This is a genomic window from Mesorhizobium sp. M8A.F.Ca.ET.208.01.1.1, assembly GCF_004791315.1.
In the GTDB taxonomy this organism is placed as follows: domain Bacteria; phylum Pseudomonadota; class Alphaproteobacteria; order Rhizobiales; family Rhizobiaceae; genus Mesorhizobium.
In genome coordinates this window covers 1-51,745 of the sequence record NZ_SRUT01000016.1, presented here as the reverse complement: position 1 = coordinate 51,745, position 51,745 = coordinate 1, and the positions used below count along the sequence as shown (strand labels likewise).

General features: G+C 64.3%; 50 protein-coding genes and 2 pseudogenes. 23 read left to right on the top strand and 29 right to left on the bottom strand.

What is annotated here, in order from left to right:
• Together EN851_RS37950 and holA are read left to right on the top strand one after the other, a co-directional pair.
• Positions 1–104: pseudogene (locus tag EN851_RS37950) on the top strand (IS110 family transposase); the annotation flags it as partial.
• A 130-nt stretch (positions 105–234) separates the two neighbouring features.
• A complete protein-coding gene (gene holA, locus EN851_RS33435) occupies positions 235–1,278 on the top strand; it encodes a DNA polymerase III subunit delta (protein ID WP_135930986.1) in 1,044 nt (347 codons plus the stop codon).
• 35 nt (positions 1,279–1,313) lie between these two features.
• On the opposite strand, the gene EN851_RS33430 is transcribed toward holA, so the two are convergent.
• The 7 genes from EN851_RS33430 to mnmE all read right to left on the bottom strand — a co-directional run bounded on the left by EN851_RS33430 (position 1,314) and on the right by mnmE (position 9,230).
• On the bottom strand, positions 1,314–2,102 hold the full coding sequence (locus tag EN851_RS33430; protein ID WP_135930985.1) for a DUF2182 domain-containing protein: 789 nt from the start codon (positions 2,100–2,102) through the stop codon (positions 1,314–1,316).
• A gap of 33 nt (positions 2,103–2,135) precedes the next feature.
• Positions 2,136–2,762, bottom strand: a complete 627-nt coding sequence (locus EN851_RS33425) for a DUF1326 domain-containing protein (protein WP_127873596.1) — start codon at positions 2,760–2,762, stop codon at positions 2,136–2,138.
• Between the two features lie 616 nt (positions 2,763–3,378).
• A complete protein-coding gene (locus EN851_RS33415; protein WP_135930983.1) occupies positions 3,379–4,263 on the bottom strand; it encodes a ParB/RepB/Spo0J family partition protein in 885 nt (294 codons plus the stop codon).
• Positions 4,264–4,330: 67 nt separating this feature from the next.
• A complete protein-coding gene (locus EN851_RS33410; protein ID WP_031251964.1) occupies positions 4,331–5,131 on the bottom strand; it encodes a ParA family protein in 801 nt (266 codons plus the stop codon).
• A gap of 55 nt (positions 5,132–5,186) precedes the next feature.
• Positions 5,187–5,819 carry a 16S rRNA (guanine(527)-N(7))-methyltransferase RsmG gene (gene rsmG, locus EN851_RS33405; protein ID WP_135867805.1) on the bottom strand — a complete coding sequence of 211 codons (633 nt, stop codon included), beginning with the start codon at positions 5,817–5,819 and terminating at the stop codon, positions 5,187–5,189.
• Positions 5,816–7,699 carry a tRNA uridine-5-carboxymethylaminomethyl(34) synthesis enzyme MnmG gene (gene mnmG / locus EN851_RS33400; RefSeq protein WP_135930982.1) on the bottom strand — a complete coding sequence of 628 codons (1,884 nt, stop codon included), beginning with the start codon at positions 7,697–7,699 and terminating at the stop codon, positions 5,816–5,818. Before mnmG ends, rsmG begins: the two co-directional genes overlap by 4 nt.
• 202 nt (positions 7,700–7,901) lie before the next feature.
• Positions 7,902–9,230 carry a tRNA uridine-5-carboxymethylaminomethyl(34) synthesis GTPase MnmE gene (mnmE, locus tag EN851_RS33395; RefSeq protein WP_127276233.1) on the bottom strand — a complete coding sequence of 443 codons (1,329 nt, stop codon included), beginning with the start codon at positions 9,228–9,230 and terminating at the stop codon, positions 7,902–7,904.
• Between the two features lie 73 nt (positions 9,231–9,303).
• Between mnmE and EN851_RS33390 the strand changes: the two genes are divergently transcribed.
• Positions 9,304–11,322, top strand: a complete 2,019-nt coding sequence (locus EN851_RS33390; protein ID WP_135930989.1) for a thioredoxin domain-containing protein — start codon at positions 9,304–9,306, stop codon at positions 11,320–11,322.
• A gap of 79 nt (positions 11,323–11,401) precedes the next feature.
• Here the strand turns inward: EN851_RS33390 and rho are convergent, their stop codons facing one another.
• From rho to hemE, 3 genes are all read right to left on the bottom strand, one after another.
• Entirely contained in the window at positions 11,402–12,667 is a 1,266-nt protein-coding gene (gene rho / locus EN851_RS33385; protein ID WP_027145740.1) for a transcription termination factor Rho, read from the bottom strand.
• A gap of 166 nt (positions 12,668–12,833) precedes the next feature.
• The gene (gene hemJ, locus EN851_RS33380; protein WP_135930981.1) at positions 12,834–13,370 is read right to left on the bottom strand and encodes a protoporphyrinogen oxidase HemJ; all 537 of its coding nucleotides are present in this window, start codon (positions 13,368–13,370) and stop codon (positions 12,834–12,836) included.
• Positions 13,370–14,401, bottom strand: a complete 1,032-nt coding sequence (gene hemE, locus EN851_RS33375) for a uroporphyrinogen decarboxylase (RefSeq protein WP_127276239.1) — start codon at positions 14,399–14,401, stop codon at positions 13,370–13,372. Before hemE ends, hemJ begins: the two co-directional genes overlap by 1 nt.
• Before the next feature lie 404 nt (positions 14,402–14,805).
• Here hemE and EN851_RS33370 point away from each other — a divergent pair, with 404 nt between their 5' ends.
• The 5 genes from EN851_RS33370 to dnaQ all read left to right on the top strand — a co-directional run bounded on the left by EN851_RS33370 (position 14,806) and on the right by dnaQ (position 18,743).
• The gene (locus EN851_RS33370; RefSeq protein WP_127276242.1) at positions 14,806–15,627 is read left to right on the top strand and encodes a pyruvate, water dikinase regulatory protein; all 822 of its coding nucleotides are present in this window, start codon (positions 14,806–14,808) and stop codon (positions 15,625–15,627) included.
• 289 nt (positions 15,628–15,916) lie between these two features.
• Complete coding sequence (locus EN851_RS33360) at positions 15,917–16,516, top strand: Maf-like protein (protein ID WP_135930980.1); 600 nt, start codon at positions 15,917–15,919, stop codon at positions 16,514–16,516.
• On the top strand, positions 16,509–17,351 hold the full coding sequence (locus tag EN851_RS33355) for a shikimate dehydrogenase (protein ID WP_135930979.1): 843 nt from the start codon (positions 16,509–16,511) through the stop codon (positions 17,349–17,351). Before EN851_RS33360 ends, EN851_RS33355 begins: the two co-directional genes overlap by 8 nt.
• Positions 17,348–17,929 (top strand): dephospho-CoA kinase, encoded by a 582-nt coding sequence (gene coaE, locus EN851_RS33350; RefSeq protein WP_135930978.1) that lies wholly within the window; start codon positions 17,348–17,350, stop codon positions 17,927–17,929. Before EN851_RS33355 ends, coaE begins: the two co-directional genes overlap by 4 nt.
• A gap of 88 nt (positions 17,930–18,017) precedes the next feature.
• Entirely contained in the window at positions 18,018–18,743 is a 726-nt protein-coding gene (gene dnaQ / locus EN851_RS33345; protein ID WP_135930977.1) for a DNA polymerase III subunit epsilon, read from the top strand.
• A gap of 9 nt (positions 18,744–18,752) precedes the next feature.
• On the opposite strand, the gene EN851_RS33340 is transcribed toward dnaQ, so the two are convergent.
• The 10 genes from EN851_RS33340 to EN851_RS33275 form a co-directional block, all read right to left on the bottom strand.
• A complete protein-coding gene (locus tag EN851_RS33340) occupies positions 18,753–19,703 on the bottom strand; it encodes an alpha/beta hydrolase (RefSeq protein WP_135930976.1) in 951 nt (316 codons plus the stop codon).
• A gap of 18 nt (positions 19,704–19,721) precedes the next feature.
• A complete protein-coding gene (locus EN851_RS33335) occupies positions 19,722–20,402 on the bottom strand; it encodes an isochorismatase family protein (RefSeq protein WP_135930975.1) in 681 nt (226 codons plus the stop codon).
• 451 nt (positions 20,403–20,853) lie between these two features.
• Positions 20,854–22,158: a Xaa-Pro peptidase family protein gene (locus tag EN851_RS33325; RefSeq protein ID WP_135930974.1), complete on the bottom strand. Its 1,305-nt coding sequence runs from the start codon at positions 22,156–22,158 to the stop codon at positions 20,854–20,856.
• A 319-nt stretch (positions 22,159–22,477) separates the two neighbouring features.
• Entirely contained in the window at positions 22,478–23,446 is a 969-nt protein-coding gene (locus EN851_RS33320) for a GlxA family transcriptional regulator (protein ID WP_135930973.1), read from the bottom strand.
• Positions 23,447–23,726: 280 nt separating this feature from the next.
• Positions 23,727–24,896, bottom strand: a complete 1,170-nt coding sequence (locus EN851_RS33315) for a PLP-dependent aspartate aminotransferase family protein (RefSeq protein WP_135930972.1) — start codon at positions 24,894–24,896, stop codon at positions 23,727–23,729.
• Positions 24,893–26,332 carry a pyridoxal-phosphate dependent enzyme gene (locus EN851_RS33310; RefSeq protein ID WP_135930971.1) on the bottom strand — a complete coding sequence of 480 codons (1,440 nt, stop codon included), beginning with the start codon at positions 26,330–26,332 and terminating at the stop codon, positions 24,893–24,895. The genes EN851_RS33315 and EN851_RS33310 overlap by 4 nt, the downstream gene beginning before the upstream one ends.
• A 1,232-nt stretch (positions 26,333–27,564) precedes the next feature.
• Positions 27,565–28,908 (bottom strand): FAD/NAD(P)-binding protein, encoded by a 1,344-nt coding sequence (locus EN851_RS33295; protein WP_135930970.1) that lies wholly within the window; start codon positions 28,906–28,908, stop codon positions 27,565–27,567.
• A gap of 31 nt (positions 28,909–28,939) precedes the next feature.
• Positions 28,940–29,401, bottom strand: coding sequence for an Rrf2 family transcriptional regulator (locus EN851_RS33290; RefSeq protein ID WP_135930969.1), 462 nt, complete (start codon positions 29,399–29,401; stop codon positions 28,940–28,942).
• Positions 29,402–30,065: 664 nt separating this feature from the next.
• Positions 30,066–30,470, bottom strand: a complete 405-nt coding sequence (locus tag EN851_RS33285; protein ID WP_135930968.1) for an SRPBCC domain-containing protein — start codon at positions 30,468–30,470, stop codon at positions 30,066–30,068.
• 132 nt (positions 30,471–30,602) lie between these two features.
• Complete coding sequence (locus EN851_RS33275) at positions 30,603–31,001, bottom strand: hypothetical protein (protein ID WP_189521996.1); 399 nt, start codon at positions 30,999–31,001, stop codon at positions 30,603–30,605.
• A 484-nt stretch (positions 31,002–31,485) separates the two neighbouring features.
• On the opposite strand from EN851_RS33275, the gene EN851_RS33270 reads away from it, so the two are divergent.
• A complete protein-coding gene (locus EN851_RS33270) occupies positions 31,486–32,130 on the top strand; it encodes a LysE family transporter (RefSeq protein WP_167531557.1) in 645 nt (214 codons plus the stop codon).
• A 72-nt stretch (positions 32,131–32,202) separates the two neighbouring features.
• On the opposite strand, the gene EN851_RS33265 is transcribed toward EN851_RS33270, so the two are convergent.
• Positions 32,203–32,832, bottom strand: coding sequence for a hypothetical protein (locus EN851_RS33265; protein ID WP_135930966.1), 630 nt, complete (start codon positions 32,830–32,832; stop codon positions 32,203–32,205).
• A 94-nt stretch (positions 32,833–32,926) separates the two neighbouring features.
• The gene (locus EN851_RS33260) at positions 32,927–34,114 is read right to left on the bottom strand and encodes a YadA-like family protein (RefSeq protein WP_245520869.1); all 1,188 of its coding nucleotides are present in this window, start codon (positions 34,112–34,114) and stop codon (positions 32,927–32,929) included.
• Positions 34,115–34,734: 620 nt separating this feature from the next.
• On the opposite strand from EN851_RS33260, the gene EN851_RS33255 reads away from it, so the two are divergent.
• Positions 34,735–35,856: a helix-turn-helix transcriptional regulator gene (locus EN851_RS33255; RefSeq protein WP_189587328.1), complete on the top strand. Its 1,122-nt coding sequence runs from the start codon at positions 34,735–34,737 to the stop codon at positions 35,854–35,856.
• Positions 35,857–35,950: 94 nt separating this feature from the next.
• On the opposite strand, the gene EN851_RS33250 is transcribed toward EN851_RS33255, so the two are convergent.
• Positions 35,951–36,289 (bottom strand): hypothetical protein, encoded by a 339-nt coding sequence (locus EN851_RS33250; RefSeq protein WP_127280499.1) that lies wholly within the window; start codon positions 36,287–36,289, stop codon positions 35,951–35,953.
• A gap of 320 nt (positions 36,290–36,609) precedes the next feature.
• Between EN851_RS33250 and tauA the strand changes: the two are divergent.
• The 4 genes and pseudogenes from tauA to EN851_RS33230 all read left to right on the top strand — a co-directional run bounded on the left by tauA (position 36,610) and on the right by EN851_RS33230 (position 39,631).
• Positions 36,610–37,622 (top strand): annotated as a pseudogene (tauA, locus tag EN851_RS33245) (taurine ABC transporter substrate-binding protein).
• Between the two features lie 170 nt (positions 37,623–37,792).
• Complete coding sequence (locus tag EN851_RS33240; RefSeq protein WP_135930965.1) at positions 37,793–38,566, top strand: taurine ABC transporter ATP-binding protein; 774 nt, start codon at positions 37,793–37,795, stop codon at positions 38,564–38,566.
• Complete coding sequence (locus tag EN851_RS33235) at positions 38,563–39,423, top strand: ABC transporter permease subunit (RefSeq protein ID WP_135930964.1); 861 nt, start codon at positions 38,563–38,565, stop codon at positions 39,421–39,423. The genes EN851_RS33240 and EN851_RS33235 overlap by 4 nt, the downstream gene beginning before the upstream one ends.
• Before the next feature lie 19 nt (positions 39,424–39,442).
• Positions 39,443–39,631 (top strand): hypothetical protein, encoded by a 189-nt coding sequence (locus tag EN851_RS33230; protein WP_127873551.1) that lies wholly within the window; start codon positions 39,443–39,445, stop codon positions 39,629–39,631.
• A 158-nt stretch (positions 39,632–39,789) separates the two neighbouring features.
• On the opposite strand, the gene EN851_RS33225 is transcribed toward EN851_RS33230, so the two are convergent.
• Positions 39,790–40,077 carry a GIY-YIG nuclease family protein gene (locus tag EN851_RS33225; protein WP_135930963.1) on the bottom strand — a complete coding sequence of 96 codons (288 nt, stop codon included), beginning with the start codon at positions 40,075–40,077 and terminating at the stop codon, positions 39,790–39,792.
• Positions 40,078–40,353: 276 nt separating this feature from the next.
• On the opposite strand from EN851_RS33225, the gene EN851_RS33220 reads away from it, so the two are divergent.
• The 4 genes from EN851_RS33220 (at position 40,354) to EN851_RS33205 (ending at position 44,119) form a co-directional block, all read left to right on the top strand.
• Complete coding sequence (locus EN851_RS33220; RefSeq protein WP_135930962.1) at positions 40,354–41,307, top strand: sulfonate ABC transporter substrate-binding protein; 954 nt, start codon at positions 40,354–40,356, stop codon at positions 41,305–41,307.
• Between the two features lie 76 nt (positions 41,308–41,383).
• A complete protein-coding gene (gene ssuD / locus EN851_RS33215) occupies positions 41,384–42,541 on the top strand; it encodes an FMNH2-dependent alkanesulfonate monooxygenase (protein WP_189521994.1) in 1,158 nt (385 codons plus the stop codon).
• Positions 42,538–43,314 carry an ABC transporter permease subunit gene (locus tag EN851_RS33210; RefSeq protein ID WP_127873554.1) on the top strand — a complete coding sequence of 259 codons (777 nt, stop codon included), beginning with the start codon at positions 42,538–42,540 and terminating at the stop codon, positions 43,312–43,314. Before ssuD ends, EN851_RS33210 begins: the two co-directional genes overlap by 4 nt.
• 7 nt (positions 43,315–43,321) lie before the next feature.
• Entirely contained in the window at positions 43,322–44,119 is a 798-nt protein-coding gene (locus EN851_RS33205) for an ATP-binding cassette domain-containing protein (protein WP_135930960.1), read from the top strand.
• Positions 44,120–44,213: 94 nt separating this feature from the next.
• Here the strand turns inward: EN851_RS33205 and EN851_RS36575 are convergent, their stop codons facing one another.
• Positions 44,214–44,399 carry a hypothetical protein gene (locus EN851_RS36575; protein WP_172737369.1) on the bottom strand — a complete coding sequence of 62 codons (186 nt, stop codon included), beginning with the start codon at positions 44,397–44,399 and terminating at the stop codon, positions 44,214–44,216.
• A gap of 309 nt (positions 44,400–44,708) precedes the next feature.
• On the opposite strand from EN851_RS36575, the gene EN851_RS33195 reads away from it, so the two are divergent.
• The 4 genes from EN851_RS33195 (at position 44,709) to EN851_RS33180 (ending at position 48,053) form a co-directional block, all read left to right on the top strand.
• Positions 44,709–45,077 carry a septal ring lytic transglycosylase RlpA family protein gene (locus EN851_RS33195; RefSeq protein WP_127277697.1) on the top strand — a complete coding sequence of 123 codons (369 nt, stop codon included), beginning with the start codon at positions 44,709–44,711 and terminating at the stop codon, positions 45,075–45,077.
• A 304-nt stretch (positions 45,078–45,381) separates the two neighbouring features.
• Positions 45,382–46,659 carry a polyhydroxyalkanoate depolymerase gene (locus EN851_RS33190; protein ID WP_127277696.1) on the top strand — a complete coding sequence of 426 codons (1,278 nt, stop codon included), beginning with the start codon at positions 45,382–45,384 and terminating at the stop codon, positions 46,657–46,659.
• Between the two features lie 159 nt (positions 46,660–46,818).
• A complete protein-coding gene (locus tag EN851_RS33185; RefSeq protein WP_127277695.1) occupies positions 46,819–47,433 on the top strand; it encodes a transglutaminase-like cysteine peptidase in 615 nt (204 codons plus the stop codon).
• 365 nt (positions 47,434–47,798) lie between these two features.
• Complete coding sequence (locus EN851_RS33180) at positions 47,799–48,053, top strand: hypothetical protein (RefSeq protein WP_135930959.1); 255 nt, start codon at positions 47,799–47,801, stop codon at positions 48,051–48,053.
• Between the two features lie 89 nt (positions 48,054–48,142).
• Here EN851_RS33180 and EN851_RS33175 read toward each other — a convergent pair whose 3' ends face one another.
• The 4 genes from EN851_RS33175 to EN851_RS33160 are packed head-to-tail and all read right to left on the bottom strand — an operon-like array spanning position 48,143 to position 50,864.
• Positions 48,143–48,511, bottom strand: a complete 369-nt coding sequence (locus EN851_RS33175; protein WP_135930958.1) for a helix-turn-helix transcriptional regulator — start codon at positions 48,509–48,511, stop codon at positions 48,143–48,145.
• A complete protein-coding gene (locus tag EN851_RS33170) occupies positions 48,508–49,038 on the bottom strand; it encodes a Smr/MutS family protein (RefSeq protein ID WP_135930957.1) in 531 nt (176 codons plus the stop codon). The genes EN851_RS33175 and EN851_RS33170 overlap by 4 nt, the downstream gene beginning before the upstream one ends.
• Positions 49,038–50,135 (bottom strand): murein transglycosylase A, encoded by a 1,098-nt coding sequence (locus EN851_RS33165; protein WP_135930956.1) that lies wholly within the window; start codon positions 50,133–50,135, stop codon positions 49,038–49,040. Before EN851_RS33165 ends, EN851_RS33170 begins: the two co-directional genes overlap by 1 nt.
• A gap of 21 nt (positions 50,136–50,156) precedes the next feature.
• Entirely contained in the window at positions 50,157–50,864 is a 708-nt protein-coding gene (locus tag EN851_RS33160; protein WP_127277701.1) for a Tim44/TimA family putative adaptor protein, read from the bottom strand.
• 199 nt (positions 50,865–51,063) lie between these two features.
• Here EN851_RS33160 and EN851_RS33155 point away from each other — a divergent pair, with 199 nt between their 5' ends.
• Positions 51,064–51,561 carry an FxsA family protein gene (locus EN851_RS33155; protein ID WP_135930987.1) on the top strand — a complete coding sequence of 166 codons (498 nt, stop codon included), beginning with the start codon at positions 51,064–51,066 and terminating at the stop codon, positions 51,559–51,561.
• Positions 51,562–51,745 lie beyond the last annotated feature (184 nt).

The window sequence follows — 51,745 nt, the reverse complement described above, 5'->3', positions numbered from 1 at the left end:
GAAAGGAGAAAATGGTCATCCGCATCGCGCTCGCCCGCAAGCTGCTCGTCATTCTCAATGCAAAAGCACGCGATGCGCGAAACGAGTTCGCAAATGCAACTTGACACCTCAGATAGTCGCTCATCCGTCTCGGCGCTCCGCGCCGATCCACCTTCTCCCACAAGGGGAGAAGGGAAAGAGCGCTCGGTGCGGATCGCCGTTCACTCCCTCCCCGCATCATGCTAACCACCCTGCATGGCACAGAAGAAAGCTTTCGAGGTCGATGGTTGGCTGGCGCGGCCTGATCCGCGCATCTCGATCGTCCTGCTCTATGGCCCCGATCGCGGCCTTGTCTCGGAGCGGGCGAAGGCCTTTGCCGGGAAGACCGGCCTGCCGCTCGACGATCCGTTCTCGGTGGTCAGGCTCGAGGGTTCGGAGGTCGACCGCGACGAGGGCCGCCTGCTCGACGAGGCCCGCACCGTACCGATGTTTTCCGACCGGCGGCTGCTCTGGGTGCGCAACGCCACCGGACAAAAGGCGCTGGCCGACGACGTCAAGGCGCTGACGGCGGAGCCAGCGAGGGACGCCATCATCCTGATCGAGGCCGGCGACTTGAAGAAAGGCGTCGGCCTGCGAGCCGTGGTCGAGGGCGCCGACAATGCCATGGCTTTGCCCTGCTACGCCGATGAGGCCCGCGACATCGACACCGTCATCGACGACGAGCTGCGCAAGGCCGGCATGTCGATGACGCTTGAGGCGAGGCAAGCGCTGCGCCGCAATCTCGGCGGCGACCGGCTGGCCTCGCGCGGCGAGATCGAGAAACTCGTCCTCTACGCCCACGGCCAGAAGGAAATCGGGCTGGAAGAGGTGCGAGCCATGTCCGGCGACGTGTCCGGCGCCTCGTTCGACGACGCCGTCGACGCGCTGCTCGAAGGCAAGGTCGGCGACTTCGACACCGCCTTCACCCGCCATTGCCAGGGTGGCGGCCCGCCCTTCCTGGTGCTGTCCTCGGCGATGCGGCAGTTACAGCAGATCCAGGTCATGCGCGGCCAGATGGAGACCGGCGGCCGCAACGCCGCTTCCGTCGTCGCCGCCGCCCGCCCGCCGGTCTTTTTCTCCAGGCGCAAGCTGGTGGAAAAGACGCTGGAGCGCTGGAACAGCGAAGCGCTCGGCCGCGCGCTGAACCGCCTGCAGTCAGCCGTGCTGCAGACGCGGCGCCGGCCGGACCTGTCGGTGGCGCTGGCTCGGCAGGCGCTGCTGGGGATCGCGGTGGAAAGCGCGCGGCTGGCGCAAAGGTAGCAGAGCGATCTCCCCTTTTCGGTGCCGAGCGCTGGTTAATTCATGCTCATGGCGCCCACCGGCTGAAAGGTTGGCAGCGCCTGTGGAAAGACCAGCACCGCCGCGCCATAAAGGAGCAGAGCGACACCCGACATCTTTGCGATCCGATCTCCTGCCGGAAGGGTCTTTTCCGCAAGGACCAGCAAGGTGACCACGGCCATTGCGGCGACGTTCATGATCCCGAGAGGAAAGAGGGCGAGAAACAAGAGCCAGCAGCAGCCCAGGCAGAAAAGTCCGTGCTCCAGGCCCATGCGAACCGCGCCCCAGTAACCGTCGCGCCATGAGGTCAGGATGAAGCCGATCGGCGTGCGGCATTTGGCCAGACACAGATCCTTCAGCGGGGAGAGTTGATAGACGCCGGCAACCATCAGCAGCGCGCCGCCGATGCGCGCGGCCGTCGCCGTGGACAATCCCACACGTCCGGCAAGCATCTCCGCACCCGCCGCGCCGGCAAAGGCGATAACGCCCATCACGCCCCAAACCAGCATGTACCCTGCCACGAACACCCAGCTCGAGACAAAGGTCTCGCCGCGGCCCCGTTTGCCGGCCTGGACCGTGTGAAAGGTCAGGATCATGGGCGCGGCCGTCGGAAACATCATGGCGATCATCATGATCATCCAGACGGCAAGGAACAGCGGCGCCCTCATGCCCATGGTGAGTGAGTACATTTCCACGCGCATGTCCGCGTCCATGCCCATCTGTTGCCAGACAAGCAGGGCCCACGCCGCCGCGGCGATGGAGATCAGCAGCGCGAGAATGATGTATCGCTGGAACGTCGGCGCCATGGACAAGTACGTTCCGTACCATGCGGCCAGCTTCTACTGCTGGCCAGACCAATTGATCGGGGCGTAATGTCCGTTTCGGCGGGAATTGTCCCAGCTCATGCCATGGTCGCTGAATGTGCTGCCTTCCGCCCCCATCGCCATGGCGAGCCAGTCGGGATTGACAGGATGGCCGGTGGCCGCCCACATCTGCCCATCCTCGCGCATTGTCGGCAGTGGCTCGACAGCCATCCGCATGATGCCCGCAATCTCCGCCGACCGCTTGTTGCCGTCTATCCGGTAGCTTATCGGCACCTTCTTGGCGCCGAGGTTGGTGCCGATCATGGGTGCCAATACCGCCATGGGGCCGCCGGCCGCGCCAGTGAAGATGGCACCTAGCGCCTCTGTTTGCCCGTCATCGGCCCGTTCGTCGATATAGGCGGCGGCCGTCCAGTCGCCGTTTGCCATCGGACCCGGCGTGTGAGCAACCATCGCGACGCTCAGCCCATCCAATCGAACGTCGCCGTAATTGCCGGTATCGATGTGAAAGACCAAACCAACGTCGCAAACGCCTCTCGTCGGCTTCGATGTCAGCTGCGCGTTGGTGGACAGCAGGCAAGGACACACGACATCGCAGCTACAATTTTCGAAGTAACTTCCGGACAATTGCCAACGGACTGCCATTTGCACCTCCCGTTTGCGTCAGGCGCGTCGGCATATTGTTTTGGCGAGGCGATGCCATTCATGGGCATGTAGGAATGGCAGACAGCCCTCGCCGCGGCTGACCGGCACGCTAGGGCAGATAATTTAAGCCATCTCTAATTGAGGTTATACCGTTGCCCGGCACTGTCAAGCCGCGAGCGCCAGGGCTGGCGAGAGGCGTTGCAGGGGATCGCCGTGGAGAGCGCGAGGCTGGGGCAGTGGTAGGCGCCCTATTCCTTCTCCCCCTGTGGGAGAAGGTGGATCGGCGCGTAGCGCCGAGACGGATGAGGGGTGTTTCAGCGGAGTGATACGTTGGCGTTCCCTGGAGCACCCCTCATCCGTCGCCTTCGGCGACACCTTCTCCCACAAGGGGAGAAGGGAGAACCGCGCGAAACATTCGCCGGCTAAATACCAAGCATCCCGGGAAAAGTTTGTCGCGGCCTCTCGCGCTAACTTCTTGTTTTTACGCGATTCCCAAGGGGAAGCGCTACGCGCTTCTCCCGGAAAAACCGCTACGCACTTTTCCTGGAATTACTCTAACTGCGTGGAAACAACAGTCAGAACGGATTGGTAGTCCAGTGAATCACCGGGGCCACCTCTAATCCTGCTTCAACCTCCGGCACAGCTCATCCAGCTGCTCCAGGCTCCGATACGCAACCCGCAGCACCCCGCCCTTGCCCTTGTGGTCGACCGTGACGATCATGCCGGTCGTGTCGGTGAGCAGCTTTTCCAGCGCCAACGTGTCGGCGTCCTTTTCGGCGGCCGGCGCGGCGGGCTTGGCGCCGTTGGAAGGTGTGCCCGCCGGCATCTGCGCCAGCGCTTCGGCCTGGCGCACGGAAAGGCCTTCCTCGACGATGCGCTTGGCAAGGCCCGCCGGGTCCTCGGCCGTCACCAGCGTGCGGGCGTGGCCCGCCGACAGCGCGCCGTTGACCAGCATGTCGCGGATCACGTCGGGCAGCTTCAACAGCCGCAGCGTGTTGGCGACATGGCTGCGGCTCTTGCCGATCACCTGGCCGAGATCGGCCTGGGTATAGCCATGGTCGTCGATGAGCTGCTGGTAGCCCTGCGCCTCTTCGACCGGATTGAGGTCGGCGCGCTGGACGTTCTCGATGATCGCCAGCTCCAGCGCCGTGCGGTCGTTGACATCGCGGATGATGACCGGGATCTCGGTCAGCCCGGCGCGCTGCGCCGCGCGCCAGCGACGCTCGCCGGCGATGATCTCGTAACGGCCCGCCTGGGTGGGCGACGGCCGCGCCACCACCGGCTGCACGACGCCATGCTCGCGGATCGACTGGGCGAGATCGGTCAGTTCGGCATCGCCGAAATGCCGGCGCGGATTCTTCGGATTGGCGCTGATGAACTCGATCGGCACCTTGCCATCGGCGCTCATGCCCGGTTTTTCCGGTGCGGCCGGGCGGTCGATCTCACCGATCAAAGCTGCCAGCCCGCGACCCAGTCTTTTCCTCGAGAGATCTTCGTTCATCTTTATTCCACGTCTATTTCGAATCGTTTCGGTATCGAATCGGCTGTTGATTATGCATCTGGCCTAATCAAGCGGCGCGCAATTTACGCTCGCGGCGGATCACTTCGGAGGCCAGCTGCAGATAGGCCTGGCTGCCAGAGCATTTCAGGTCGTAGAGGATCGCCGGCTTGCCATAGGACGGCGCTTCGGACACGCGCACATTGCGCGGTATGATGGTCTCATAGACCTTATCGCCCATATGCTCGCGCACGTCCTGCACCACCTGGTTGGCGAGGTTGTTGCGGCCGTCATACATGGTCAGCACGATGCCCTGGATGGTGAGATCCGGATTGATCGAGCGGCGCACCTGTTCGACGGTTTCGAGCAACTGGCTGAGGCCTTCCAGCGCGAAGAACTCGCATTGCAGCGGCACGAGAACGGAGTCGGCCGCCGCCATGGAATTCAAGGTCAAAAGATTGAGCGAGGGTGGGCAGTCGATCAGCACATAGCCGAAGGGCGCCCCGCGCTCGGTCGCGGCACGCAGCGCATTGCGCAGCTTGAGGACCCGGTCGGGCGCCGATGCGATCTCCATCTCGATGCCGAGCAGGTCGAGCGTCGAGGGCACGATCGACAGGCCGGGCACCGCGGTCGGAATGGCCGCGGCTTCCAGGTCCAGTTCGCCCGTCAGCACATCATAGGACGAGACCGTCCGGTCCTTGCGGTCGATGCCGAGGCCGGTGCTTGCATTGCCTTGCGGGTCGAGGTCGACGATCAGCACTTTCTCACCGATCGCCGCCAGCGCGGTGGCCAGGTTGATGGCGGTGGTCGTCTTGCCGACACCGCCCTTCTGGTTGGCTACGGTGATGATTCGAGGGCCGTTCTTCATCATGGGCTTATGCCAGAAATTCATCTTTGGGTCGCCGAATAATCAGGCCGGTCTCGGTTCAGACAGGCCGCACATTGGACAATTCGAGGATGACGCCGCTGGCGTCGGTCACGCTCGGATGTTCTACCAGATCGAAGGTCCACCGGTTAACGCTTTCTTGCACTTCGGCGCGGTAATCCCGGCCTTTGTGGAACAATCCGCGCGCGCCCGAGGTCAGCCATGGCGCGGACAGGTCGAGCAGGACCGGAAGCGAAGCCAGCGCCCGCGCCGTGACGATTTGCGGCTTAGAAACAAGCACATGGCTGTCCTCGATACGGCGCGCCACGACGCGCGCCGGCAAGCCGAATTGACCGATGACGGTCTGCAGGAAAGAGGCCTTCTTGCGGTTGCTTTCGACCAGATCGATGCTGGCCCCCGGGCGCTCGGCGAGCAGAAAGGCCATGATAAGCCCAGGAAAGCCGCCACCGGAACCGATGTCGACCCAATGCCTGGCTTCAAGCTCTATCCGTGCGAGCTGGGCGCTGTCCAGTATGTGGCGCTGCCAGACATCGGCCGCGGTCGACTGTGCCACGAGATTGATGCTGCGATTCCATTTCTGGAACATGTCTTCGAACGCCACCAGGCGCTCGAATGTTTCACGTGAAACCGGGCCGGCGGCGTCCTGCAGGCTCTTCAGGGAAAACGAGCTCACGCAACGTCCCTCTGCTCGGCCTTTTGTGCTGATTCCCAATGGCGGACATGCGCGACGATGATCGCCAGCGCTGCCGGCGTCATGCCTTCCATGCGCTGGGCATCCGCGATGGAGCGCGGCCGCCTCGCCTGCATCTTCTGTTTCAGCTCATTGGACAGTCCGGGCACGCCGGCGAAATCGACCGTCTCCGGGATCAGCCGGCTCTCTTCATGCCGGATCTGCGCGACATCCGTGCTCTGGCGATCGAGATAAACCGAATATTTCGCTTCCGTTTCGAGACGCTCGGCGGTCTTGGCGTCGATGTCGTGAAACTTCGGCTCGACCCTGGCCAGCCAGGCCACGTCGACACCAGGATAGGCCAGGAGTTCAAAGCCGGACCGGCGCACGCCGTCGCGGTTGATCTCCAGACCGTGCCGTGCCGCCTCGTTCGGCGTCATGGTCAGCGAAAGCGCCAGCTGGCGCGCTTCGTCGAGCCGCCGCATGACATCGGCATAACGCTGCATCCGTCGCGCCGAGGCGATCCCAAGCTTGTCGGCCAGCGGGGTCAGCCGCTCATCGGCGTTGTCGGCGCGCAGCGACAGCCGGAACTCGGCCCGCGAGGTGAACATCCGATAGGGTTCGCTGATGCCGCGGCTGGTCAAATCGTCGACCATCACGCCGATATAGGCCTGGGTGCGGCTGAGGACGACCTGCTTGCCGCCTCCGGCGCGCCGCGCGGCATTGAGGCCGGCGAGCAGGCCCTGTCCAGCCGCCTCTTCATAGCCGGTCGTGCCGTTGATCTGCCCGGCGAGAAAGAGCCCGGCGACGCGCTTGGTCTCCAGTGTCTGATGCAGTTCGCGCGGATCGACGTGGTCATATTCTATGGCATAGCCGGGCTGCAGCATGACCGCACGCTCCAGCCCCGGAATGGTCTTGAGGATATCGAGTTGAACGTCTTCCGGTAGCGAGGTCGAAATCCCGTTGGGATAGACAGTGTGGTCGTCGAGCCCTTCCGGCTCGAGAAAGATCTGGTGCCCGTCCCGATCGCCGAACTTGACGATCTTGTCCTCGATCGACGGGCAATAGCGAGGCCCGACGCCTTCGATCGAGCCGGAATACATCGCCGAACGGCCAAGATTGGCGCGGATCAGCTCATGCGTCGCCGTCGTCGTGCGGGTAATGCCGCAATCGATCTGCGGTGTGACGATGCGGTCGGTCATCAGGGAGAACGGCACGGGATGCTCGTCCGCCGCCTGGCTGTCGAGCGATGCCCAGTCGATGGTCCGCCCATCGAGCCGCGGTGGCGTGCCGGTCTTGAGCCGCCCGAGCTTGAACCCGGCGCGGTCCATCGTCGCCGACAATCCCATGCTGGCCTTCTCGTTCATGCGGCCGGCGACGATCTTCTTCTCGCCGATGTGGATGAGACCGCGCAGGAAGGTTCCCGTCGTCAGCACCACGGCGCCGCAGGCAAGCCGGCGGCCGTCCGCCAGCAGAACCGCGGCGATCTTTCCATCTGGCATTTCGAAATCGAGAACTTCGCCCTCGACGACGTCGAGATCATTCTCCTGCCGAATCGCTTCCTGCATGGCAAGGCGATAGAGCTTCCTGTCGGCCTGCGTGCGCGGACCCCGCACCGCTGGCCCCTTGCGGCGGTTGAGCAGACGAAATTGGATCCCGGCGGCGTCCGCCACGCGGCCCATCAGCCCGTCCATGGCGTCGATCTCGCGCACCAGATGCCCCTTGCCGAGACCGCCGATCGCCGGGTTGCACGACATCACGCCGATCGTGTCGAAACGCAGCGATACCAGAGCGGTGCTGGCGCCGGCGCGCGCGGCCGCGCTGGCAGCCTCGCAGCCGGCATGGCCGCCGCCCACCACAACCACATCATAGTGATCGGTCATTTTACATAGGTCCCGGACTCAATGAGATGAGCGACACATGTCCCTGCGAGGCCATGCTGTCAAGAAAACTTCCGCGCGACGTTTCACGTGAAACAGGGAAAGGCTGCTTCTGTCCGCGTTTCACGTGAATCACGGCCCCAAGACTGTTTCACGTGAGTCAGTCGGAGGAGGCCCTGCCAGCGACCGCAGTGTTTCACGTGAGTCACTTTCCGATGCAGAACTGGGAAAAGATCACGTCCAGCAAGTCCTCGACGTCTACGGCGCCCACGATTCGCCCCAGCCGGTCGGCTGCCAGGCGCAGTTCTTCGGCGCGCAGTTCCTGCGCGGTCCGTTCATCGGCGGCGCGGTGCAGATGCCGGTTCGCGGCATTGAGCAGCTCGACATGGCGTAGCCGCGACGGCAGCACATCGCCGGCAGCGCCCGCTGCCTGACTGGCGCGGCGCCCGATCTCCGCCAGCAATCCATCCACGCCCGTCCCGTCGATCACCGATATGCCAAACTCATAGCGCCGAACCCCATTGTGAGCCGCTTCGCTGTCAAGCAGATCAAGCTTGGTGCCAACGCGCAATGCCGGCGCCGTCACTGTCAGCGGACCCGCATCCCTTGGGTTGGCGGCGTCCTCGAGCAACAGCACGAGATCGGCGCGATCCGCCTTGGCTTTCGCCTTCCCTATGCCAATCGCCTCGACCTTCCCCGGCGCATCCCGCAACCCGGCCGTATCGGTCAGCCTGACACGCAGGCCTTCGAGGTCCAGCACCACCTCCAGCAGGTCGCGGGTGGTGCCGGGTTCATCCGTTACAATAGCCGCATCGCGCCGCGCCAAGGCATTGAACAGGCTGGACTTGCCGGCATTGGGCGCGCCGAGGATGACGACTTCGAAGCCGTCGCGGATGATTTCGGCGGCGTGGAATCCCGCTATGTGGCGGTCAATTTCCGACATCATCGACCGCACGTCTGACCAAACCGTATCCGAAACGGAACCCGGTACGTCATCCTCATCGGCGAAGTCGATCTCCGCCTCGATCATCGCCCGCGCATGGATCAGGCGACGACGCCAATTGAGGTAGAGCTCGCGCTGCGCGCCTTCGGCATTTTGGATAGCAAAACGCCGCTGCGCTTCCGTCTCGGCGTTGACGAGGTCGGCCAGCGCCTCGGTCTCGACCAGGTCGACCTTGCCATTGAGGAACGCGCGGCGCGTGAACTCTCCAGGTTCGGCATGCCTGACGCCGTCAAAGCCAGCGATCGTCTCCAGCATCCTGGCCACCACGGCGCGGCCGCCATGAACATGAAACTCGGCGACATCCTCACCGGTGAAGCTCGCGGGCCCGGGGAAGAAGAGAACCAAACCGCTGTCGAGCAGCGTTCCATCCGCCGCCTTGAACCTGCGCAGAACCGCGCTCCGCTCTTTAACCACGCCGCCGGCAATCGTTTCGACAACGAATCGAGTCCGTGGGCCGGATATGCGCAGCACTGCGACGCCGGCGGGGAGCCGGCCGCTCGACAGCGCCACGATCGATTCGCCCGAAATCATTTGCCCGCTCTACCGAACCGCCCTAGCTTCCGCCTCATCACCGCCCCCGGATTGCCCCGAAAGTTTGGCCCTTGTGACTTTGCCCGCGCGAAACCTGCTTGCCGACGAGGCCAGCCCCTATCTGCAGCAGCACAGCGGCAATCCCGTGCACTGGCGGGGATGGTCGCCGGCATCGCTGGAAGAAGCAAAGGCGCTGGACAGGCCTATCCTGCTCTCCATCGGCTATGCCGCCTGCCACTGGTGCCATGTCATGGCCCATGAAAGCTTCGAGAATGACGACGTCGCCGCCGTCATGAACCGTCTGTTCGTCAATATCAAGGTCGACCGCGAGGAGCGCCCCGACATCGACCAGATCTACATGGCGGCCCTGTCCTCAATGGGCGAGCAGGGCGGCTGGCCGCTGACCATGTTCCTGACGCCGGACGGCAAGCCGTTCTGGGGCGGCACCTATTTCCCGCGCGAGCCGCGTTATGGCCGTCCGGGATTCATCCAGGTGATGGAAGCGGTCGACAAGGCCTGGCGCGACAAGCGGACGAGCCTGCACCAGAGCGCCGATGGCCTGACCTCCCATGTCGAGGCACGGCTCTCGGCCACGCATGCCAAGGCGCTTCTCGATCGCGATACGCTGTCCGACCTTGCCGGCCGCATCGGCGGCATGGTCGACCGCGACCGCGGCGGCCTCGCCGGCGCGCCGAAATTCCCGAACGCGCCGTTCATGCAAACGTTGTGGCTGTCCTGGCTGCGCGACGGCAATGCCGCGCATCGTGACGACGTTCTCACCAGCCTCGAACATATGCTGAGCGGCGGCATCTACGATCACATCGGCGGCGGGCTCAGCCGCTATTCGACGGACGCCGAATGGCTGGTGCCGCATTTCGAGAAGATGCTCTACGACAACGCCCAACTCATCCGTTTCTGCAACTGGGCTCACGCGGCTACCGGCAACAATCTGTTCCGGATACGAATCGAAGACACGGTCGATTGGCTGCTGCGCGAAATGCGGGTCGACGGCGGCGCCTTTGCCGCCAGTCTCGACGCCGACAGCGATGGCGAGGAAGGGCTGTTCTACACCTGGAGCAGGGAAGAGATCGAATCCGTCTTTGGCGGCGATTCAGTTTTGTTTTTCAAATACTTCACGCTTTCCAGCCCGCCCGGTTGGGAAGGCAAGCCAGTGGTCCACCAGACCCTCTCCCAGCAAGCGCTTGGTGTGGGGGACCGGGACCAGTTGGTGCCGCTCAAGGCAAGGCTTCTCGCTGTGCGGGAAGAACGCGTCAGGCCGGGCCTGGATGCAAAGACCCTTACCGACTGGAACGGCCTGACGATCGCCGCCCTCGCCGAAGCTGGCCGCTCGCTGGCCCGCCCGAATTGGGTCGAGGCGGCGGCAAAGGCCTTTGCCCATGTCAGCGCCGCCAGCCGCGACAATCGCTTGCCGCATTCCATGCTCGGCGCCCGGAAATTGTTTCCCGCTCTGTCGAGCGACTATGCCGCTATGACCAACGCCGCGATCTCGCTGTTCGAAGCCACGGGCGATTGGAATTATGTCGAAAAGGCCAGCCAGTTCCTCGAACAACTGGACCGTTGGCACGCCGACGCCGAAGGGGCGGGCTACTATCTGACGGCCTCGGACAGCACCGACGTGCCGATCCGCATCAGGGGGGATGTCGACGAGGCCATTCCGTCGGCGACCAGCCAGATCATCGAGGCGCAGCTCCGGCTCGCCTCCCTCACCGGCAATCTCGACTTGCAGGAGAAGGCGTGGAAAACCGCCGAGCACGCCGCCGGCCGCGCCGCGCATCAGGCCTATGGCCAGACGGGCATCGTCAATGCCTGCGCGCTCGTCATCGAGCCGCTGAAACTGGTCATCGTCGATGGGCCGGACGATCCGAAGCTCATTCCGGTCGCGAATCGAAATCCCGATCCGCGTCGCGTCGATATCGTCGTGCCGATCGGTACGGCGGCGAATCGACCCCTGCTGCCCGGCGGAATCCTGCCGCCGACCAACCGGCGCGGCGCCTGGTTCTGCACCGGCCAGGTCTGCCTGCCGGTGGTTACGGATCCGGATGAGCTGGAAGGATTGCTGCGGCGACCCTAACTCGCCGCGAGATGATAGGCAGGAAGCGGACACGGCGCAGATCCGAGAACGAAGAGGAGGGGGCGAACCCCCTCCGAACTCAAGTGTTCATCGAATCGAAGAAATCGCCATTGGTCTTGGTCTGCTTCAGCTTGTCGATCAGGAATTCGATCGCGTCGGTGGTTCCCATCGGCGCCAGGATACGGCGCAGCACGAAGATCTTCTGCAGGTCCTGGCGCGACACCAGCAGGTCTTCCTTGCGGGTACCGGACTTGAGGATGTCGATTGCCGGATAGATGCGCTTGTCGGCCACCTTGCGGTCGAGCTGGATTTCGCAGTTGCCGGTGCCCTTGAACTCTTCGAAGATGACTTCGTCCATGCGGCTGCCGGTGTCGATCAGCGCCGTGGCGATGATGGTCAGCGAGCCGCCTTCCTCGATGTTGCGGGCGGCACCGAAGAAGCGCTTCGGCCGCTGCAGCGCGTTGGCGTCGACACCACCGGTCAGCACCTTGCCGGATGACGGCACGACGGTGTTGTAGGCGCGGCCGAGGCGAGTGATCGAATCCAGCAGGATCACCACATCACGGCCGTGCTCGACCAGGCGCTTGGCCTTCTCGATGACCATTTCGGCGACCTGGACGTGGCGCACGGCCGGCTCGTCGAAGGTCGAGGAGATCACCTCGCCTTTGACCGAACGCTGCATGTCGGTCACTTCCTCCGGTCGCTCGTCGATCAGAAGCACGATCAGATAGCATTCCGGATGATTGGCGGTGATCGAGTGCGCGATGTTCTGCAACAGCACCGTCTTGCCGGTGCGCGGCTGCGCGTTGATCAAAGCGCGCTGGCCCTTGCCGATCGGCGCCACCAGGTCGATCACGCGAGGCGATATGTCCTTGCTGGGCGGATTGTCGACCTCCATCTTCAGCCGCGAGGTCGGATAGAGCGGCGTCAGATTGTCGAAGTGGATCTTGTGGCGGATCTTCTCGGGATCGTCAAAATTGATCGTGTTGACCTTGAGCAGCGCGAAATAGCGCTCGCCCTCCTTCGGGCTGCGGATCGGTCCTTCGACCGTATCGCCGGTCTTCAGCGAAAAGCGCCGGATCTGCGACGGCGAGATATAGATGTCGTCGGGACCTGGCAGGTAGTTGGCATTGGCGGAGCGCAGGAAGCCGAAACCGTCCTGCAGCACCTCGACCACACCGTCGCCGATGATTTCGATGTCCTGGGCGGCGAGCTTCTTGAGGATCGCGAACATCAGTTCCTGCTTGCGCATGACACTGGCGTTCTCGACCTCGAGCGATTCGGCATAAGCGATCAGCTCTGGCGGCTTCTTGTTCTTGAACTCGGTGAGTTTCATTTCTTGCATTAGACGGACTCTGGGTAGGCTTTGGGGAAAAAAATCGGCGGGATGCGACAAATGCCGGGCGCGGCCGAAAGCAATGAGGGGCGGCGCATGACGGGAAGGAAGACCCGTCTTGTATCGTCGGTCGGCTGAAAGAGCAAGCCGCCTTTTGATGGGGCCGGATGAAGCCTCAGAAGGGCTTCACTACGACCAGGATCACGATTGCGATCATCAGCAATGTGGGGATCTCATTGACGATCCGCCAGTGCCTTGCCGTTTTTTCGTTGCGGTCCTCGGCGAATTTGCGCACCGCGGCGGCCAGATAGCCGTGAATGCCCGACATAAGCAGCACCAAGCCGATCTTGGCATGCAGCCAGCCGCCCTGGAACGCGAAGATCTTCCAGGCCAGCCACAGCCCGAACACCCAGGTGAGGATCATCGCCGGATTGATGATGCCGCGCAGCAGACGCCGCTCCATCACCTTGAAGGTTTCGGATTGGACGGAGCCCTTCTCCGCGTCGACGTGATAGACAAACAGCCGCGGCAGATAGAGCATGCCGGCCATCCAGGAAATGACGGCGAGGATATGGATCGCCTTTGCCCAGGGATAGAAGCTTTCCGGTGCGAAGAAAAACAAAAGCGCGGTGAGAACAATCAGGACTGCGATGCCGACGGCCATGCGCTTCATCGCCTGGCCGGTGCTGTTGGTGTCATCTCTGTCAGCCATCAGCGTGCCGCGCTCCGGACCTGTTTCACCATCGCCTCGACATGCGCCACCGGCGTGTCAGGGGTGACGCCGTGGCCGAGATTGAAGATCAGCGGCCCGTCCCCCAACGCCTCGAGGATCGCCTCGACGCCATCGGCCAGCGCCTGCCCGCCGGCCACAAGCCGCAAGGGATCGAGGTTGCCCTGGACCGCTCCTTGCCGCTGCAACGCCTTCGCTGCCTCGAGCGGCACCGTCCAGTCGATGCCGAGCCCGGTCACGCCGGTCTTGGCGCGATAGCTCTGGTAGCGCGCTCCTGCCCCCTTGGGAAAACCGATGATGGGCACGTCGGGATGGACGGCCCGAACCTGCCTGACGATTTCGGCCACCGGTTCGACGCAGCACTGTTCGAACGATACATCGTCGAGCACCCCCGACCAGGAATCGAAGATCTGCACGACATCCGCGCCGGCCTCGATCTGGCGGATCAGGTAGGAAGCCGAATGATCGGCGAGCACTTTCAGCAGCTGCCGAAACGCGGCCGGCTCGCGGTAGGCGAACAGCCGCGCCGGCGCCTGGTCCGGCGTACCGTGACCGGCGATCATGTAGGTCGCCACCGTCCATGGCGCGCCGCAGAAGCCGATCAGCGTCGTCTCGTCGGGCAATTTCGCCCGCAGCCTCCGAACCGTCTCGTAGACCGGCTCGAGATTCACGTGAAACATCTCGCTTCCCAGCGCCGCGATCTCGGCCGCGGAAATCGGCGTCAGCAGCGGCCCGCGCCCTTCCTCGAAGCGCACGTCGCGGCCAAGCGCATGGGGAACGACAAGGATGTCCGAGAACATGATCGAAGCGTCGAAGCCGAAGCGCTCGATCGGCTGCAGCGTCACTTCGACGGCAAGGTCGGGGTCGTAGCAGAGATCCAGGAAGGACCCGGCACGCTTTCGCGTTTCCCTATATTCCGGCAGATAGCGCCCGGCCTGGCGCATCATCCAGAGCGGAGGAGGAAACACCGCCTTGCCCTTCAGGACATCCAGCATGATCCGTCTTGCAGGCATCGAGCGCTCGCCTCTCCCGGCTTCCTCTTAATCAAATATCTTATTTTAAAAGAGTCTTCTGATTCTAAGAGTCTGTTGGTTGTGGTGGTTGTCACCTGTCCCGCTTTGGCCGCCAAAACGCCAGCAAGCATATTGTCGCGCACTCCCGATCGCGGTTTGCAGGGTTCTGGGGACAATCAGGAATCTCGCAGGCGAGTCAATGCGCTAGATCGACCACCCTCGAAGCCTCCCCTGTGGACAGGCGAAAGGCAAAACGTCTCGTCCACGAACTTGTCCCCAGCCGTCCGGCGAAGCTGACAGCGCATCGAATTGTGGACAAACCGGCATCTGATACAGTCGCCTCTGGCCAGTACGCCCGCCTGTCCAACCTTATCCACATCCGCCCACAGCCCCAGGTGACCCCTGTGAACAAACCCCAGAGCTTCTTCCACCTGCATTTGATTTCCGACGCCACTGGGGAAACGCTGCTCGCCGCCGGCCGCGCCGCTTCGGCGCAGTACAAGGATGCGCGCGCCATCGAGCACATCTACCCGCTCATCCGCACCGAAAAGCAGATAGCCAAGGTGTTCGAGGACATAGAGGAGGAGCCGGGCATCATCCTCTACACGGTCGTCGACCAGAAGCTGGCGCGCGGCATCGACGAACGCTGCGCGGCCATGGGCCTGCCTTGCGTGTCCGTGCTGGAACCCGTGCTCACCGTGTTCCAGTCCTATCTCGGCACCCCGGCCGGCCGCCGCGTCGGCGCCCAGCATGTTCTCGACGCCGAATATTTCCGCCGCATCGATGCGCTCAATTTCACCATGGACCATGATGACGGACAGCTGCCGGCAAACATGGATGACGCCGATGTCGTGCTGATCGGCATATCGCGCACGTCGAAGACGCCGACCAGCATCTATCTCGCCAATCGTGGCATCAAGACCGCCAACATCCCGATCGTGCTCGGCGTGCCGGTGCCCGAAAGCCTGGTCACCGCCAGAACACCGCTGATCGTCGGATTGATCGCCACCGCCGAGCGCATCTCGCATGTGCGCCAGAACCGCATCCTCGGCAATTCGAGCACCTACGTGTCGACCGACTATGTCGACCGCGCCGCCATCAACGAGGAGCTCGCCTACGCCCGCCAGATCTGCACCCGCCACGGCTGGCCGATGATCGACGTCAGCCGCCGCTCGATCGAGGAGACGGCCGCGGCCATCGTTGCCCTGCGGGGGAAGACGAGATAGATGAGCCAAGAATGGGTATTCGGAGTTTTCTTAACGGAAGGTGGGCGCTGCCCCTCACCTGCCTGCCGGCATCCTCTCCCCGTATAGTGGCGGGGAGAGGGACGCTGCCGTTGATGGTTTCGCCAATCGCCAGCGTTGCCGGAAAGAGCGGCTGCACTGAAGTTGCCCATTTCTCCCCGTCTCTATACGGGGAGAAATGTCCGGCAGGACAATGAGGGGCGGCGCCAACCTTACAGAGTAAAGCTCCTCATACGCCAACCGCGTTTGTATCTGCGCCCGAGTGCAAAAAATGACAGAAAAAATCATCCTCGCTTCAGGCAGCCCGTTCCGCAAGGCGATGCTGGTCGATGCCGGCGTCGACATCGAGGCGGTTCCCGCGACGCTGGACGAGCGGGCGCTGGAAGCGCCCTTGCAGGACAGCGGCGCCTCGCCCGAGGACGTCGCCCTGGTGCTCGCCGAAGCCAAGGCCACCGAAGTCAGCGAGCGCCGGCCCGGCGCGCTGGTGCTCGGCTGCGACCAGACGCTGTCGCTCGGCGACGAGGTGTTCCACAAGCCGGCCGACATGGAAGGCGCGCGCCGCCATCTCCTGGCGCTGTCGGGCAAGACCCATCAGTTGAACAGCGCCGCCGTGCTGGTGCGAGACGGCAAGGTGCTGTGGCGCCATGTCGGCATCGCCTCGATGACCATGCGCAAGCTCGACCCCGCCTTCATCGGACGCCATCTCGCCCGGGTCGGCGCCAAGGCATTGTCGAGCGTCGGCGCCTATCAAATCGAGGGCGAAGGCATCCAGCTGTTCGAAATAATCGAGGGCGATCATTTTACCATTGTCGGCCTGCCGCTGCTGCCGCTGCTGGCGGAACTGCGCACACTGGGAGCCATCGATGGCTGAGGCAATGAAGAAGGCCTTCGTCACCGGCCATCCGATAAAACATTCGCGCTCGCCGATGATCCACGGTCACTGGCTGGCCGAACATGGCATTGACGGCAGCTACCAGGCGATCGACGTGGCGCCGCGGGATTTCGCCGATTTCCTGGCGAGCATGCAGGCCAATGGCTATCGCGGCGGCAACGTCACCATCCCGCACAAGGAGGCGGCCTTTGCCGGGGTCGCGCGCCGCGACCATGCGGCGGACGAAATCGGCGCCGTCAACACGCTGTGGCTCGAGGGCGGTACCTTGTGGGGCGGCAACACCGACGGCCACGGCTTTGCCGCCAATCTCGACGACTATACTCCGGGCTGGGCGTCCAATGGCCCGGCTGTGGTGCTGGGCGCCGGCGGCGCCGCCCGCGCCGTCATCCACGCGCTGAAGGAGCGCGGCCTCGGCGACATCCGCATCGTCAACCGCACGCTCGCCCGGGCGATCGAATTGCGCGACCGCTTTGGCGCCGGCGTTTCGGCGCACGAAACGGCCGCGACCGCCGAATTGCTGGGCGACGCCGGCCTTCTGGTCAACACCACCGCGCTGGGCATGCAGGGCAATGATGGTCTGCCCGCCGACCCCACGCTGCTGCCCGACCGTGCCGTGGTCAACGACATCGTCTATGTGCCGCTCGAGACCCCCCTGCTCGCCGCCGCGCGGGCACGGGGGCTGAAGACGGTTGACGGGCTCGGCATGCTGCTCAACCAGGCGGTGCCCGGCTTCGAGCGCTGGTTCGGCGTCAGACCGAAGGTTACGGCGGAGCTCCGCGCGATCATCGTTGCCGATCTGGTGCGCAAACCATGATCGTGCTCGGCCTCACCGGCTCGATCGGCATGGGCAAGTCGACCACGGCCAGGATGTTCACCGAGGCCGGCGTGCCGGTGCATGATTCCGACGAGACGGTGCACCGCCTCTATGCCGGCAAGGCGGCTCCCCTGGTCGAGGCCGCCTTTCCCGGCACCACCGCTGACGGAAGCGTCGACCGTGCAAAACTCGGCGCCCGTGTGCTTGGCGATGCGGCGGCCTTGAAAAAGCTCGAAGCCATCATCCATCCGCTGGTCCGCGCCGATGCCGACGCCTTCCTGGCCAAGCATCGTAACGCGGGCGAATCGATCGCGGTCCTCGACATCCCGCTGCTGTTCGAAACCGGCGGCCGTGGCCGGGTCGACAAGGTCGTCGTCGTCACCGCGCCGGCCGAAGTCCAGCGCCAGCGCGTGCTGGCACGGCCTGGCATGAGCGAGGAAAAACTGGCGTCGATCCTGGCCAAGCAGGTGCCGGATGCCGAAAAGCGACGGCTGGCCGATTTCGTCATCGATACCGGTAAGGGGCTGGACGCCGCGCGTGCCGCGGTTGCTTCGATCATTGCCGAACTTCGGGGATAAGCCGGGCTGCTGACGGCATGCCGTCAGCATTGCCCATTGCCATTTTGTTCCGGTCTCGTGATTCTGCTCCTTTGGAGCAACTGATTCGATGCGTGAGATCATCTTCGACACCGAAACCACCGGCCTTGATTCGCGCGACGACCGCGTGATCGAGCTTGGCGGCGTCGAATTGGTCAATCGTTTTCCGACCGGCAGGACCTTCCATCACTATATCAACCCGCAAGGGCGCGCGATCCACGCCGAGGCGCAGTCCGTGCACGGCATCAGCGCGGCCGATCTCGCGGGAAGGCCGACCTTCGCCGAAATCGCCGAGGAATGGCTGCGGTTCACGGAAGGCGCCAAGCTGGTCGCCCACAACGCCACATTCGATATCGGCTTCCTCAATGTCGAATTCGGCCGGCTCGGGCATCCGCCCGTCGATAACGGGCTTGTCGTCGACACGTTGGCCCTGGCGCGCCGCAAGCACCCGATGGGTCCCAATTCGCTCGATGCACTGTGCCGGCGCTACGGCATCGACAATACGAAACGTACCAAGCACGGCGCCCTGCTCGATTCCGAATTGCTGGCCGAGGTCTATATCGAGCTGATCGGCGGCAAGCAGGCGGCGCTCATTCTCGACAGCGCCACCGCGCCGGCCCAGGGCGAGAATGTCCGCCATATCGAGATCATCGTCGCCGAACGGCCGGCGCCGCTCATGCCGCGGCTGACCGAAGCAGAGCGCGCGGCGCACGCCGCCATGGTCGCCACGCTCGGCGAAAAGGCGCTCTGGCTGAAGGCAACGTCGTCCGAGGCAAGTGCCGCGATCTCGTCGTAACCCGGACCTTCAGTAGGGCCACTCCTCCCGGCCCAGCGCGGCAAGCGCCGCGATGATGCGCGAAAAGGCTTCCGCCGCGGCCGGCACTGTGGTGCGGGCGCGCAGGAAACTGTGCACGAGGCGGGGCTCCTCTTGCCACCAGGCCTTGCCGCCGGCGCCCAGGATGCGGTCGCGATAGACCTCCCCATCCGACGACAGCGGGTCGCACTCGGCCGTTATGATCACCGTTGGCGGCAGGCCGGAAAAGTCCGTGTCGCGCAGCGGTGAAAAGGTCGGATCGTCGGGCGATTGCTTCCTGGTCGAGCGGACGTCGCGGTAGAAGGCGGCATCGCCTGTCGACAGCAGCGGCGCGTCAGAGTGTTCGGCATAGGAGCCCACCGCCTCGTTGCCGCCGAGATCGGGATAGATCAGCACCTGGCCGATCGCGGCGCGCGGATGGTGACGCGCGGCCTGTGCCACCGCCGCCGCCAGATTGCCGCCGGCGCTTTCGCCGCACAGCACCAGCGGCAGGTCGCTGTTTGCGGCCGCCCATTCGAAAGCCGTCAGTGCATCGTTGAAGGCGGCCGGGTGAAGGTGCTCGGGCGCCAGCCGGTAGTCGACCGACAGCACGTCGAAGCCGGTGCCGGCGCAGATTTCGGCGCAGATGTCGTCATGGCTTTCGAGCCCGCCGAGGATGAAGCCGCCGCCGTGGAAATAGAGCACCGTCGCATGCGGCGCCGCGCCGGCGAGCCGGTAACGGCGGACCGGGATGCCATGCTTGGAAGCGGCGACCAGGCTGTCGCGGGCCCTGACCCCGGGCGGTCTGCCCTGATGGAAGGCGCGGCACATCCTGGCATAGACCGCGCGCTGCTTGTCGACCGGCAGGCCTGATATCTCGGGCGGATACCAGGCGTTGACGCTGTCGATATAGGCCCAGAGTGCCGGGTCGAGCCGGGTTTCGTATTTGCCGCGGCCGGTCATTTCAGTCGGCGGGGCACGTCAAAGCTCGGCATAGAGACGGGCGGCGTTTTCAAAGGTGAAGCGCAGGGGTACCGAGCCTTCGACCTGCCAGACGGTGACCGTCTCGCCGGCCAGCAGCCGGCAGGCGCCGTCGGTGTCGGTAACCGCGCCGCCATAGAGCCGGTTGGCGAGGTTGAGGATGCCGGTCTGGTGCATCGCCGCGCTGCCGCTGCCGCAGGCATCCTTGACCAGCAACACGCGAAAGCCCTTCGCCACCGTATCCTTTACGGTGGCGTCGATGCAGGCCTCGGTCCACACGCCCGCGACAACAAGCCATTCGATGCCGGAAGCCTTGAGCCGGTCGGCAGCCGGACCGCTGCGGAACGCGCTGGCCTCGGCCTTGATCAGCAGCGCCTCGCCCTCCGCCGGCGCCACCTCATGGCAGATCTCGGTCAGCGGGTCGCTCTTGTCGGAAAAGGCCGACTTGCCGTCTTCGCCTGTGGGATGAAAGGGCCGGTCCTGGCTGTCGAGATCGACGATATAGGCCCAGTGATGGAGCGGCACATGGTTTTGCCGCGCCGCCGCCTGCAGGCGCTGGACGTTGGCGAGGATGTTTTCGTAGCCCTCGACGAGGTAGCGCGGGTCGTGCCGGTGCTCTTCCTGCAGGTCGATGAACACAGCGGCCACCGTGCCGCGCTTGATGGAGATAGGGGCTTTCATGCGGAGGCGCCTGGGTTGCAGGCTGAATCGACCTGGCGGTTGGCAGGCTGGTCAAAAGCCGACATCGTTGCTTTTAGCGGGTTGGCGCAAGCGGTGATGATTGGCCGAAGCCTCCCCGACTTCGTCATCCACGGGCGAAGCAGCCGCGCAGCGGCGTCGCGGAGACCCGAGGATCCATTCCGTGACGTCCATCGAATGGCGCAACGGAGCAGAATTCGGTAACCGTTGCGCGGCATCGACGCCACGGCATGGATCCTAGGGTCTGCGCTGCGTCGCTGCGCTCCTTGCTCCGCCCTAGGATGACGAAGGCGATGGGAGGCGCGTTGACGTCCCGGCATGGATCCTAGGGTCTGCGCCGCGTCGCTGCGCTCCTTGCTTCGCCCTAGGATGACGAAACGATGGGAGGCTGCGCCAACCGTAAAGGCTACGTCACCGAGTGGGGCAGCGGCTATCAAACCTCTTTCTCCAGAAAATCCTCCTCATAGGGAAAGCGCGACAGAAGCTCCGTGCCGGTGTCGGTGATCAGGATCTCGTCCTCCAGCTTGACGCCCTCGCGGCCGCCCTTTTCGCCGATATAGCTTTCCACGCTCACCACCATGCCTGGCACGATATGGCCGTCGCGGCCATAGGTCTCGTAGTCCATGGCATGCGCGATGAACGGCGTCTCTCCATGCATGCCGACGCCGTGCATGACCGAGGTGTAGCGCTGGTCGACGAAGCGGTCCGGGATTTTCCACGCCTTCTCGGCGATCTCGCGGAAGGCCATGCCGGGCTTGACGATCGAGATGTTGTGCTGAACCTGGTCGTGCGCCATGCGGTAGAGCGACTTCTGGTAAGGAGTCGGCTTGCCCGGACCGCAGCGGAAGGTGCGGGAGAAATCCGAATAATAGCCATAGCAGCCGATCGTGTCGGTATCCAGCGCCAACAACTCGCCGGGCCTGATCTTGCGGCCGCTGGCCTCGTTGAACCAGGGATTGGTGCGCTGGCCTGACGTCAACAGCCGTGTCTCGATGAACTCGCCGCCCTGCCGGATGACTTCGCCATACATGAGCGCGAACAGCTCGTTTTCCGAAACGCCGGGCTTGATCGCCTCGCGCACCGCATAGACGGCGGCTTCCGCACCGGCCATCGACGCCATCAGGCATTTGACTTCTTCCGGCGTCTTGACCGCGCGCACAGCCAGGATTTCGCCCTGGCAGTCGCGGACCTCGCAGCCGCGCTTTTCCAGCGCCAGCGCCTGCAGGTGGCTGCAGCGGTCGAGCCCAAGCTTCATCGAGCCGCCGCCATGCTGTTTCAGCAGTTCGGCGATCTCGTCGGCGAAGGGACCCGCGGTTTCGTCGTCGCGGCCGGAGACTGACGACCAGACGAGCTTGGACGGCCGCGCCTCGTCGATCGTGTCGAGCACCATGGAGACATGGTAGCTCTGCGGGTACTCGAACAGCACGATCGGGCCGTCGGTGGGGATGAAGAAATAGCGGGTCGAATTGCGCAGGAAATAGCCGAACATGTTGCGCGAGCCGGTGGCGTAGCGCTGATTATAAGGGTCGAACAGCACGACGCCGCCATAGCCTGCCTCACGCATCCAGCCGCGCAGTTTCGCCAGCCGGCCTTTGCGCAGGGCGTCAGCATCGATGAAGGACGGCTCGGTGTCCGACAGCCACATCCCGCCGGCCGGATCGGCAGCCGCCGGGTGGCGCATGCGGTCCTTGAAGTCGACGTCCTCGGTGCTGTCGGGATCGAATACGACGATGCTCATGGGTGCCTGGCCTTGGGTCGGTTGCAAGGCCAGACCATGGCGCAGGCGGTGGCGAAGGATTGTGCGGAAAACCGCGTGGGTTGTGCGGGATGCCGCTGGCCAAATAGGCGACGTCGCGATCCTTCGCGCCCCCCTCTGCCCTACCGGGCATCTCCCCCTAGGGGGAGATTGATGTTATCCCGGCCTTCGCTAATCCTCCAACGTTGGACAAGAAAGCGCGGTTGGTGAAGCCGCCAATCTCCCCCCATGTGGGGGAGATGTCCGGCAGGACAGAGGGGGGCGCTGTCCCGCCAACATCTCACAGCTTCAGCGGGCGCCCCTAATGCCGTCGCGCCAGCTTCGGCGGATGCCCGTGCTCCTCGCGAAAGGCCCGGGCAAAGCTCGACATCGAGGCAAAGCCGCAGGCGAGCGCCACGTCGCGCACGGCGAGCGTCGAGTGCGCCAGGAGGTCGGCGGCGCGCTTCAGCCTGAGCCGCCGGTAGTAGCCATTGGGCGAGATGTCGAGTTCGGAGCGGAAGGAGCGTTCGAGCTTGTCGGAGGAGACGCCGAGTTTTTGGGTGAGCTCCGCCATGCCGAGCCGCTCCTCGACCGCGTCCTCCATGATGGCGATGGCCGACAGAACCAGCTCGTTCTGGACGCCGGTGCGCAATCTCAGCGGCATCAGCTTGCGGTCGACGCTCGATCGCAAGGGACTGTGCACGAACCATTCGGCGACGCCGGCGGCGAGCTCGGCGCCGTAATCCCGGGTGATGATCTCCAGCATCATGTCGAGGCTGCCGACGCCGCCGGCCGAGGTGAAGCGCTTGCGGTCGATGACATAGAGATCGCGCCTGAGCTCGATCGCCGGGAAGGCTTCGGTGAACGCGGCCTGGCTGGTCCAGTGCAAGGTGCAGGCATGGCCGTCGAGCAGGCCGGCCCGCGCCAGGAAGAAGGCCGCGTCCGCCACCGCGCCGATATGGGCGCCGCCGCGCAGGCTGCGGCGGATCCAGCTCGCCGCGTCCTCGGCGACGAGATGATCGGCATCGCCGCCCGAGCAGACGACGATGCGGTCGACCTTCGGTGCCGCCTCGGCATAGAAGCCCGGCTGGATGACAACGCCGTTCGAAGCCTCGACCGGACCCTGTGTCGCCCCGACGATGATCCAGCGGTAGCATTCCCGCTTCGCCAGGATGTTTGCGGCGCGCAGCGGCTCGATGACCGAGCTGAACGCCATCATCGGAAAACCGGAAAATACCAGCACCGCGAAGGTGAGGGGCTCGGTGGGTTCGGGTGGGTCGCGCGTGGCCATGGGGCGCAATAGTTCGGACAGATGGCGCTTGTGGTCAATTGCCATTCCAGAACGTCGGCGCCGCCCCTCATTACCCTGCCGGGCATTTCTCCCCGTATAGAGACGGGGAGAAAGAAGCAGCCGTGACCTCGGCGCCAATCCTCCAACGTCGCCGATTGGCGAAACCGCCGAGGAAAGCGCCCTGTCCCCGTCACTATACGGGGAGAGGATGCCGGCAGGCAGGTGAGGGGCGGCACCGACACCCGACAGGTATCGGCATAAGCCGCCCAGAGCGCTCGTGTCAGCCCGCCAGCGCCTGATCCAGATCGGCGATCAGATCATCGCCATCCTCTATCCCAGCCGACAACCGTACCAGCGAATCCGATATGCCGATCTCATCCCGCTTCTCGGCGGGAATGGAGCCATGCGTCATCAGCGCCGGGTGTTCGATCAGGCTCTCCACGCCGCCGAGGCTTTCGGCAAGCGTGAACAATTGCGTGCGTTCGAGGAAGCGTTTGGTGCCGGCGAGGTCGCGGTCGAGCACGGCCGTGATCATGCCGCCGAAGGCATGCATCTGCTGGACGGCGATGGCGTGCTGGGGATGGCTGGCGAGGCCGGGATAGATGACGCGGCGCACATCTTTTCGCGCTTCCAGCCATTGCGCGATCTTCAGGCCATTGTTGGAATGGCGCTCCATCCTGAGCGCCAGGGTTTTCAAGCCGCGCAGTGCCAGGAAACTGTCGAACGGCCCAGATATGGCGCCGATGGCGTTCTGCAGGAATTTCAGCCGGTCGGCGAGAACCTTGTTGTCGCCGACGACGGCGACGCCGCCGACCATGTCGGAATGGCCGTTGAGATATTTGGTCGTCGAGTGGACGACGATGTCGATGCCGAGTTCCAGCGGCCGCTGGATATAGGGGCTGCAGAACGTGTTGTCGGCGACGGACAAAATTCCCTTCCGCCTCGCCAGTGCCGCGACGCCCTCGAGGTCGACGATGCGCAGCAGCGGGTTGGTCGGCGTCTCGACCCAAAGCATTTTTGTCTCCGGCCGGATCGCGGCTTCAACCGCGGCCAGATTTGTGAAATCGACGAAAGAAACCTGCAGGTTGGCCGAGCGCTTGCGCACCCGCTCCATCAGCCGGAAGGAGCCGCCATAGATGTCGTCGGTGGCGACGATATGCGCGCCGGAATCGAGCAGTTCGAGCACTGTGGCGATCGACGCCAGGCCGGAAGCGAACGCGAAAGCCGCCGAGCCGCTTTCCAGGTCCGCCACGGCGCGCTCGAAGGCGAAGCGCGTCGGGTTCTGGCTGCGGGCATATTCGAAACCCTTGTGCACGCCGGGCGACTGCTGGCCATAGGTCGAGGTGGCGTAGATCGGCACCATCACCGCCCCGGTCAGCGGATCGTGGCTTTGGCCGCCATGGATGGTGCGCGTCGAAAACGCCAGGCGGTTCTTTCCGGATGTGGTCATCGTGCGCGCCTCAGATGGTTGATCAGGTCGATGCGGGTAATCAGGCCGACGAACTCGTCGCCGTCGAAGATGATGGCGACCTCGTTGCGGTCGAACACCGGCAGCAGCGCGTCCAGCGTCTCGCTGGCCTGCAGCGTGTGCAGGTTGGAGGTCATCGCCGTGCGCACCGGGCCGTTGAAGCGCTCCCAGCGCCCGTCATAGGGACCGTCGACATGGGCCAGGATGTCGCTTTCGTCGACGATGCCGACCAGCTTGCCATTGTCGAGCACCGGCAATTGCGAGACATCGGAGCGGCGCATGCGGCCATAGGCGTTGAGCAGGCTTTCGTCGGGGCCGACGAACACCGTGTCGCCGGTGCGGTGGGTGCGCATGACGAGGTCGCGCAGATCGCCATGCTGTTCGTGTTCGGCCAGCCCCTGCTCGGCCAGCCAGAAATCGTCGAACACTTTCGACAGGTATTTGTTGCCGCTGTCGCAGACGAAGGTGACGACGCGCTTGGGCACCGTCTGTTCGCGGCAATAGCGCAGGGCCGCCGACAGCAGCGTGCCCGACGAGGAACCGGCCAGGATGCCTTCCCGCGACAGCAGATCGCGCACCGCCAGCATGCTCTGCTTGTCCGTGATGGAATAGGCTTTCTTGACCAGCGACAAATCGGCATTGGGCGGCACGAAATCCTCGCCAATGCCTTCGACCGTCCAGCTCCCCGCCTCTTCCATCTTGCCGGTCTTGATCAGCGGCGCCAGCACCGAGCCGACCGGATCGGCCAGCACCATCTCCGTCTTCGGCGACACGCCAGCGAAGAAGCGGCCAAGCCCGGTCAGCGTGCCGCCCGAGCCGACGCCGACCACCACCGCGTCGACATCACTGTTGAGCTGCCAGAAAATCTCCGGGCCGGTGGTCGTCTCATGCGCCAGCGGGTTGGCCGGGTTGGCGAACTGGTTGGCGTAGAAGGCGCCGGGCAGTTCGGCGGCGATCTTCTCCGCCATGTCCTGGTAATATTCGGCATGACCCTTGCCGACATCCGAGCGCGTCATGCGCACCTCGGCGCCGAGCGCGCGCAGGTGCTGGATTTTTTCACGCGACATCTTGTCGGGAACCACCAGGATGATGCGGTAACCCTTGGGGATGCCGACCTGGGCGAGGCCAAGGCCGGTATTGCCGGCGGTAGCCTCGACGATGGTGCCGCCCGGCTTCAGCCTGCCATCCTTCTCGGCCGCCGCGATCATCGACAGCGCGATGCGGTCCTTGATCGAGCCGCCCGGGTTCTGGCTTTCGAGCTTGATGAACAGCCGGCATTTCCCCGTGTCGAACCTGGTCAGCTCGACGATGGGCGTCTGCCCGATCAGATCGAGCACCGACGCATAGGGCGGGCGCAGGCGGGATGTCACGCCGTCCGAGGCGGCAGTGTCGGCCGTGGCTTTTCTGTGCTCGCTCATGTCGGAGCCTCCATGGATCAACCTAGCGTCTTTTCCAGCCGATCGCAGTTGGAAAGAAGATAGATCGTGCCAATCCGGTGGCCAGACGGGGAATGAAATTCCAGCCGCCCGTCAGGGCGAGGCGATACGCTGCCGGACCGGGACGCCGGCGGGACAGCGCCCCCCTCTGCCCTGCCGGGCATCTCCCCCTCAAGGGGGGAGATCAACAGCTTCGCGGGCCGCGCCATTTTACAAAGTCGACGATTGGCGAAGACGATGCCACAGCCAATCTCCCCCACTTGAGGGGGAGATGGCCGGCAGGCCAGAGGGGGGCGCCGTAGGGCGCCGACCTCAACGGTCCCAAGCTGCGGCACCGTCTCATCCGTCCAACGAACCATCTCGTTCGTTGAAGCCGCCGATTTCACCATGCTAGCCGAACGTGCACATGGCAATGTGCGGTGCGCGACGGCAACCTGATCACCGGCCAGCAGAACTTTTCCGGCGCCGAGACCGCGCGCGCCGTGTGTGAGGCATTGGGCGGCTGAACGCTATCCCTCCGGCTGACTGCGGGAGGGACTTCAGTCTCAGTTGAGCTATAGCTAATATACATATAGCTTGGTCATGCGGGGGACGATCCCAAATCGAAGCCTAACCCGCGATGGCCGGTGCGACCTGCTTTCAACCCAAGCATCCCCGCACCGGCCATTCTTTTCCCCCTTGGCAGCCTAGGCCAGCGTCAAATCGTAACCTGGGTGCAAGGATGAGAAGGGCCTTCCAGGCATCCTTTCGATCCGGACAACGGAAGGCATTTTTGGATGGCTCTCGACCTCACGACCGCTGACGCCATCGCAAACGCCGTCAGGGAAATTCGGTCGAAATTGGCCGTTGGGGGCTAAAAAGGAAGGCCCGGCTCGAAACCGGGTTTCCGAGCAAATCAGCAACACCGAAAGCGCTGGTATCACGCCCCGTTTGCAACGGGTCTGCGTCAAGTCACGTATATCTCAGTTGACTAAAGTACGGAACGTCCAATGGACAAGTACGGAACGTTTGAAGGCCCCTCAGACCAAGGTCTACCGGCACGCAAGACTTTAGTCCTGCCGTCTTATAGTTAAGAACGGAAGTTGTTCGGCTGACATAGGGCCGCCCCGAATAAATACCAGACTGCACCCAGCCGACTATGGTGCGATCACGGAAGCCGCTTTCGGGTGAGCCGAAGACGGGTCGCCAAAAATACGATCGCCGCCGGAATTGCTCTATCCCAGCAACCGCTTGCTCAGCCTGGCGCACTGGACGCGGATATCGGGAATGGCGTCGATCTCGAAGAAGGTGCCGCGCGTCAGCGGCCCGACGGCGAGGATTTTTCGCGAGACGGTGCCGTCGACGGCGATGATCTCGCAATCGGCCGAGACGTCGAGGCCGATGCGCAGCGGATCGGGCCGCGCCAGACCGCGGTCGACCAGCGAGCGCACCACGCTGTTCGACGAGGTCGAGATGTCGCGCACGATGCCGGAGCAATCATAGATGCGGGCGGCGTCGAATGTTTCGAGGCGCTGGGTGTGGCGCGATTGGACCTCCACCGCGAAGCCGTCGCCCGGCGTGACGCCGACGACGCGCCCGGCGATCGGCCGGATGCGCCCCGATTGCACCGCCTCCGTCACCCTGGCGTAGACCTCGGGTGCCATGCGGTGGCGATGGATGTCCCACCAGGCCTTGGTGTGTTCGACAAAGCGGCGCTTGGCCGAGGCGGGCCAGTTCTGCCAGATCTTCTGGTTGAAGGGGCGCAGGCCGTCGACGACGTCGCGCCAGTCGACGCCTGCCTTCTGGTTCTCGCGGATGAGGTCGCGGAACCAGCCGACGAAATAGGAAAGCTGGGTGCCGAGCGGGATGTCGGCGACGTCGAGCTTGATCGGATTGCCCTTGCGGTGCGGCGAGGGCAGCAGGCCGCGCCGCGACACCGCGATGATGTCGCCGCGATGGCCGCGCTGCTCCAGGGAAAGGAAGGCGTCGACCATGCTCAAGCCCGTGCCCAGCACCACGATCCGGCTGTCTGGATCGAGCGCGGTGTCGGCCTCCGATCCCATCCGGATCGCATGGCCCTGCGCGGGCTGTTCGTCATGGCCGGTGGCGAGCACGGCAAGATGGGCGACCACGCTGGTGCCGTTGGCGAGTGCCACCTCGACCCCGGACGCGGTGGGCGAGATCGACAGGCTCTCCTCGCGGATCAGGCGCAGCCGTCCGGTCTCGCGCTCGCGCGTTTCCAGATCGTCGAGCAATTCCTTGAGATAGCGGGCATAGAGGCTGCGCGGCGCGTAGACCGGCGCCTGCTCTGCTGTCGCCAGCCCGCGCTCCAGCAGCCAGCGCCAGAAATTGCCGGGATCGTCGGCATAGGCACTCATGCCGGCCGCGCCGACATTCAGCACATGCGCCGACAGCAGTGTCGAATAGGCGATGCCCTGGCCGAAATGCGGGCGCTTTTCGATCAGCGTGACGCGCAGGTCCGGATTGGGCGATTTGAGCAGATGCGCGGCCAGCACGACGCCGCTGGCGCCGCCGCCGACGATGATGATGGAATTGATCGAGTTGGTTCGCCCGGTCATGCGCGAGCGAGCCCCGTACGAAGCGCCGGCTTCAGGCCAGGACCTTCACCGGCAGGTCGTCCCGCGCGACCGGGAGGTCGTCGGCAATGTCGCGCATCTCGGCGAGGCTGCGCTGGTCGAGCACCTCGGCGATCGCCTGCCGGACTTCCAGCATCAGATGTCGGACTTGGCATGTCGCCTCGTTGCAGTCTTCACAGCGCTGATATTGTGTTCGGCTGGCGCAGGGGATCGGGGCCAGTGGACCGTCCAGCACGCGCACGACGTGGCCGACCTTGATTTCGTCGGCGGGTCGCGCCAGGCGGTAGCCGCCATCCTTGCCCTTGCGGCTCTGGACGAAGCCGGCATTGCGCAGCTCACCCAGTATGGCGTCGAGAAATTTCTTCGGGATGTTGTTGGCGACGGCGATGTCGTTGACGAAAGCGAGTTGCCCGGCCGGCATCCGCGCGAGATGGACGAGCGCCTTGAGGCCGTACTTGCCTTTTTTGGTGAGCATGAAGCGAACGTTTCTCTGTCATGAGACGGCGCGAAGCCATCCGTTGCGAAACGCCCGGCGTGCCTCCCCGCCGCGCCGAACCATCCATGACACATAAATTCTAGTGACATGATATACAAGCCAATTGCGGTTGATCTTGCTTGATTTTCAAACCGTTGCGGCGATTTTAGGCCCGCCTTGTGACGCCAGCGACACAGAAACGGGGTTTAGACGCGCACCGGCCGGCCGCCGGGATTCGGTGACGCCGGCAATCGCGATACGCTCGAAATGGCCCGTCATCGTCGCCTCCAATTCTCTATGTCGATAAGATTACTATACTTATGCGCGCTGGCGCGAAATGGTTTGTCAATTCCATTCCAATTCGAGGTACGGAATTGCGCCAAGCCAGCTAATTCGGGAATCCTGCTCTCACAGGGGCGATGCCACGGCCCTCGACGCCCATCATGTTGCATCGCGGTCACGCGCCGCTATGCCTCGACCCTTTATGCGATCGCTCTATGTCGTTTTAGCCACAAAGACGAGGGCTGGCTGTGCTGTCGGCGGCACGCGTAACCTCAATGTCGGCCTAACAGCCATGCCGAAAACGGAACGCCTGCTTTCGGCTCCGCCCCGGAAAGTTGACTTGCTAATAGCCCAAGAAATGGCGGTGGCTGTCCTTGGCCACTCACTTTCGGTTCAACAGCTCGGCGAGATTTGCGAGCATCCGGTTCCAAAGGTTCTGCGCGTCTTCAGGCCCGTCTCCGGCGGCCAGGAAATCAAGGCGTGACTGCGTACCCTCGGACGCAATCAGGATCTCGATGAAGTGCTGGGGAACTACCAAGCTGAATGCTAAGCGGGCAGGGCGGTCGACCACCGAGTATATGCCGTCATGCGTAATGACGCTGTCCCCGTCGTGCTCGATGATCGAGTATGTCCCGCCCGGTTGCGGATTGGTCACTGCCCTCAGGATGTTAGTCGGCGATTTGAAAAGCCATTGCTCCATCGCAGGTGGGTCAACCCATGCGTCGAAGACAACCTGCGGGTTAGCGTTGATCAGAAGCGACACTCTGGCCCTAATGTCAAAGTTCATATCGTGCCTTCAAGATTTTGCGTGGGTGAGGTCTGTCCCTTTCCATGTCGTTCACGGCTCAAATCACACATTCACGCAGCGCCTCGCTCAATGCCGCTGGCCAGCTCGCCGTAAGCAGCGCCGCCGATCGCCTCAACCGAACTTCTCATCCGAGGTTTTGAGTTCTTGAAGACAGACGACATCATAGCGCGTGGCCTTGAGCCACGGCTCCTCGAGCGGATATTGTTTGACCCTGATGTCGCCACCCCAGAGGGCGACCAGGTCCTGGCCATGGGCGGGAACCTCGCCGAGCCTCACCGAATCGATGCCTGTCGCGACGCCGAGCGTAACTTCGCCGCCCGGAAGCGGATACACCCGAGAACCGCGTAGCAGAACTTCAGCTCCCAATCGAATGTTGTCGACGACCGATGGCCATCGGCCAGGATCGAGGACGCAATCGTAGATGGTGCCGATGAGTTCTGAAATGCGCTCCGCCGGATAGGATCGGGCAGTCATGCTGACCAACATGGGCTGGCGGCCCCGGTCGGACATGGCGTGCTGCTGCGCCGATATCGCTTCAACGGGATCAATCCTCGTTCGATTTCGCGATCAAGTCAGTAGAAAAAAATAGAAGCTGGGTGTCAAGCCTAATCCAAATGGTGGACGCCGCGACGACCATTTCGTGATTGGGTGCGCCGGCTTAAGGTTGGACTGAATTCAAAAGCATGTGACGCGCATCAGGAGAATTCTAGATTTTCTCCACCGCCAGTGAATGCGCCGGCACATCGGTCAGGTCTTCAACTCACGGGACAGAACGCCGTCTCTATAGCGCGAGACGGAACATTACATTTCGCTAATACTTGGAGAGATTCAAGACGACTGGCTTGTCAGCCCCGCCAACGGCCGTCCTACCGGAAGAATGTCGAAGCAGCTCACGAAAACGGGTGACCGTTGCCGGCCACGGCTGGCATCTGGCCCAGGCTGTTGCCTGGCCGGGCTCCCCCGACGACGTGCGGTCAAAGGAAGATCTGTCAGCATGTCGGGCACGCCGGAACTTCTCCTCAACATGATGCGGGGCGCCTTGCTGGGGTTCGCGGTCGCCGCGCCCATCGGTCCCACCGGGCTCTTATGCGTGCAGCGCACGATCGCCGGCGGCATCGTACCCGGTCTGGCGACCGGCTATGGCGCGGCGACCACACATTCGGTCTATGCCTCTATTGCCGCCGCCGGGCTCGGGGCGGTGGCGCACATGCTGATGGGCTGGCACGTATGGCTGCAGCTCTGCGCCGGCATGTTCCTGCTCTACATGGCCGCAACGGCGGCGCGGCTGACACCGTCGCTGGACACGTCCCTGCAGCGCCGTATGCCGTCGGGCCGGGCCTATCTGACGGGGCTGATCTGGACGTTGGGCAACCCGATGACACTGCTTGGTTTCCTCACGCTCACGCCGGGGATCCTGGGGGCGGGCTTGCCGTCCTGGCAAACCCTGGCGCTTGTATCGGCCGGCGTGCTGATCGGTTCGGCAAGCTGGTGGACAACGCTGACGCTGGCCACCAACCATCTGCGAAAGCGGCTGAGCGCGCGCGGCCTGCGCTACGTCAATCTCGGCTTCAGTTCGGGTCTGTTCGTCTTCGCGCTGTCCTTGCTGGCAAGCGCGCTGCGCGTGGGATTGCTGCCATAGGGCAATTCCACGGAAAGTGTGAGCGCTTTCCCTTGGGAACCGCCCTGGCGCCGGCGCGATGCGCGACGGATGTCAGGGTTTCATCGGCTTCTTCGGCTGCACCTCCATCGAAGGCGCGTCCGGTGGCGAACCGGCATCGTTGGACTTCTGTTGTTCGGCGACCGGCGTGTCGGGCGCCTGCGGTGATCCAGAGGTGAGGTTGACCGACACGCCGTAGATTTTCCACTGCCGGTTGGCCGGCTCGAACAGAAGCTCGAAATTGACCTGCATTGGCACCGACGGGAAAAAGCCAGCCATGTGCAGCATGCCGTTCGGTTCGATCTGCGGCAGCAAGGTCAGCTGTGGATCGAGCACGGCGACGGCGCCGAAATCGAGCGCCTGCTTGCGCTGGTTGGCAAAGATGTCGCCGAGTTGGGCGGCGCTGTTGGCCTGGAAATTCGGTGAACCGAGATCGCGCAGCACGGTGTAATTGCCGGTCTTGTTGGCCTGGTCGAGCGCCAGAAGCGTGCCGCGGATCAGGATCAGCACGCCGTTGCGGTCGATGCTGGCCGGGTGGGTCGCGCGGACCTTGTCGCCCTTCTCGGCCTTTTTGGTCTGCGCCCAGGCAACGCCCGGGGATGCCGCCATCAAGCCGGCCGACAGCAAGGCTGCCAGGGCGGCCCGGGTCACCGGCCCTGTCGCCGAACAGTGGAGGCGCTTCATGTGACCTCTGAAGTCGGAATCGAGCCGGCGGCAGGCGATACTGGCGACCGCGTCTGTGGGAACGCGGCCGCCAGCGGCCCCCTCGCACTCGTGATCAGTTCAGCGTCCACGAAGCCCCGAGGCTGACGCCGACATCGCCGCGATTGGTGGTCGCCGACAAGGCGGCGTTGAGCCGGAAATCCAGACTGGGATTGTAGCCGAGACCGAGCGCCAGGCCCGACTGGCCCTTGAAGTTGCCGAAGCCGCCGGCCAGCGACAATTTTCCCGGCCTGTCGTCATAGCGCAGCCCCGCCGTGGCCAGAGCCAGCGCGGTGCCGGCACGGGCCTCGGTGCGGTTTTCGCTGATCTGGTCGCCAAGGTCGCGGAAGCCCGCCTCGAGATCGCCGACGCGGCCGTCGAGCTGGGTGATGTTGGCGGTGTTGGTCGTCACCCTGGTATCGAGATCCGCGATCTCGTTGGTGTTGTTGGTGATACGCGTCTCATGATTGGCGAGTTCTTGGGTGTTGGTGTTGATCTGTGAGGTGTTGTTGGCGATGCGCGTTTCGTGGTCGGCGAGCTCGGTGGTGTTGGCGGTGATCTGCGTCGTGTGGCTGCTCACTGTGCTGTTCAGATCGGCGATGGCGATGCCGTTCTGGGCGACCTGTGCAGGCAAATTCGTAAGCGTGGCCACATCGAATGTCGACGCCGCCAGATTGCCGCCGGCGTCTGTCGTCACCAGATAGGTCGGGCCGGCCTGCGCGGCCGTGCTCGCCTGCGAAGTGATCCCGGCCAGCGTGTAGGTGTTGCTGCCCGTGCCAAGCATGACCTGATTTTCGCGCGTCGCCGTAACGCCCGCTCCGATCGCCATGGAGTTGTCTTGGAGGGCGGTCGCACCCGCGCCCAGCGCGGTGGAGTTCAAAGCGCGCGCTTTAGCCGAAGCGCCAATGGCGGTGGCATTTGACCCGCCCGCCCCTCGGGCCCCGGCCTGAGCCCCGGCGCCGATGGCTGTCGTGTTCGAATTCTCATAGTTGATAGTGGGGCTGCCATAGGGGTCATAGTAACCGCCCGCGTTAGCGAGGTAGCCGAGCGCCACGCTGTTGTCCGCAATGGCGCCCGCGCTATCGCCCATAGCTGTCGAGAAATCGCCATTGCTGTTGGCGAAATATCCGCATGCGGTGGAGCGGGTCGAGCCTCCGGCATAGGCTGCTCCACCGTCCACACCATTGAAATCCGAGCAGATGACTCCCGCGCGTGCTGCGCCCGGCGTGAAGGCGACAAAGCCGGTGGCCGCGATCGCCACCATCACTGCCGTCCCGAGGGCGGGCACTTGGGAGGAAGCCAGTCCACCGAAAACCGCCGTCGCGGCCGACATTAGTCCATTGCCTTTTCGCCCTTGGCACTTTGTCGCGACTGTTTCGCTTATTGTCTCGGCAGCGGCGTCTTCCAATACGCTCACGCATCCAATCGTTTCTGCAATCACGCCCAAAGCCCTCGCTTCATTGCCAGACAATCCACCAAGTCCCCTGCCGGCGCTGTCGGTCCCGCACGCTGGCCGGGCCGGTCGGAGAGGCTCCGTCCATGGCTGGGCTGACAATCAAGCAGTTGCGCACTTGGCGGCTGTGCTGCCGTCCCCGAACAGCACTCGCCTTGCAAACACCGACGCCCTCGAATTCCGCGCAGGACCGCAGCACCCGACGGGGGGCAACCGAACACAAAGAGAATGCCGCGTCTTCCACCATTCGGTGGATAGCGACGGCCGGAGTTCGATGGTAGCGCCCGGGGGCGGATGACCATCCCCGTCGGGAGATGATCAAAGGGCTTGCCCGATCCGGATCATGCTTTAATTTTGCTGCGGTACAGCAAGGATTTTGTTGCCGTGCGGCAAGGATGGTGGCGATGCGTTCTGCCTTCTCGATGGCTCAGTTGTCCGAACTGATCGGGCTGATCTACGACGCCGCGATCGATCCCGCGCGCTGGCCCGTCGCGATCGAGGAGATGCGCATCGCGCTCGGCTTCGGGACCGCCGCCATCCGCCTGCAAGCATTGCCGTCGGGCGAGGTGCTGGTCAACGTGACCAGCAACATCCCGCAGCCCTATGTCGACCGGATGGCCAGCTACGGCGCTGAAATCGTCGAGCTATGGGGTGGGATGGCGGTGGTAGGCTCGCTGCCGATGGATCGGCCGGCGGTGTTGAGCCAAGTCAATCCCAACCTCGACACCACGACGAACCGCTATTTCGTGGAGTGCGGCAAACCGCAAGGCATGATCGATTCCCTGGCGCTGCCGCTCGCGCGGGATGGGCGTGGTCTAGGCTCGCTGTCCTTCAGCCGCCATGTCGATGCCGCTCCCATCAGCGATCTGCAGATCGAGGCCGCCCGATTGCTGATCCCGCATCTGCAGCGCGCCGCGACGATCAACCGGCTGCTGGACATGGCGGCGATTGCCCGGTCGACCTTCCAGACGGTGCTCGACACGCTGACGGCGCCGATCCTTCTCACCACCGCCGATCTGCATGTCGTGCATGCCAATCCAGCTGCCCAGGACATCGTCGCCACGGGCGAGTTGCTGAACATCCGCAACGGAGTTCTCAGCGCCAGGGTCGCCGCCGTGTCCAGCGCGCTGGCCGTCGCGGTATCGCAGGCGGCACAGGACGAAAGCGCCATCGATCGCAAGGGACTGGGAGTTCCGATACGCTGGAAGGACGGCTCGGCCGGAGCCTTGCACGTGCTGCCGCTGCGTCCGGGGCGCGGGGCGTTCGATGCCAGCGTGGTGGCGGCGGTGTTTGTCGCACGCGCGGATACGCCCTTTGTCGCGCCGACCGCGCTGGTCGCGGCGCTGTTCGGCCTGACGCCGGCCGAGGCGCGCGTCTTCGAGCAGATCGCGGCGGGCCGCACGGTGGAGGAGACGTCCGATGCCCTCAATATCGGCCGGAGCACGGTCAGGACGCATTTGCTGCGGCTGTTCGAGAAGACCGGGGTGCGGCGACAGGCCGAGCTGGTTCAGCTCGCCGCGTCGCTGGCGTCGCCCATGGCTGGCGTGGCGTAGCCCTGTGAGCAGACCCCGGGCTGCGGGGAGACATACGGCGCGGGCCGGTTGCAACCAGCAAAGAACTCAAGCGGCCCCGTCGCGGGAATTCATTTCAACCAGGCAGTCCGATCCGCAAACCAATGTGCTCGATCACGCTGGCAAGCGTTGTCTTTTTGATCTCGAGCGAAATTTTCGTCCTCGCGCGCGCGGCCGGGATGAACAATTCTTCCTCGCTGTACCTGCTCAGGAACGCCGCCACGGCCGACAATTCGGCACCCTTTACGCAGATATTTATAATGCTGTGCGACGGCCGCTTTGCGGCGCGCTCGGATAGGATCTGCAGCGGCCCGCAAGTGCAGTCACAATATCCTTCGTCGTGGTGATAAATACAAATACAGTGCTGGTATTGCGGGCAAATTGTATTGCATTCGCAATCATCCTCAATTGTCATCGTATTCTCCAAGCATTTGAAATCTATGGGTGCCCATTGGATCGGGACTAGAGGTAGACGCAGACCACCACGAAAGGAATTTCGGGTCGTCCACCGTTCGGTGGACAGTGACGGTCCCAGCCCGACGATTTCGCCCCCCGACGCCGTGCCGCGACGTCAGGGTGGGCGCCGGAGCCGCCCTTTCCGCCTCGGCGCCCTCTCATCGGCAGCTTTTTTCCAACAAGCCCTTCTTCCTTGGAAGGATTTAACTCTACAAGAACCATAGAATTAGCTGACTATGAACGGGCAATCCGGTTTTCCCCTTTTTCAAGGAGCCTTTCATGTCCAGCATTTCACGCCGCATCATTCTCCTCTCTTCCGCGGCCCTTGCCGGCGCCGCGTTCCTCGCTCCGGCCATGGCCGATGACCTGAAGATCACCATCGGCTACCAGACGGTGATCGAGCCCTCGAAAGTGCCGCAGGCCGACGGCGCCTATGAAAAGGCCACCAAGGCCAGCATCGACTGGCGTAAATTCGATTCCGGCGCCGACGTCATCGCCGCGGTCGCCTCCGGCTCGGTCGATATCGGCTATGTCGGCTCGAGCCCGCTGGCGGCCGCCGCCAGCCGCGAACTGCCGATCCAGACCATCTTCGTGGTCGGCCTGATCGGGCCGTCGGAAGCGCTGGTCGCCCGCAACGGCGCCGGTATCGAGAAGGTCGCCGACCTCGCCGGCAAGAAGGTCGCCGTGCCGTTCGTGTCGACGACGCATTACAGCCTGCTTGCCGCGCTCAAGCATGAGAATGTCGATCCGAAGTCGGTCCAGATCCTCAATCTCAGGCCGCCGGAAATCGCCGCCGCCTTCGCGCGCGGCGATATCGATGCCGCCTATGTCTGGGATCCGGCGCTGGGGCAAATCAAGCATCGGGCAAGGTGGTGCTGGATTCCTCGCAGGTCGCCGCTTGGGGCGCGCCGACCTTCGATGCCTGGATCGTGCGCACCGACTTCGCCGACAAGAATCCGGAAGCCGTGCGCGACTTCGTCAAGGTGACGGGATCAGCCTATGCCGAATATCTCGCCAAGCCCGACGCCTGGTCGGTGTCGTCGCCGCAAGCCGCGTCGATCGCCAGGCTCACCGGCGCCAAGCTGGAAGAAGTGCCGGAGCTCCTGAAGGGTTATGTGTTCCCGACGCTTGAAGAGCAGGCCTCGGACAAATTCCTCGGCGGCGGCACGGTCAAGGCGGTCGCGGCCGCGTCCGCCTTCCTCAAGGAGCAAGGCAAGGTCGACGCCGTGCTGCCGGACTACTCGAAATACGTGACGTCGAAATACGTCACCGGGGCGCTGGCCTCGAACTGACGGCTTAACGCGCGGCTCACCTTCCCTGACGCCGTGCGTTGCCTGTCCCGGAGCCGCTGACGAGGCGCGGTTTCGGGGCAGGCGGATTTTACCGAACCGATTCATCCCTGACGCAATTCCGGACGGAAAACCGCCTCACACTTTTCCTGGAATTGCTCGGCGAGGCCCCCATGCCGCATCTCGTGCTCGACAACATCTCCATCCACTATGACGGCCAGCCGGCGCCCGCCGTCGAGCGGGTCTCGATCGCAGTTGCCAAGGACGATTTCGTCGTCCTTGTCGGCCGCTCCGGCTGCGGCAAGACCTCGCTGCTCAACGTCGCCGCCGGCCTGGTCGCGCCCGCGCGCGGCACGGCCTCGATCAACGGCCAGCCGATCACCGGACCCGGTTCGGACCGGGCGGTGGTGTTCCAGAACGATGCACTGTTTCCCTGGCTGACCGCCCGCGAGAACGTCGCCTTCGCGCTGCGGCTGCGCGGTGTCAGGCCGACCGAGCGGGCGCGGCGCGCCGACCGGCTGCTGGACCTGGTGAAGCTCGGCGACGCCGGCGACAAGCGCATCTGGGAGCTGTCCGGCGGCATGCGCCAGCGTGTCGGCCTTGCCCGCGCGCTCGCCGCCGAACCCGAATTCCTGCTGCTCGACGAGCCGCTCGGCGCGCTCGACGCGCTGACGCGCGAACGCATGCAGACGACGCTGCTCGACCTTTGGACGGTAAGCCACGCCGGCGTGCTGATGGTGACGCACGGCATTGAGGAAGCGCTGGTGCTCGCCACCCGCGTCGTCGTGCTGGCGCCCGGCCCCGGGCGCGTGGTGCGAACCTTCGAGCCGGGCTTCTCCCGGCGCTATGCCTCCGGCGAGCCCATTCGCGCCATCAAGGACGACCCGGCCTTCGCGGCGGCGCGCGGCGAACTGACCGACGCGATCTTCGAGGGAGAGGCGGCATGACCATTTCCTCCTACACGGAACGGCCCGGTTCAGGGACGGACGAAACCGACGGCCTGTCGGTGCCCTGGTCCAGGCCACGGACGAAACGGACCGGCGTTTCGGCACGCATGGTCAGCGCCGTCACCATCCTGGCCGTGCTGGCGCTCTGGACGCTGTCGGCCCGCCTGCAGCTGGTGTCGCCGGTGTTCCTGCCTTCGCCGCTCGCCGTGTGGAACAAGTTCGTCGTCGTCATCCGCGACGGCTTCGTCGACGCGACGCTGCTGCAGCATGTCGTCGCCAGCCTAGGCCGCGTCTTTGCCGCGCTGGTCGCCGCCATCCTGGTCGGTGTGCCGGTGGGGCTCGCCATCGGCATCAGCACGGTCGGGCGTGGCATCTTCGATCCGCTGCTCGAATTCCTGCGGCCGATCCCGCCGCTGGCCTATCTGCCGCTGGTCATCATCTGGTTCGGCATCGGCGAGCCGTCGAAGATCCTGGTGATCGCCATCGCCATGCTGGCGCCGGTCGCCCTGTCGACCGCCTCGGGCGTCCGCGGCGTCTCGCGGGAGCGCATCAACGCCGCGCGCTCGCTTGGCGCGACGCGAGCCCAGGTGGTCCGCCACGTGATCCTGCCCAGCGCCCTGCCCTCGATCCTGACCGGCCTGCGCATCGCGCTCGGCGCAGGCTGGTCGACACTGGTCGCGGCCGAACTGGTGGCGGCGACGCGCGGCCTTGGTTTCATGATCCAGTCCGCGGCCCAGTTCCTCGTCACCGACGTGGTGGTGATGGGCATATTGGTGATCGCGGCCATCGCCTTCGTGCTCGAATTCACCATCCGCCGGATCGAGCGCGTGCTCGTCCCGTGGGCGGGGCGTGAATGATCGGAAGAGGAGAATGACGATGACCCATTCCACCGCCGTGTTGTTTGCTCATGTCGGCTCCTGGCTGCTCGGCCTTGCCGCCGACGACAAAGCGGCAAACGAGGACGGCCCGCGCTCGCCGGCGCCGGTCCATCTCCGCGCCGGGCACGACCGCCTGCCGCCGCGCGACGAGAGCTTTTATTGGGCCTGGCAGTACTGGTCGCAGTGAGTGGCTGGCGGTTGGCGCACCGACGCATAGCGTTAGCGATCTTTCGCGCTAGCCTCCACGTCTTCGTCATCCTAGGGCGAAGCAAGGAGCAAAGCGACGCGCGCAGACCCTAGGATCCATGCCGCGACTGTGGTGCGTTGCAACGGTGCAAAAACGGCTCACCACCCAGTTCCGCGAAAGAGTTCGAACCATTCCGGATTAGCTTTCTCGATCAGCTCGATCTTCCATTGGCGTGGCCAGCGTTTCAGGGACTTCTCACGTTGGATCGCATCAGTGATGTCGAAATACTCTTCGTACCGGACAAGGCGTTGCACGCCGTAGCGACTGGTAAAGCCTGAGCCTTGGCCAGATTTGTGCTCGGGTACACGGCGGCCGAGGTCGTTGGTGACGCCAATGTAGATAGTGCCACGTTTCTGGCTTGCGGTCATGTAGACATAGCCGGTCATGTTTGAAGCGTAATCCGGGTGAGTGAGCGTGTAAGCGTCGTTTCTGATCCGTCGCATTCTACGACCAAAGTCACGGCATGGATCCTAGGGTCTGCGCCGCGTCGCTTCGCTCCTGCTTCGCCCTAGGATGACGAAGGTATAGGTGCCGTAGAAAAAAATTCCGCCCGTCACAATCATCTCGCCAAATTATTTCTCTACTAAATTTATAGCTACCTAGCCTGATCCATCTTCCAACCGGTGAGGACATTTCCTGCCGCGCATTGAAGGAGAGGGATCATGTTCAATCTGACGAGACGCGTTTTCGGCATTGGCCTCGTGGCCGCGACAGTCGTGCTGTCGTTCGGCGCCGCCGCGCAGGACCTGAAGCAGTTCAGCATCGGCTACCAGAAGACCGGCCTGCCGGTGATCGCCAGGCAGCAGCAGGTGATCGAGAAGGCGCTCGGCGACAAGGGCGTCACCGTGAAGTGGGTCGAGTTCACCGCCGGGCCGCCATTGGTCGAAGCGCTCAATGTCGGTGCCATCGATGCCGGCTGGACCGGCGACGCGCCGCCGATCTTCGGTCAATCGGCCGGCGCCAACATCGTCTATGCCGCGGCGCTGCCGTCCAATGGCGAAGGCGAGGCGATCTTCGTCAAGCCGGCCTCGCCGGTCCAGGCGGTCGCCGACCTCAAGGGCAAGCGCGTCGGCGTCGGCAAGGGCACCAGTGCGCATAATCTTCTCGTCGCCGCGCTGGAAAAGGCAGGTGTCGCCTTCGATCAGATCACGCCGGTCTATCTCAGCCCGGCGGATGCGGCCGCCGCCTTCGCCAGCGACCAGATCGATGCCTGGGCGGTCTGGGATCCGTTCTTTGCCATCGCCGAAACCCGCTACCAGCCGCGTGTGCTGGCCCGCTCCAGCGAGGTGCTCAAGGTCAACACCTATTTCCTCGCCAACAAGGATTTCGCCAAGGCGCATCCCGAAATCGTCACCACGACCATCGCCGCGCTTGGCGAGGCGGCGAAATGGGCGGACCAGAATCGCGACAAGGTGGCGCAAGCGCTGCATGAGGTGACCGGGGTGCCGCTCGACGCACAGACCATCGCCGCCAATCGCAGCAAGTTCGGCATCTTTCCGATCACCGACGAGATCGTTGCCGGCCAGCAGGCTACCGCCGACCGCTTCTACAAGCTCGGCCTGATCCCCAAGGCGGTGCGGATTTCCGACGCGGTTTGGACAGCGCCGGGCAATTGATCTTTCGCCACGCGGCGCCGGGTGGAGAAACGCCCGGCGCCGTTGCCGTTGTGCCTTGACCTCCAGGAGGCCCGCCTTGACCACGCCAGCCAAGCCACTCGATTTCTTCTGGTTCATCCCGACGCACGGCGACGGTTCCTATCTTGGCTCCGAGCAGCAGCAGCGGCCGCCGGAGTTCGGCTATTTCAAGGAGATCGCGCAGGCAGTCGACCGGCTCGGCTTCCCCGGCGTGCTGTTGCCGACCGGGCAGAACTGCGAGGATTCCTGGATCACCGCGACTGGACTGGCGACGCTGACCGAAAGGCTCAAATTCCTCGTCGCGCTGCGGCCGGGCGTGACCTTGCCGACCTTCGCGGCGCGCCAGACGGCGGCACTCGACCGTCTGAGCAACGGCCGCCTGCTGCTCAATGTCGTGGTCGGCGGCAATCCGGCCGAGCTTGCCGGCGACGGCGTCTTCCTGCCGCATGACGAGCGCTATGCGCAGGCGCATGAATTCCTGACCATCTGGCGCGGTCTGGTGTCCGGCGAGCGCGTCAATTTCGACGGCAAATATTACCGCGTCGAGAATGGCCGCCTCGACCTTCTGCCATCACAGGAGCGGCCGCCGCTTTATTTCGGCGGCTCGTCCGACGCCGGGCACGATCTTGCCGCCGACCTGGTGGACATGTACCTCACATGGGGCGAGCCACCGGCGCAGGTCGCCGAAAAGCTGGCTTCGGCGCGCGCGAAAGCGGCATTGCGCGGCCGCGAATTGCGTTTCGGCATCCGGCTGCATTTCATTGTTCGCGAAACCGAGGACGAAGCCTGGCGTGCCGCCGACCGGTTGATCAGCCACGTCACCGATGCCCAGATCGAGAACGCGCAGGCGCGGTTCCTCAACCAGATGGACTCGGTCGGCCAGCGCCGCATGGCCGAACTGCATGGCGGCCGCCGCGACAGGCTGGTCGTCTCGCCCAATCTGTGGGCCGGCGTCGGGCTGGTGCGCGGCGGTGCCGGCACCGCGCTGGTCGGCACGCCGGAGCAGGTCGCCGACCGCATTCGCGAGTACCAGGCGATCGGCATCGACACCATCATCGGCTCCGGCTATCCGCATCTCGAGGAAGCCTATCGCGTCGCCGAACTGCTCTTCCCCAAGCTCGGGCTTGGTACCAGGCGGCTCAAGCCGCGCGAAGACATCGCCAACGAATTCTCCGTCGGCTTCCATGGCGCGGCCCGCCTGCAGGCCGCGTCATGAGCTTTTCCACGCACCTGCGCAGGAACGGCATCGGCTGGCTATTGCCGGTGCTGGTGCTTGCCGGCTGGGAGGTGGCGTCCCGCGCCGGCGTCATGCCGGCCAACGTGCTTCCGGCACCAAGCGCCGTCGCCGAGGCCTTCTGGCGTTTGACGCTGTCCGGTGAACTGATCCGCAACATCGGCGTCTCGACGGCGCGCGCCCTGGCCGGCTTCGCCGTCGGCGGCTCGATCGGCTTCGCGCTCGGCCTTGCCAACGGGCTGTCGACGCTCAGCCGCGGCCTGACCGACACCACGCTGCAGATGATCCGCAACATTCCGCACCTGGCGCTGATTCCGCTGGTCATCCTGTGGTTCGGCATCGACGAGGAAGCAAAACTGTTCCTGGTGGCGCTCGGCGTGTTCTTTCCGATCTACGTCAACACGCTGCTCGGCATCCAGAGCGTTGACCCGCAACTGGTGGAGATGGGCCGCGTCTACGGCATGGACCGGCGCGCGCTGTTCTTCCGCGTCATCCTGCCCGGCGCGCTGCCGGCGATCTTCGTCGGCCTGCGCTACGCCTTGGGCATCATGTGGCTGACGCTGATCGTCGCCGAAACCATCTCGGCCAGCTCCGGGCTCGGCTACATGGCCATGCAGGCGCGCGAGTTCCTGCTGATCGATGTCGTCGTGCTGTCGATCCTGATCTACGCGCTGCTCGGCAAGCTCGCCGACAGTCTCGCCCGCCTGCTCGAGCGCCTGTCGCTCGGCTGGCATCCCGCCTTTCAGAACGGATGAGTATTCGATGCCAGCCGCCAGTCTGACCGCCGTCCGCTCCTTTGTCACCACGCCAGCGCCAGCGCGCCCGGCGATATCGGTCGAAGGCAGGCGTGCCTTCGCCTTCAAGGGCGTGGAGAAACGCTTTGGCGACAAGACCGTTCTCGACGGCATCGATCTCGACGTGCCGGTCGGGCAGTTCGTCGCCGTCATCGGCAAAAGCGGCTGCGGCAAGAGCACGCTGCTCCGCTTGCTCGCGGGGCTCGACCGGCCGACCTCGGGATCGCTGACGCTGGGGGCCGAGGAAGAGGGCCACAGCCGCACGCGCTTCATGTTCCAGGAACCGCGCCTGCTGCCCTGGGCCAGCGTGGTGAAAAATGTCGAGGTCGGGTTGACCGGCATCGCCTCCGGTGCGGAGGCCAGGAAACGCGTGCTGGATATCCTTGGCGAGGTCGGTCTCGCCGATCGAGCCGATGAATGGCCCTCGGTGCTGTCCGGCGGCCAGAAGCAGCGCGTGGCGCTGGCCCGCGCGCTGGTCGGTCACCCGCAGGTCCTGGCGCTCGACGAGCCGCTCGGGGCGCTCGACGCGCTGACCCGCATCGAGATGCAGCAATTGCTGGAGCGTATCTGGATAGCCCAGAAATTCACCGCCGTGCTGGTCACGCACGATGTCGCCGAAGCGGTTGCGCTCGCCGACCGGGTGGTGGTGATAAGCGGCGGCAGGATCGCGCTCGATCTGGATGTGCCGGTGGAACGGCCGCGCCGCCGCGGCTCCGCCGAGCTTGCCCGCCTCGAAGGCAGGATTCTCGACCAGCTGTTCGGTTAGGGCCGCGGCGGTCGGTTAGGCCTGTGGCGGCGGCGCGATTGACGAGCGGCTTCCCCCACTCCGTCGCCGCTTCGACGGAGTGGGGGTCGACCTTTCATCGAAGCCGACGGTTCGCCCACACCAGCCCTGCCAGGCCGATCAGCATGGTGGCGAGGCCGATATAGAGCCATTGCGACTGGCCGGTCATGAAGCTGCCGCCGATCATGCCGATGCCCTGCAGCGACCACAGCGCACCGATGGCCAGCACGATCAAGGCCAGCAGATTTTTGATCAGTCTCATTGTCGGACCCGATTTTGAAAGTCGATCGATCGCGGCCCCGTGGCCGCGATGAAAGAGCCGAAGGAGGTGGCCAGATCGCGCAGGTTTCTATTTGAAGATAAACGTCTAATCTTGTCATGAAAGTCCTTCGTGCCGATCAAAACAAGGTCGAAAACTGATCCCGGCGCTCCAGAAGATCCCTGACAGACTGTTACCCGGTGACTCCAAACGTGTGATCTCGCCATGGAACCGCCAGATCACTGCCGCATTTCCTGCCTTATTCTCGACCTAACGGCTGGGGTCTGTCAAAAACGGAGCCATCCCCCAAATATGAAGACCCCAAAACAGACCGCGCTTGTCGCGGTAACGATCGCTGCTGGCCTGATGGTCGGCGCCTCCGCCACTTCGGCAACCGCCGCCGCCGGCCAGTGTGGCCGCGCTTCCTGGTACGCGCTGCACTCGAGGACCGCCTCGGGCGAGCGCATGAACCCCTCGGCGATGACCGCCGCCCACCGCACGCTGCCTTTCGGCACCAAATTGCGGGTCACCAACAAGAACAACGGCCGCAGCGTCGTCGTGCGCATCAACGATCGTGGTCCCTTCATCAAGGGCCGCGTGCTCGACCTGTCGAAAGGCGCCGCCGGCCAGCTCGGCTTCATCGGCTCCGGCCAGACTTCGGTCTGCATGGCGCGCGTCTGATATGACCGTCTCTTGACCATGATCCCTCCCGGACCGCGGCTCAGCCGCGCAAAGCGGGTATTTTTCGGCGATCATGGTCAGGTGTCCGGCGCGGTGGCCTGACACATATCCTACACATTTCGGCGGCGCACATTGAGCCGGCTGTGCCGTCCGGGGCCGGTTTTCAAGGCTTTGGACGAAAGAAGCATTGGTCACGCCACGTGACGTATTGCATCGCAGCAATTAGTTGTTAACCTCCCCGCATGACATTCAAGGCTCGGCGCTGCTCGTCGTCCCTTCGGTCGAGGCAGCAGCGGGGTTCTTGATGTACTACCAGCTCTACGAAATGAACCATGCCGCCTTGCAGCCGGCCCGGCTCTATGCCGACGCTGTCCGGCTCTTCTACTCCAATCCGCTCAATCCGGTCTCGCACACACCCTGGGGCCGATCGATCGCGGCCGGCGCCGAACTGTTCGAGCGCACCACGCGCCGCTACGGCAAGCCGCAATTCGGCCTGGCCAAGACGGTGGTCGACTGGAAGAGCGTCGCGGTCACCGAAAAGACCATCTGGTCGAAGCCGTTCTGCAATCTCGTCCGGTTCGAGCGCGCCGTTCCCGCCGGACGCAAGGCCGACCCGAAGCTGCTGATCGTGGCGCCGATGTCGGGTCATTACGCGACGCTGCTGCGCGGCACGGTCGAGGCGATGCTGCCCTATGCCGATGTCCACATCACCGACTGGGTCGACGCGCGCATGGTGCCGCTGGCCGATGGCAGCTTCGATCTCGACGACTATATCGACTACATCATCGACATGCTGCACACGCTGGGTCCGGACACCCATCTGATGGCGGTGTGCCAGCCTTCCGTGCCGGTGCTGGCGGCGGTTTCGCTGATGGAAACGCGCGGCGACCCCTTCGTCCCTTCGACGATGACGCTGATGGGCGGACCGATCGACACCCGCCGCAACCCGACCGCGGTCAATCTGCTGGCTGAAGAAAAGGGCATCGACTGGTTCCGCGACAACGTCGTCATGCGCGCGCCCTGGCCGGTGCCGGGCTTTGGCCGTGAGGTCTATCCCGGCTTCCTGCAGCTTTCGGGCTTCATGAGCATGAACCTCGACCGCCACATCATCGCCCACAAGGACTTCTTCATGCACCTTGTGAAGCATGATGGCGACAATGCAGAAAAGCACCGCGACTTCTACGACGAGTATCTGGCGGTGATGGACCTGACGGCGGAGTTCTACCTGCAGACCGTCGACACCGTCTTCGTGCGCCATGCGTTGCCCAAGGGCGAGATGACGCATCGCGGCACCAGGATCGATCCGTCCGCCATCCGCAACGTTGCCCTGTTCACGGTCGAGGGCGAGAACGACGACATTTCGGGCCTTGGCCAGACCAAGGCCGCGCAGGACCTGTGCGTCAACATCCCCGCCGACAGGAAGGCGCATTACATGCAGCCGGCGGTCGGCCATTACGGCGTCTTCAACGGCTCGCGCTTCCGCTCCGAGATCGTGCCGCGCATCGTCGACTTCATCACCAGCTATGGCCGCCAGAACCGGGTGGCGGTGAAGCCGAAGCTGGTCCGCACCGCCAAGCGGTAGGCAATTCTAGAAACGGAGCCGGGCCGGCTCCGATTCTGTTGCACAAGTGCCGCTGTACCTCCCCGCGGGTAACCATGCTGCAAATCAACCCGACGTCGTAATTGACACGGAGTGTAAATCGCCCTTAACGTTTCGTTAACAACAGGGCGAGCGGGGACAATGAATTCCTCAACCATGCGAAGGCTGCGCGTATGCGTGGCAGCCGGGCTGGCAGTAACGGGAGGCTGGATGGCACCGGCCTGGGCTTCGGACGCGATGGCGACCGGTGGCCTCACCTCGCAGCCGATCGGCCACTACGATTTCTGCAAGCAGCATCCGGGCGAATGTTCGATCCGTCCGGCCAGCCTCGCGCCGGCCACCCTGACCGACGGCTTGATGCGCAAGCTGCTCAACGTCACCGCCAGGGTCAATGCATCAGTCAAGCCGATGAGCGACATGGACATCTATGGCACGGACGAGGTCTGGGCCTATCCCGACAAGGGCGTCGGCGACTGCGAGGACTATGTGCTGGAGAAGCGGCGCCAGCTGTCCCGCATGGGCGTTTCGCTCGCCGATCTCTTGATAACCGTGGTGCGCAAGCCCGACGGCGAAGGTCACGCCGTGCTGACGGTGCGCACCGACGGCGGCGATTATGTGCTCGACAATTTGACCGACAAGGTCAAGCCCTGGGACCAGACCGGCTACCGCTTCCTCAAGCGGCAGGCGATCGACAACACCGGCCGCTGGGTCTCGATCCGCGGCGGCCAGCAGGTTCTGGTAGGTTCGGTGCAGTAGGGGCCGACAGCCGGGGAGCGCTTGAGGCGGCGTAACCATCGCTTCGTCATCCTAGGGCGCAGCAGTCGCGAAGCGACGTCGCGGAGACCCTGGGATCCATGCCGTGACATCACCATAGAGCACAACGGCCCAGCAACACGCGCTGGTTATCTTCATGTCGGCACCGCCAGGTTCCGCACCGTTGCGGAGTTCGCAGGTCGCGGCATGGATCCTCGGGTCTGCGCGTCCGCTTCGCTACCGCTCCGCCCGTGGATGACGAACTCCTTTGGGGCCCCTCGAAATTTTTCATCCCTCCGTGAACCATTTCCGTTCGCCCGGCGACACACAGCCGTGGACGACAGAAACCCAAACCATGGAGACTTCAAATGACTGCTTTCCTGCGCAATACCCTTCTCGCCGTCGCTGCGGTATCGGCCCTGACCGGATCCGCTCTGGCTGGTCAGACCGACACGAGCTGCGTCAAGACCACGCTCAATGACCTTTGGGCCGGCCGTTGTTGCGGCACCGCCGGCGCGTCGGACTGTCTGGGCGGTGGCAATGGTGGCCGCGATCATAACGACAAGGGCGGCCGCGATCCCAATGGCGGCAGCACCAATGGTGGCCCGACCGGCAAATATTGATTGCGCCACAGCTGCCCGCTGGCGTTTCGCCGGCGGGCACTGGTTTGCGATCAGGCGGACGCCCGTCGCAAAATCCTGTTGAATCTAGATCACACCCGCCGGCCCAACGCCGCATGGATCGATCCTGTAATGCGGCGCAATTCCGCCTCGTCCAGCTTCTCGATGTTCTCGGCCAAGAGATTGGCGAGTTCGGTGGCGGCGGGGGAAAGACCCGACGTGTCCAGCCTGACGCGCGGGTGCGAGGCTTCGGCCAGCCGCGCCAGCTCCTCGGCATCGTCCCAGATGATGTTGAAATAGCCGATGATCTTCTGGATCAGCGTCCAGGTCGGCGCGCCGCGCCGGCCATGCTCCAGCGCCGAGAGATAGGCGGCGCTGACGCCGATCGCCGCGGCCATGTCCTTCTGGCTGACGCCGCGCTCGGTTCTCAGCGCCCGCAGCTTCTCGCCGAACGGCGTCACGAGCGCGCCCGCCGCAGCCTGATATAGAGCGCGCCGGAGCCGCCATGGTTGCGGGCGGCATGGTCGTGGCTGGAGACCAGCGGCCGGAACGCCGGCGTCGACAGCCAGGCCGGCACGGCGCGCCGCAAGACACCGTCGCCGCCCGAGGACGACCCCTTGCCGGTGATGACCAGCACATAGCGGACGCCGCCGGCATGCGCCCGGTGCAGGAACGAGAACAGCAGCGAATAGGCCTCGTCCTGCGTCATGCCATGCAGGTCGACGCGGCCCTCGATCGGCAACCGGCCCTTCTGCAACTTGTCCAGGGTCGGCTCGTCGAGCCCGTGCGTGACATGCTGCACCTTCGGCTTTGCCGCGCCAGCCGGGCCGGCGGCGGGCTGGGCCGGCTGCGACGGCGTCGGCTTGGCATCGACGGCCATGTCTGCAATGTCGACGGCGGCGCGGCCCTTGAGCGGCTTGGCGGTGCGCGCCACCAGGTTCCACAGCACCCGGTCGTCCTCGCTGAGTTTGTCCGGACGCTTGCTCATCATGCGCCCCCGGCCAGCGCGCGCGGCACCAGCGCGTAGAAATCGGCGGCGTTGCGCACCACGCCGGCGATCTCGCCGGCGGTATCGCCCGAGCCGGCGAACAGGTCGCCGCGCGCCGGTCCGGTGATGGCCGAGCCGGTGTCCTGCGCGATCATCAGCCGCCGGAACGGCCTTTTGTCGAAGGCGGTGAGCGTCGGCGCGTCGATGTAAAAAGGCGTGCCGAATGTGTGAAGCAGCCGGTCGACGGCCATCGAGCGGCCCGGCGTCAGCGGCACCTTGGCGGCCGCGATCGGCCCGAGCGCGGCGTCATCCACCGCGGCCTCGCGGAAGAAGATGTAGGAACGGTTCCGCCACAGGATCTCGTCGACGCGCCGCGGATGCGCCTTGAACCAGGCGCGGATCGACTGCATCGTCACGTCCGCCAGCGGGATTTCCCCCAGCTCGCTCAGCACCTTGCCCGGCCCGGTGAAACGCTGGCCGGATTTGGCGGCGTAGGTGACGCGGCAAAGCCGCCCATCGGTCATGACGAGCCGCGCCGCGCCTTGCACATGGATGAAGAAGGCATCGACCTTGTCGGCCAGCCAGGCGATCTCCAGTCCCTGGCCGGCGATCGCGCCGCGCTCGATCGCGCCACGGTCGGGATATTCGGCCAGCCCGTCGGCGGCCCGGCGGGCGAAGGCGAGATAAGGATCCATCCCGGCCGGCCGGTTGGCGTCGTCGACGTCGACAAGATCGGCCGGCCGCGACAGCAGCGGCACGGTAAAATGCGCCGTCCGCACCGGCGAGGCCTCGACTTGCGGCTCGTAGAAGCCGGTGACGAGCCCGGCGCCGGTTTCCGGCCGGACCAGCATAGGAACGAAATGGCGCTCGAAGAAGGCGCGGGCCTCGGATCGGTTCGCCGGCGCGGCGCCGCGCGCTTGCGCATAGCCCTCGGCGAAGGCGCCGAAATCGACGCCCAGCGCACCGCTGCGATAGGGTTTTATCGGTACATGCAAGGCCGAACGGGCAAACGCCTCGAAGGCCGGCAGATGGTCGTCGTCGCTCCAGCCGGGCAGGTCGCCGAAGGACCTTTCAACAAGGAGAGGCGACAGCGACACCGGAGCCCGCCTGTTCCGGGCTCAGTCTTCTTCTTCGGTGGCGACGAGCTTCCAGTTCGGATCGCGCGAGCGCGTGTCGCGGGCGAAGGTCCAGACATCCTTGACCTCGGCCACGGTTTCCGGATCGCCGTCGATGACGGCGCCGGCCTGGTCGCGCGTCGCCGAGATCAGCTCGCTGATGATGCGCAGCGTCACATGCGCCTCGCCGCCCTTCATCTCGGCCGAGACGATGTCGGCCTTGTCGATGCCGACGAAGGAGGACTGGATCTTTTCCGACTTGGCCTCGCGCTCGCCGATCGCGGCGACGAACCCGTCATAGACCTCCCGCGACAAAAGGTTCTTCAGCGTTTTGCGGTCGCCGTCGGCATAGGCCATGACAATCATCTCATAGGCCATCTTGGCGCCGTCGACGAAACCCTTGGGATCGAAGGACGGGTCGTTGTCCTTGATCGCGCGCAGGCCCTTGTTGAGGTCGGTGTCGGGCTTGGCGAAGGCGTCGATCGCCGTATAGGCGTCGGCCGGCGCCGCCTCGCCGGGCAGCCGCTTGCGCGGCAGCGAAACCACGTTTTCGGGCTTCTGCGTGGCCTCCTTGTCGGTGCGCGCCGCCGTGTAGGGGTCGAAGGGCGGCCGCTCGCTACCGGTCCGACGGCCCAGCACGTTGCGCAGCTGGAAGAAGATCACCACCGCCGCGATCAGGAAGAAAATCGTGCCGAAGTCGAAGAAGCCCATATTTTCCGCCAATCAATCCCTGCCTCTAGGCCGGACCGTCAAGCCGACAGGCCGCGGTCGCATAGCGTTCACCATTCAAAGCATATAGAACGCAAGGCGCAATCATTCAAATCAAAGGCAGGCATACCTATCTAACAGCCTCCGTGCCAGCGGCGATTGGTCGCCGGCGGGCCAAAACAATCGAATGGTCGGTAAAGACTTGCGCATTTCGCTGCTTCCCTTCTTTCTCCTCGCGCTGCCGCTGCTGGAAATCGCCGGTTTCGTCGTCGTCGGCCGTGAGGTCGGCGCGCTGGCGACGGTCGGCCTGGTGCTGGCCTCGAGCTTCGCCGGTGTGCTTTTGCTGCGGCACCAGGGTTTCGGTGTCATGGCCCGCATCCGCGCCGAGATGGCCGCCGGCCACGACCCCAGCCGCCAGCTCGCCCATGGCGCCATGATCGTGGTCGCCGCGATCCTGCTGATCATCCCCGGCTTCATCACGGACATTGTCGGCCTGCTCCTGTTCCTGCCGCCGGTGCGCGACTTCGCCTGGAGCAGGCTCAAGGGCCGCATCGTCGTGGCCAGCAATTTCTCCACCGGCGGCTTCCGCCGCCAGCGCGACAAGGTCATCGACCTCGACGACGGCGACTATTCGCGCGAGGACGACCTGAAGCGCGGCCCGGACCACAATTCGCCCTGGCGGCGGCTGAAGGACGATTAGGTCGCGGTTGCGGCGTTCTGATTTGTTCTGAAAGGCCGGCACCGCCCCGGCCAGGCTTGTCCAGCCGATAGATGGGTAACAGATTGAACCGGATACATAGGTAACAGTTCTCCCCCTATGCATCCGCCGCAGCGCCAAGCGGTTTGGTTGGCGCGGCGCTGCGGCGGACGAGCTTCATACGTCT

What these genes read in the sequence shown, in the direction of transcription:
- holA (WP_135930986.1), top strand. Translation starts at nt 235, where the DNA reads ATGGCACAGAAGAAAGCTTTCGAGGTCGATGGTTGGCTGGCGCGGCCT.
- EN851_RS33430 (WP_135930985.1), bottom strand. Translation starts at nt 2,102, where the DNA reads ATGGCGCCGACGTTCCAGCGATACATCATTCTCGCGCTGCTGATCTCC.
- EN851_RS33425 (WP_127873596.1), bottom strand. Translation starts at nt 2,762, where the DNA reads ATGGCAGTCCGTTGGCAATTGTCCGGAAGTTACTTCGAAAATTGTAGC.
- EN851_RS33415 (WP_135930983.1), bottom strand. Translation starts at nt 4,263, where the DNA reads ATGAACGAAGATCTCTCGAGGAAAAGACTGGGTCGCGGGCTGGCAGCT.
- EN851_RS33410 (WP_031251964.1), bottom strand. Translation starts at nt 5,131, where the DNA reads ATGATGAAGAACGGCCCTCGAATCATCACCGTAGCCAACCAGAAGGGC.
- mnmG (WP_135930982.1), bottom strand. Translation starts at nt 7,699, where the DNA reads ATGACCGATCACTATGATGTGGTTGTGGTGGGCGGCGGCCATGCCGGC.
- mnmE (WP_127276233.1), bottom strand. Translation starts at nt 9,230, where the DNA reads ATGATTTCGGGCGAATCGATCGTGGCGCTGTCGAGCGGCCGGCTCCCC.
- rho (WP_027145740.1), bottom strand. Translation starts at nt 12,667, where the DNA reads ATGCAAGAAATGAAACTCACCGAGTTCAAGAACAAGAAGCCGCCAGAG.
- hemJ (WP_135930981.1), bottom strand. Translation starts at nt 13,370, where the DNA reads ATGGCTGACAGAGATGACACCAACAGCACCGGCCAGGCGATGAAGCGC.
- hemE (WP_127276239.1), bottom strand. Translation starts at nt 14,401, where the DNA reads ATGCCTGCAAGACGGATCATGCTGGATGTCCTGAAGGGCAAGGCGGTG.
- EN851_RS33360 (WP_135930980.1), top strand. Translation starts at nt 15,917, where the DNA reads ATGACAGAAAAAATCATCCTCGCTTCAGGCAGCCCGTTCCGCAAGGCG.
- EN851_RS33355 (WP_135930979.1), top strand. Translation starts at nt 16,509, where the DNA reads ATGGCTGAGGCAATGAAGAAGGCCTTCGTCACCGGCCATCCGATAAAA.
- coaE (WP_135930978.1), top strand. Translation starts at nt 17,348, where the DNA reads ATGATCGTGCTCGGCCTCACCGGCTCGATCGGCATGGGCAAGTCGACC.
- dnaQ (WP_135930977.1), top strand. Translation starts at nt 18,018, where the DNA reads ATGCGTGAGATCATCTTCGACACCGAAACCACCGGCCTTGATTCGCGC.
- EN851_RS33340 (WP_135930976.1), bottom strand. Translation starts at nt 19,703, where the DNA reads ATGACCGGCCGCGGCAAATACGAAACCCGGCTCGACCCGGCACTCTGG.
- EN851_RS33335 (WP_135930975.1), bottom strand. Translation starts at nt 20,402, where the DNA reads ATGAAAGCCCCTATCTCCATCAAGCGCGGCACGGTGGCCGCTGTGTTC.
- EN851_RS33325 (WP_135930974.1), bottom strand. Translation starts at nt 22,158, where the DNA reads ATGAGCATCGTCGTATTCGATCCCGACAGCACCGAGGACGTCGACTTC.
- EN851_RS33320 (WP_135930973.1), bottom strand. Translation starts at nt 23,446, where the DNA reads ATGGCCACGCGCGACCCACCCGAACCCACCGAGCCCCTCACCTTCGCG.
- EN851_RS33315 (WP_135930972.1), bottom strand. Translation starts at nt 24,896, where the DNA reads ATGACCACATCCGGAAAGAACCGCCTGGCGTTTTCGACGCGCACCATC.
- EN851_RS33310 (WP_135930971.1), bottom strand. Translation starts at nt 26,332, where the DNA reads ATGAGCGAGCACAGAAAAGCCACGGCCGACACTGCCGCCTCGGACGGC.
- EN851_RS33295 (WP_135930970.1), bottom strand. Translation starts at nt 28,908, where the DNA reads ATGACCGGGCGAACCAACTCGATCAATTCCATCATCATCGTCGGCGGC.
- EN851_RS33290 (WP_135930969.1), bottom strand. Translation starts at nt 29,401, where the DNA reads ATGCTCACCAAAAAAGGCAAGTACGGCCTCAAGGCGCTCGTCCATCTC.
- EN851_RS33285 (WP_135930968.1), bottom strand. Translation starts at nt 30,470, where the DNA reads ATGAACTTTGACATTAGGGCCAGAGTGTCGCTTCTGATCAACGCTAAC.
- EN851_RS33275 (WP_189521996.1), bottom strand. Translation starts at nt 31,001, where the DNA reads ATGTCCGACCGGGGCCGCCAGCCCATGTTGGTCAGCATGACTGCCCGA.
- EN851_RS33270 (WP_167531557.1), top strand. Translation starts at nt 31,486, where the DNA reads ATGTCGGGCACGCCGGAACTTCTCCTCAACATGATGCGGGGCGCCTTG.
- EN851_RS33265 (WP_135930966.1), bottom strand. Translation starts at nt 32,832, where the DNA reads ATGAAGCGCCTCCACTGTTCGGCGACAGGGCCGGTGACCCGGGCCGCC.
- EN851_RS33260 (WP_245520869.1), bottom strand. Translation starts at nt 34,114, where the DNA reads ATGGTGGCGATCGCGGCCACCGGCTTTGTCGCCTTCACGCCGGGCGCA.
- EN851_RS33250 (WP_127280499.1), bottom strand. Translation starts at nt 36,289, where the DNA reads ATGACAATTGAGGATGATTGCGAATGCAATACAATTTGCCCGCAATAC.
- EN851_RS33240 (WP_135930965.1), top strand. Translation starts at nt 37,793, where the DNA reads ATGCCGCATCTCGTGCTCGACAACATCTCCATCCACTATGACGGCCAG.
- EN851_RS33235 (WP_135930964.1), top strand. Translation starts at nt 38,563, where the DNA reads ATGACCATTTCCTCCTACACGGAACGGCCCGGTTCAGGGACGGACGAA.
- EN851_RS33230 (WP_127873551.1), top strand. Translation starts at nt 39,443, where the DNA reads ATGACCCATTCCACCGCCGTGTTGTTTGCTCATGTCGGCTCCTGGCTG.
- EN851_RS33225 (WP_135930963.1), bottom strand. Translation starts at nt 40,077, where the DNA reads ATGACCGGCTATGTCTACATGACCGCAAGCCAGAAACGTGGCACTATC.
- EN851_RS33220 (WP_135930962.1), top strand. Translation starts at nt 40,354, where the DNA reads ATGTTCAATCTGACGAGACGCGTTTTCGGCATTGGCCTCGTGGCCGCG.
- EN851_RS33210 (WP_127873554.1), top strand. Translation starts at nt 42,538, where the DNA reads ATGAGCTTTTCCACGCACCTGCGCAGGAACGGCATCGGCTGGCTATTG.
- EN851_RS33205 (WP_135930960.1), top strand. Translation starts at nt 43,322, where the DNA reads ATGCCAGCCGCCAGTCTGACCGCCGTCCGCTCCTTTGTCACCACGCCA.
- EN851_RS36575 (WP_172737369.1), bottom strand. Translation starts at nt 44,399, where the DNA reads ATGAGACTGATCAAAAATCTGCTGGCCTTGATCGTGCTGGCCATCGGT.
- EN851_RS33195 (WP_127277697.1), top strand. Translation starts at nt 44,709, where the DNA reads ATGAAGACCCCAAAACAGACCGCGCTTGTCGCGGTAACGATCGCTGCT.
- EN851_RS33190 (WP_127277696.1), top strand. Translation starts at nt 45,382, where the DNA reads ATGTACTACCAGCTCTACGAAATGAACCATGCCGCCTTGCAGCCGGCC.
- EN851_RS33185 (WP_127277695.1), top strand. Translation starts at nt 46,819, where the DNA reads ATGAATTCCTCAACCATGCGAAGGCTGCGCGTATGCGTGGCAGCCGGG.
- EN851_RS33180 (WP_135930959.1), top strand. Translation starts at nt 47,799, where the DNA reads ATGACTGCTTTCCTGCGCAATACCCTTCTCGCCGTCGCTGCGGTATCG.
- EN851_RS33170 (WP_135930957.1), bottom strand. Translation starts at nt 49,038, where the DNA reads ATGAGCAAGCGTCCGGACAAACTCAGCGAGGACGACCGGGTGCTGTGG.
- EN851_RS33160 (WP_127277701.1), bottom strand. Translation starts at nt 50,864, where the DNA reads ATGGGCTTCTTCGACTTCGGCACGATTTTCTTCCTGATCGCGGCGGTG.